Here is a 57,671-nt window from a genome sequence, read left to right as displayed (position 1 = left end):
TTGGCTTTTCCATAAATACCTTAACCATGTTCGGCCTGGTCTTGGCCATTGGGTTGCTGGTCGATGATGCCATTGTTGTCGTTGAAAACGTGGAGCGGATCATGGCCAACGAAGGATTGTCGCCACTGGAGGCAACCCGCAAGTCGATGGACCAGATCACCAGCGCTCTGGTTGGTATCGCTCTGGTACTATCCGCCGTCTTTGTCCCCATGGCATTTTTTGGCGGTTCCACCGGGGCAATCTACCGGCAGTTTTCCTTGACCATTGTTTCGGCGATGGCCCTTTCGGTTTTTGTCGCTCTGACCCTCACGCCGGCGCTCTGCGCCACCATGCTGAAACCAATAAAACCCGGTCACCATGCAGAAAAGAAAGGCTTTTTCGGCTGGTTCAACCGGATGTTCACCCGCAATACCGAACGCTACACCAGCAGTGTCGCCTATATTATTAAACGATCAGGCAGGTTCGGCCTGATTTATGTTCTCCTTATCGGCGGCATGGTTTTTCTCTTCACCAAGCTGCCGACATCCTTTCTTCCCAGTGAAGACCAGGGTGTTTTCCTCACCATGGTACAGCTGCCAACAGGGGCAACGCAGCAGAGGACACAGGATGTACTCGACAAAGTACGTAACTATTACCTGACAGAAGAAAGTAACAACATCGTGTCAGCCTTTACGGTAGCGGGTTTCAGTTTTGCCGGAACCGGACAGAACATGGGCCTGGTATTTGCACAAATGAGAGACTGGAGTGAACGGAAAAACAAGGACCAGTCGGTGAATGGGATTCTCGCCAGAGCCATGGGATATTTTCAAACCATCAAAGAAGCGCAGATATACGCCTTCAATCTTCCCGCCATCCAGGGACTCGGCTCGTCAACCGGCTTTGATTTTTATCTGCAGGATCGTGCCGGACTGGGCCATGAAAAACTGATCGAGGCGAGAAATCAGCTGCTTGGCATGGCAGCGCAAAATCCTAATCTCACCCGTGTCCGGCCCAACGGTATGGAAGACACCCCACAGTACAACGTGGATATCGACTATGAGAAGGCCATGGCTCTGGGGATTACGGTCAATACTATCAACACCACCCTGTCCACCGCCTGGGGATCAAACTATGTGAATGACTTTATTAATAATGGTCGAATAAAGAAAGTGTACCTCCAGGCCGATGCGCCGTACCGTATGCAGCCTGAAGACATTAAACAGTGGTATGTTCGTAACAGCAGTGGCGGAATGGTTCCGTTTTCAACCTTTACCAGCGGTCATTGGAGTTTTGGTTCACCAAGGCTGGAACGGTATAACGGCAACCCGGCTGTTGAGATCATGGGCGAGGCGGCACCAGGCAAGTCAAGTGGCGATGCCATGAAAACGATAGACCAGCTAGTGTCCCAGCTCCCGAGCGGTATTGGCTATGAATGGACCGGGACGTCATTTCAGGAACAACAGTCCGGCTCCCAGGCGCCGGCGCTCTATGCAATCTCCATACTCGTAGTTTTTCTCTGCCTGGCTGCTTTGTATGAAAGCTGGACCGTGCCGTTTTCGGTCATGCTGGCTGTACCTCTCGGGGTACTCGGCGCCCTGGCAGCTGCGTATTTACGCGGTATGGAAAACGATGTCTATTTCCAGGTGGGACTCTTGACGACGATAGGTCTGTCGGCGAAAAATGCTATCCTGATCGTTGAGTTTGCCAAGTCGCTCCATGATGAGGGAATGGATCTCGTCAAGGCGACTGTCGAGGCCTGCAAGATGCGGCTCCGCCCTATCCTTATGACATCATTTGCCTTTATGCTTGGGGTTTTTCCCCTGGTAATCAGTACGGGCGCCGGTGCCAACAGCAGGCATGCCATTGGAACGGGTGTTTTTGGCGGTATGCTGTCGGCAACAATTCTGGCAATAGCCTTCATCCCTCTGTTTTTTATTGTCGTTATGAAATTATTTAGAAAAAGACAGGCGAAGCAGAATGTTGCCGTTTTGTCCCAGGAGGGCTGATACACATGAATCTACCTACAAAAACAATGGCTTCAGGGATATTACTGCTCATGTTGAACGCATGCTCCATGGCACCCGATTACCTGCGCCCGACGCTGCCTGTGGCCGAAACCATTCCAGGCGCTGAGATGGCAACGGTAAAAAACGGCAAAGCAGATCAGCAGTTCACAAAAGTATCCGATCTCGGATGGCGCGATGTTTTCACTGATCCCCTCCTGCAGACCCTCATCGAAACGGCACTTGCCAATAACCGTGACTTACGCGAGACAGCCCTGAATATTGAAACATACCAGGCCCAGTACCGCATCCAACGTTCAGTACTGCTGCCGACCATTGAGGGAACCGGTTATGGTATGAAGCAACGCAGTCTCAGCGGATCAACCCGTTATACCAGCGAGGCGTATGCCCTCGAAGTTGGTACGACTGCCTATGAACTCGATCTTTACGGTCGTATCCGAAATCTCAAGGGCCAGGCGCTTGAACAGTACCTGGCAACGCAGGAAACCTATAAAAGCGCAACCATCAGCCTGGTTGCAGAAGTCGCCAGATCGTACTTTACCTGGCTCACCGACAGGGAACTTCTGCGGATTTCAGAGGATACGAGAAAAAATGAAGAGGAATCCTACGCTCTCATTGAACAGCGCACTCAAGCTGGCATCGCCAACAAACTTGACCTGGCGCAGGCCCGGACCAGCCTGGAAACAGTAAAAGCTAATCTGGCCTTGTACCGGAGGCAGGTAGCCCAGGACCTGCATTACCTCACCCTGCTGACAGGTACATCACTCCCGGAAACAGTACTGAATACAACACGATCCTTCAATGATCTGGCACCGCTTTCCGTCATGCCATCGACGCTTTCGTCCACAGTATTGCTGGACCGGCCCGATATCATGGCGGCGGAGCATGAATTAAAGGGGGCCAACGCCAATATCGGGGCTGCCAGAGCCGCCTTTTTTCCGACCGTCAGCCTCACCGCCAGTGCCGGAGTAATCAGCTCTGACCTTTCCGGCCTTTTCGACGGCGGCTCAGGTTCATGGCTGTTTTCACCGACCATCAGTCTGCCGATCTTTACTGCAGGCCGATTACAGGCCGAGCTCGATGTCGCAAAAATCAAAAAAAATATCTTTATCGCCCGGTATGAAAAAGCTATACAGACGGCTTTTCGTGAGGTTTCTGACGCACTTACCGCCCGAGACACATACAAGGATCAAGTCCGTGCACAGAAAGCCAATCTGCAGGCAAATGAAGATTATTATGCTCTTGCCAGGGAGCGCTACCAGCAGGGAGTTGACAGTTTCCTCGTCCTGCTGGATGCCCAGCGTTCCCTTTACAGCTCCAGGCAGAATTATCTGAGCCTGAATCTTGCCCAGCTTGCCAACCAGGTAAACCTTTACAAGGTTTTAGGCGGCGGTTGGCATGAACAGACAAAATAGCGTAAGGGAATATTATGGCGCGAAGAACGAAGGAAGATGCCTTAAAAACCCGAGAGGCTATACTGGATGCCGCACTGCAGGTTTTTTCAGTTAAGGGGGTCTCCCGCACCACTCTGGCCAATATAGCCAAAGAAGCGGGCGTGACCAGAGGGGCCATTTACTGGCATTTCAAGAACAAGGAGGATCTGCTCAGTGCGCTTTGGGAGCAGCTCCTCCTGCCTTTTGAGCCCATTAACCAGGCAATCGAGAACCCGGATGAACCAGACCCTCTCGGCAAGTTACTCCAAACACATCTCGCATTTTTCAAAAGCCTGCAAGAGGACTCCCGGCAGTTACAGCTCTGCCAGATTTTATTCAGCAAATGTGAAACGGTGGAAGATACGGGCACACTGCATATGCATCGGGTTAATTGCCATATCGAAGGGCAGCGAAAAATCGAAAACATTCTCCGTAATGCAATAGCTCAGGGCCAGCTGCCGGAGAACCTCAATGTTCGCCTGGCCAGCATTGCCACCCTTGCTTATATCGACGGATTGGTCAACAACTACATCATGTTTCCCGGGTTGCTGGATGTCGATCAGGAGCTGCCGGTTTTGCTTACTGGATTGACACATATGCTGCGCAGCAGTTTCAATCGTTGATGACGTTGTAGAAACGCCCCAAGGGTAGAGTACTCTTCATCTGCTTCGCTGTGCACCCTTAGATGTGCCCTTGGGTTTCAATTTTTCTATCATTACGACGTACCTGAATACGCCGAAACGATAGAAAAAGAGTACGCCGCGCCGGTGAAGGTTTTGGAAGTCCGCCCTTATCTGCTCAGCCAATTTGAGACTGGACTTTTTACAAGATTTTCACAATCGTTGCTACTCAGTCCTTTTTAAAATGCACCAGAACCGTCCCTGTTTCCACCGCATCACCCTGCTGCACACAGACGGATTCAACCACCCCGTCAGCCGGTGCAGAAACCGCACTTTCCATTTTCATCGACTCTAAAATAATCAGTTCCTGGCCGCGAAAGACCCGCTCACCGGCCTTGACTTTGACATCCACCACCAGACCGGGCATTGGGCAGTCAAGCATATTGCCGGTTGCCTTTTCGACCGGCTGCGGCATAAAACCGGCAAGGGCCCACTCGCGGGGGTTATAAATCTCAAAGGAGGAGGTCGCCCCGCAAAAAGCAGCTTCAATGAAATTGCCACTGTATTTGAGGCGGAAAAAAGCATCTTCCCCATCAATGTTCAGCTTCAACCGACGCCGGTAAAATTCCATAGGCGGAATGGTGACCAGGTAGACCTTCTCATCGACGCGCACCAGCCATTGCAGGTCTTCATCTTTATTTTCCAGCCGGATATGAAAAACATGGTCGTCGCACTTGGCGACATAATCATAATGGGTTTTAGAGGCCGAGGAGACACCGACTTTGGCTTTCAGCGGCAGGAGCGACTTCTGGACCAGATTTTCCCGCAGATGATAGATCAGGGTGGTTGCCGTGGCCATAGATGTCAAGACCTCATCCGGCGGGGCGATTCTGCTTTTTTCATCCAGCAGATAGGTCGGAATAAAATCGGTGGAGAGTTCGCCCTTGATGAATACCGGGTGCGTCAGCACCTGGTTGGCAAAATCGATATTGGTAAAGATCCCCTCGATATGATAGCCATTCAAGGCCTGAACCATCCGCCTGCGGGCTTCCTCGCGGTTTTCACCCCAGGTAATGACCTTGGCCAGGAGCGGATCATAATAGACACTGACGGTACTACCCGCATCAAAACCCGAATCGACCCGCACGTTCTTGCCCCGGGGTGCGGCATATCGGGTAATCAGACCGATGGAGGGCACAAAACCACGCTGCGGATCCTCGGCGCAGACGCGCACCTCCATGGCCCAGCCGGTCAGGGCGATGTCATTCTGACTAAAGGGCAGGGCTTCGCCCGCGGCGATACGCAGCTGCAGTTCGACCAGATCCATGGAATTGACCAGCTCGGTGACCGGATGCTCGACCTGCAGACGGGTGTTCATTTCCAGGAAAAAGAATTCGCCGTTCTCATCAAGGATGAATTCCACCGTGCCGGCGTTGACATAGCCGGCGCGTCTGGCAAGTTCACAGGCAAGCGTCCCCATCTTTTCCCTAAGGATAGGATCGAGGGCGCAGGAGGGAGATTCCTCAACGATTTTTTGATAGCGCCGCTGAATGGAACACTCGCGCTCGCCCAGGTGCACCACATGGCCATGCTGGTCGGCGATAACCTGGATCTCAATATGGCGGGGTTTTCTGATGTAGCGTTCGACAAAAATCCGGTCGTCGCTGAAGGATTTCAGGCTCTCCTGCTGGCAGAGCTTTAAAGCAGAGGCCATTTCTTCGATCCGCTCAACGATCCGCATGCCCTTGCCGCCGCCTCCGGCTGCAGGTTTCAGCAGAATGGGAAAGCCGACAACGTCTGCGGCAGACAATGCTTCTTCCAGGGAAACAACCGGCTCACTATGGCCTGGAACGGTCGGTACCTGGGCGATGATGGCCAGTTTCTTGGCGGCTATTTTATCGCCCATGGAGGCAATAACTTCGGCGGGCGGCCCGATAAAGGTCAATCCGGCGGCGACCACTTTTTCAGCAAAGAGAGGGTTTTCCGATAAAAAACCATAACCGGGATGGATGGCCTGGCAGCCGGTGGCAAGTGCCGCGTCGATGACTTTATCAATTGCCAGATACGACTCGGAGGGCCTGGCCCCGCCCAGCAATACGGCCTCATCGGCCTTGATGACATGGACACTCCTGAAATCCGGTTCCGAATAGACAGCGACGGTGCCGATCCCCATGGCCTTGCAGGTACGTATGACCCGAACAGCAATTTCGCCGCGATTGGCGATCAGTATTTTATTGAACATGGATGGCCTCACAGTGGAATATTGCCGTGTTTACGATCGGGTCGGTTGCTCTTTTTACTCTCCAGGAACTGAAGGGTACGAATCAGTCGATGCCGGGTATCGCGAGGGAAAATGACGTCGTCGATATATCCCCTTTTAGCGGCCAGGAAAGGATTCATAAAGTGCTTACGATACGTCTCCATTTTTTCATTAAGCATCGCTTCAGGGTCGGCGGCTTTCTCGATCTCCCGGCGATGGATCACCTCGGTGGCACCGCGCGGGCCCATCACGGCGATCTCCGCCGTCGGCCAGGCGTAATTAATGTCGCAGTGGATATGCTTGGAGTTCATGACCACATAGGCGCCGCCATAGGCCTTGCGCACAATCACCGTGATACGCGGCACCGTCGCCTCGGTAAAGGCATAGAGCAGTTTGGCGCCGTGACGGATAATGCCGCCGTGCTCCTGTTCGGGCCCCGGCATAAAGCCCGGTACATCGACCAGACAGATAAGCGGAATGTTGAAGGCATCGCAGAAGCGGACAAAACGGGCCGCCTTAAAGGAGGCGTTATTGTCGAGAGCCCCGGCCAGAACCGCCGGCTGGTTGGCCACCAGCCCGATAGTCTGGCCGCCGAGCCGACCAAGACCGCAGATGATGTTGCCGGCGAAATGGGGTTGAATTTCCATGAACTCCGCGCCATCGAGGATGGAGTAGATGAGTACGTTCATGTCGTAACTCTGGTTGGGGTTGGGCGGGACCAGATAATCGAGAGTCAGATCGGTGCGATCCGGGGGATCATTGAGATTGAGAATCGGTGCCTTCTGCTTGTTGTTCGAGGGCAGATAGTTGATCAATTGCCGGACAGCGCGCAGGCAGAGGATATCATTGGGATATACCAGCTGGGCCACCCCGCTTTTCCTGGAATGCGCCTCGGCGCCGCCGAGCTCTTCGGCACTGATATCCTTGTGGATAACCGTCTTGACCACATTGGGGCCGGTGACGAACATGTGCGAGGTTCGTTCCACCATAAAGACAAAATCGGTGATCGACGGGCTGTACACCGCCCCGCCGGCACAGGGTCCCATGATACAGGAGATCTGCGGGATGACCCCGCTGGCGTTGACATTACGGTGGAAGATCTCCCCATAGGCGGCCAGCGCATCAACACCTTCCTGAATGCGCGCCCCGCCCGAGTCGTTCAGGCCGATGATAGGTGACCCCACCTGATAGGCCATATCCATGATCTTGCAGATTTTCTGCGAATGCCCCTCGCCAAGGGAACCGCCAATAACAGTAAAATCCTGGCTGAAGACAAACACTTCCCGGCCACTGATCTTGCCATGCCCGGTGATGACCCCGTCGCCGGGGGTACTTTCGCCATTCCCGGCCGAATCGTTGCGGCCAACTTTGAGGATGTCTATCTCTTCAAAAGAACCCTCATCAAGAAGCAGATGAATCCGCTCCCGTGCCGTCAGTTTTCCCCGCTGGTGCTGGACCTCAACACGCTTGTCCCCGCCTCCGGCGAGGGCATGTTTTCGCAGCTCGTAGAGTTCCAGTATATTGCTGTGCATGATCTCGACCATGGCTGTCTCCTTATGGTTAGCTCAACAATCAGATTCCAGTGCAATAGAGGTGCAGGCATCAGTATTGCTGTTGGGTTTTGCCAGTTATAGTTTTTAAAAACAATTTTTATGATAACAGGTGATGAGAACTTTGCTACGGATACAAACGTCCCAAAAAATAGTTCATCTGTTTAAACCACCAGGGCCAGTCATGGTTGACATCATAGCCCCAGTAATCAATCCAGGCATGAATGGATTTATCCCGGAAAATCCTGTCCAAGGCACGGGTATCCTCAACGGCTTCCTCTTCCCAGGCACCCTGGCCCGAACAAATGATGATGGTACTGTCACGATAACGATTCAGATACCAGGGATCGGACAGTCCCGGCAGATAACTTACCGGTGAATTGTGGTAAACGGCACCAATATCTCCTGCACCAATGCCGAATTCATGACGGTCCAGCCGATACAGCCCGCTCAGCGCTATGGTACCGCTGAAAATATCCGGATGTCGAAGAAAAAAATTAACGGCATGCAAGGCGCCCATACTGCAACCATTAGTCATGATCTTCAATTGGTCATCGTGGCAGTGGCTGCGCACAAAAGGCACCACTTCGGCGGTAATATACTGGTCGTATTGTTCATGCCGACTATTTCGCTCTGCTGGAGATACCGAGAAATCATACCAGGAAGAGGCATCTATACTGTCCACACAAAAAAGCTTAATACGCCCCCCGTCAATAAAAGGGGCAATAGCCTCGATCATACCCATGCCTTCATAGTCAAAATAGCGCCCCCGGGAGCAAGGGAAAACGATAAACGGCTGCCCCCAGTGGCCATAGACCTTGACGGTCATGTCTTGCTTGAGACGGGAACTGTACCAGTGATGTTCTTCGATCTGCATGCAGTGATCCTTACCCGATATCCTGGATGTATTGAACAATCTCTTCGATCTGTTCGATGTTCGGGGAACGGAAGATATAACCGAAATCTCCGAGAGCGCTGCTAAAAACCCCTGGAACGCTGACGGTCTGCACCATAAACGGGGAGTATCGGGCCATTACCTCATCATGACTGTTGCGGTAATTGTATCTGTTTTTGCGACTGGCATAACAGCAATAGTATTTTCGCTGGTATGTAATCGGGGCAACGCCATTAATCATAACCTGCGCCCAGAGATTGTATACGTCGATGTCGCTGGCAAAGTTGAACATATCGGTGGTGTAGCCGCCTGGCGGGCGCATGTTCACCTCCAGGGCTACATAGCTGCCCGGCGCAGTTTCGAAAAACTCGATATGAAAGAAACGTTCCCGTACTTCAAAAGCCTGCACACACTGGCGTCCGGCCTTTTCCAGAGCGGGCGGGATATCACGCAGGGAGTGATAGTGGATGTGCCGGGACTCATTCACGGTTTCCATGATGCCCTGACTGAATTTATGGGCAGTATAAAACACCAGATCGCCGTTGACATCGGATAGCCCGTCGAAGGAGTAGATAGTACCTTGGACGAATTCCTCCATAATGTAGGCCACGTCGAGCTTATTGGCAAAAAAGGTATTGAGATCGTCTTCATTGTTGATGAGAAAGGTGCCCAGAGCGCCGACACCGACATCTGGCTTTATCACTGCCGGATAGCCGATTATCTTAACCAGGTCTCTCGCCTCATCGACTGTGCTGACCAACCGCCCGACGGCCACGGGGATTCCAGCGGCCGTAAAGCGCACTTTCATCTGTGATTTTCGTTTGATGACATCAATATCACCCCCCCGCACCCCGGGAATATTAAAATCGTCACGGATGCGTGCTTCGGTGGCCAGCCAATACTCGTTGAGGGATTCAAAACGATCGATTTTACCGTAATGGTGGGTGTAGTAGCCACAGGCGCGCACCAACTGATCATAGTCATGCATGTCCGTCACCTGGTAGTACTCGGTCAATCCGTCTTTTACCGCCGGATCCAGGTCACGGTACAAGGCATCCCCGATACCCAGCACGTTGGCACCCAGCTGTTTCAGATTCTTGCAAAATTGATAGTAGTGCAGGGGGAAATGGGGAGACAGATACACCAGATTCATAGCTATTTCTCAAACTCGTTTGTGGACAGGGCTAAAAAACATCATGAACGCCGATGAGACAAATTCATTTTTAACATTAAAGTAGTGGTTTGTCGATTCTGTTTCAACGGCAAGTCTTTTAAAATTTAGTGACTTAGAAATACTTGCTCTTGCGCTTTTTGCAAGAGCAAGTATTTCGTGAAGGAACTTACACCCGTCGAGCGAGTACTGCAAAGAGTCCCGCAAAGCTTTTGGGCGGGATTAGTGGCCCAGGATCAAACATCTTGCGCTTTTTGCAAGAGCAAGTATTTCGTTAAGGAACTTACCCCCGCACAACACGGGGACTGAAAAGAGTACCCGTCGAGCGAGTACTGAAAAAAGCACCCGTCAAGCGAGTACTGAAAAAAGCACCCGTCAAGCGAGTACTGAAAAAAGCCCGCAAAGCTGCTGGACGGGGTAAGTGATTTACAACAATTATCCATTTTTTTACCGGCAGATACTGTTCGGCATAAGCACATATCTGTAAAGAGCCCCTGGTATATAGTAGATGTCCCTGTCTACGCCTTTACCACTCGACATCTACCCGACATGACGGCGACACGATGTCACCTTGAACCCTATTTCGCCAGATGTCTTCTATTTTAAATCTGTCACCTGGGTTACAAAGAGGACAGAGGAAAAAAGCTGTAAGCTGATGCGCAGTCCGCAAATTTTTATGACAACCTCCTCGTCAGTTCGAATGATTATCGTATCTTTTAAAGAAAACTGGTAATAACCCAAAATTGCAGATGCCTTCTGTAAATATCCACCCCAGAGAATAAATTTTACCGGAAAGACCTCCAAAATATCTTTTGGAAAGGAGTACCAACCATGAAAAAGAAGATCGCCGCATTAGCCATAATATTTTGTGTCGCAACAACATCGCTCGCGTTTGCTCGAGGAAACGACTACGGAAACCATGGCGGGCATCACAATAGGTCAGATTACCATCGTGGCGGCGGTCATCGCAACGATGGTCTTGGCATTGCTGTCGGGGTAGTAGGAGGTCTTCTTCTTGGATCGGCATTGATGTATTCAGCGGCGCCGCCACCGCCTCCTCCGCCAACTGTTGTTTACAGTGCCCCATATCCACCGGAAGTCGTTGTCCAGCAACCGAGGATCTGTGTCGAAGACCGCGTTGTTGATGGACAGTGGCAGATAAGCCAATATGACGGTCGCCGGGTTTGGGTGTCGTTTCCATATCCGGTGAGCCAACGAGTCCAGGTTCCGTGTTATTAGTGAATTAGAAATAGGTTACTTGTGTTTTTTACAAGTAACCTATTTCGTGAATGAACTTATCCCGCAACGCTCTTAGGCGGGATTAGTACGATATCCATCGAGGAACTTACACCCCTTGAGGGGGTACTAAACAGAGAACCCGTCAAGCGAGTATTGAAAAAATTCCCGCAACGCTCTTAGGCGGCATTAGTGAGACATTCACAAAGAACTTACGCCCCTCAAAGAGGTTCTGAACCGAGCTCCCTCAAAGGACATACAAAACCACGCGCTACTCATCGTACTTTTGATGATAAACAAGGAGTCACCATGTTGAACTATCTGCTTTTTCGGCGTGTAGTATTTATCGTATTATCATTTGGTTTCACTCTTTTCTCCTTCTACAGTAATGCGTCTGCAGCCAACGATGCGGACATGGAAGTGCTGACACGTGGGCCGGTTCACGAGGCTTTTGCCGATGTCAGTGTCGATGAGACACAGAATGGACCGGTTGTCTCTCGCCCTGTTCCTGAACCGATAAACGAAATCCCCCCAGAATATCGCCCCGAGGGAAATCAGGTCGAGTGGATTCCGGGATATTGGAGTTGGGACGATGACCAGGAAGATTTTATCTGGGTGAGTGGTGTCTGGCGGGATGTGCCTCCTGGCCGCCAGTGGGTTCCGGGATACTGGGTGGAGGTTGAAGGCGGTAACCAATATATCTCAGGTTACTGGACTGATATTAATCAAGCCGCAACAGAGTACCTTCCACCTCCTCCACAGCCCCTGGAGGTGAGTCCCAGTTCACCCGCACCGTCGCCAGATTTTGTATGGATAGAAGGCAATTGGATCTGGGCGCAAAATGGATATGGTTGGCAGGCAGGATACTGGCACCCGCAGAGACCTGACATGGTCTGGATCCCCACGCATTATGTGTGGACCCCCCGAGGCTACATCCTGGCGATGGGCTATTGGGACTATCAGCTCGACCGTCGTGGCTTGATGTTTGCGCCGCTCTACTTTCATCGACCAATTTACAGAAATCACGGTCACTTCTTCACTCCCAGCATTGTTCTGGATACCAATGCTGTTGTTCTGTCTCTGTTTATCCGGAATTCACGCCACTATTATTTTGGCGACTACTATGACCCCCGATATGAAAAGCGAGGGTTCCGCCCCTGGTATTCGGAGCATGCCACCAGATACGGACATGATCCTTTTTACCGAACCTACCGCTCCCGCCAACTCCGACATGACCGACAATGGGAAAACAACTATCGTCAGCAATTTCAGTACCGTCGTGACCATAGAGACGCCAGGCCTCCGCATAGATTCGAGCCGGCGGGGAACCGCAATTTTAATCAGCCGCATAATCAGGCCAGTCAGAGTATTGGCAGACTTTTAAGCACTGAGGTGAAAAACAGGGCCCAATCACAACAATTGCCCCGCCTGCAACCTCATCGAGGAAGAGATCTGCAATCGCAAAGTCAAACATATAACAATTCTCGTCTCGAACGCAGGAAGTTCGAGACGGCACCGGATAGGGACAAAAGGGCCCTGCAACCCGCAGACAACCAAAGGCCTCAAAGGACTGCGCCATCAGCTTTGCCAGTCAATCCCATAGCGAACAGGAAAGAAAAGAGTATAACACCACAGGACAAATCGAGAGGAGAAGAGAACCGGCGCGTCAGGATACAGGAACAGATGAAAGACCAGTCTCAGACGCAACCGTCCAGAAGACAGGATCAAAAACCACAGATGCAAACTGACAACCAATCACCACCTGTGTCGCAAGGCAGACCTGCTTTCAATTCACAGCAACGTGCGGGCACCCAGCCGCAGATAGTACCGCAGGAAAGAAGGCGTTCAAGACCACAGGAGCTCAATACAGACCAGGTTCAGCGGACACCCCAGGCAGCGCCGCGCTTTACTCCGCAGCAACGCGCGGGAAACCAACCGCAGATAGCACCGCAGGAAAGAAGGCGTTCAAGACCACAGGAGCTCAACACAGACCAGGTTCAGCGGGCACCCCAGGCAGCGCCGCGCTTTACTCCGCAGCAACGTGTGGGAAATCAACCGCAGATAGTACCGCAGGAAAGAAGGCGTTCAAGACCGCAGGAGCTCAACACAGACCAGGTTCAGCGGGCACCCCAGGCAGCGCCGCGCTTTACTCCGCAGCAACGTGCGGGAAATCAACCGCAGATAGTACCGCAGGAAAGAAGGCGTTCAAGACCGCAGGAACAAGTCCCGAACCAGGCTCAGGGGGCACAACAAGGACAGAAACGTCAGAGGCCACAGAATCAAACTGAAGGACAACCGCAGGATGTTCAACAAAAATAGCAGCAACCTCAACCACAAAATTACACTGATTATTCGGTAAATTGGAGAGAGATCGACAATCAGAAATTTGACAGCAAATCCGAATGTCAGGAGGCGTCCAAAAGCTTCCGTACGGTACTGGCAAGTTTCTGATTGTCAATAGGTTTCATGAGAAATGCCTTGATACCGATAATATCTGCTTTATCTGCATCGATTTTTGAACTGTATCCGGTACACATCACAATCGGCAAATCGGGTCGGATCGCTATTAATTCCTCCGCCAGCTGTGCGCCGGTCATGTCGGGCATAGTCTGGTCAGTAATGACAAGGTCATAGGCTTGTGGATCAGAGCGAAATAATTCCAGAGTTTCCGGACTGTTTATCTTCGCAGTCACGGTATACCCTAGATTTTCCAGTCGTTTTTGGGTGAGACTGGCAACACTGATATCATCATCAACAATAAGTATATTTTCTGTACCAGCAGGAAGCACTGTTGCATCCGCAGTCTGGGCAACCATGAGGGCTTCATATTTTGGAAAAAGCAGCTTAAAAGTTGTCCCCTTGCCAGGCTTGCTCTCAACAAGAATATGCCCATCATGGCTCTGAACGATACCGTGAACCAATGCCAACCCCAAGCCTGATCCTTTACCGATTTCTTTGGTGGTAAAATATGGATCGAAAATTCGATCAAGGTGTTCTGGTATAATGCCAACGCCGGTATCTTTTATGGAGAGCAATATGTAAGTACCCGGCTTGTGGCTTGAGCCAAATTGCGGGTCATCAGCCGTCAGCTCCATGACGCTTGCATCAATACGCAAAACGCCCCCCTTCTCCTCCATAGCGTGCGCGGCGTTGGTGCACAGGTTCATGAGGATCTGATGGATTTGCGTTGGATCAGCCAGGATATAGCCACAGTTGGGCTCGATGTTCAAAGTAATCTCAATTGTGGCAGGAAGCGTGGCCCGGAGAAAATCTGCTGTTTCTTTAATCAATGCGTCTAATTTTACCGGCAGGCGGCTTTGTTCCTTTTTGCTGCAGAAAGCCAATATCTGCGTGACCAGGTCCTTGGCACGATTGCCGGCCTTCAAAACTTCATTGATATCCTTTGTCACCCGTTCACTGTCCGAAATATCAATTTTTACCAGCTCAGCATAGCCAAGAATAACGGTCAGGATATTATTGAAGTCATGGGCTATCCCGCCGGATAAAGTGCCAATGGCTTCCATTTTCAGAGCATGGCGCAGTTGTGCGTCAGAAACTCTTTTTTCCTCTTCTGCTTTTTTGCGAAGGGTAATCTCTTCAAAAATACAGGCAAACTGGTTGTCAAAAATGGTGTATGCAGTGACTTCAACGTACTTATCCACATCTGCAAGAAAAGATTCGAACGTTACAGGCTGGGCTGTGAGAGTTATTTCACTATATCTTTCGATCCAATAGTCAGCGTTACTGAAGAAAACTTCCCGCAAGGTCTTGCCGATCAGGTCGCCGGCCGTCAGCCCGGTTATTTTTTCATACGCAGGATTAATGCTGAGAAAGCGGTAATCTACCGGCCAACCATGGTCATTACGCAGGATCTCATAAATAGCGTACCCATCCGGCATTTGCTCAAAGAGTGCTTTGTAATTCTGTTCGACGGCACGAATCTCGGAAATATCACGGCCAATCCCTCCAATTCCGGCTAAATTTCCTGAATTATCGTAATGGAAAGAAGATGACCAGAGAACGGTATGCGATGCACCGGTTTGTGCATTGACCTGCCTGTTTTCTATCTTTGCCTGGTTTGTTTTTTGTGCCAGGCATTTGTTGAACCACTCAATGGTCTTTTCCTTGTCGTCCGGGTGAACAAATTGGAAGGCAGAACGACCGATACATTCTTGAGGCGCAAAGCCTAAGATTTTTTCAGCAACATGATTCACAAACGTAAAATTACCCATGCTATCTGCATGAGTGATGAGATCTTGCGTGCCTTCAATTAATTCACGATATTTTTTTTCACTCTCTTGAAATGACAACTCGGCATGATGCCTTTCGTCCTCTCGATTCAGCAAAAGACCAACAAGAAAGATTCCGCTGAAAATTGCCAGACCGTAAGGCAGCGTCATCGCTTTTAACAAAGTCCACCCGGTCTGAAGATTACCTACAAAAAGAAAGCCGGGAAGAATGATGAGGGTGGCAAACAGGGCACTGACTGCAGCTTTTGGTATGGAGGTAAATCGTCCGGGGAACTTATTGAGAACAATACCGGCAATCGCCGCAAGACTCACGCCAACAACGCCCGCCAGGGCACCACCGCCACCGAGATAGATTCGGAAGGATCCTGCTAAAACAGCACTGAGAAAAGCCGCCAGAGGTCCGCCGAAAACACCGCTCAGTACAATGATGGCGTTTCTCTGGTCGACGAGCACACCTTCAAAAACTGGAATTCTGGCGTACATACAGCCTATGGCGAAGATGCCGAAGGAGAAGCCAATCACAACCTGACGGCGATACCAATCTGATTTGTCAAATTTAACAAGCAGGTAACCGTAAATAGTCACCAGGGCGATAAAAATCGCCAAATTGTTGAATAGAGAAAAAAAAAGATTAACTCCAGAAATCATAGAAATTCTCTATCGGGTTAATGTTGATACGCTCGTGAAAACATACCGTCAGGGAGAGCTCAGGAAGCTATCATATTCTCTTCATTGACCAGGGTCAACATTCACGGGACTTCATGGTGATACCGCCGCTGGATTTCCTGCGACCCATTGTGACAGTATACCTCATTGATATTCTCAAACATCAGACTGTACGAACCTGCACTGTTTCAATAAATTTGCCATCGGCAAGAATATCTGACAGGACGATGATACGGTCACCTTCTTGAAGGAGTTGCTTTTGTTGTAAATGGGTCACGGCACGACCAATCGAGACTTCCGGGTCTTTAGAAAATTTGAGAATAAATGGATGCACCCCCCAATGAATACCAAGCCTTCGTCGCACATGGGTTGTATTGGTAAACGCGTAAATTGGTCCGTTCGGCCGACACTGCGAAAGGAGGACGGCCATTAACCCCCGCCTGGTAAAAACCAGGGAGGCAACAGCTTTCAGATTATTATTGAGAATCGATGCGCTTCTGGCAATTTCATGTTTGGCATTATCGGATGCCTCCACGCGCACCTCGGTGTCCTGTTCCATATGCTTTTCTATTCTACGGGCAACTGCATCCATCACCTGCAGGCTTTTCAATGGGTATTTTCCCGTTGCCGTTTCTCCGGAAAGCATTACGGCATCGGTGCCCTGCAATACAGCCTGGGTAATGTCGGTTACTTCGGCTCTCGTCGGTGTTGGATTGACGATCATGGATTCAAGCATATGGGTCGCAACTATTACCGGTTTTCCGACAATGCGGCACTTCCTGACGATCTGTTCCTGAAGGAGCGGCACCTCTTCATAGGGCAACTCGGCGCCGAGATCTCCCCTGGCTATCATGATGCCATCCGCGGCGGATAAAATCTCATCAATGTGAGGAATTGCCTCCGCACTTTCTATCTTGGCAATAATATCAATCGGCGCTCTCCTTTCAGCAATATACCGCTGTACCTCTTCTATTGCCTGCGCTCTTTTAACAAACGAAAGCGCTATAAAATCGACACAATTGTCGACACCAAAAGCAATATCCTGCCAGTCTTTTTCGGTGATTGATGGCAAATCCGCACTTTTCCCCCGTATATTTACATGACGCCGGGAGCCAAGAACGCCACCATCAATACATCTGCAGGTAATATCTGTCTGGGTAACAGCTGTGACTTTGAGGGCAAGCATTCCACCATCGATTAAAATTATATCCCCCGGAGTCACATCCGTTACAAAGCCATCGTAGTTTACTTCAACACAATATGGTTCGAGTTCTGCCTGGCGTCTGATCGTCAGGGTGAACATATCACCTTTATGCAATACGATATCTCTCTGCACATCACCTGTGCGTATTTCCGGACCTTTGGTGTCAAGCAGAAGAGCAACAGGCGAACCCGTTTTTTTATTAATGGTTTTAATGTTTTTGATCACCTCTCGATGCCATGCATGTGTTCCATGGGACATATTGAGACGCGCAATATTCATTCCATGTGCCACAAGCTGCTGCAGGGCTTCAAAGGACGAGGTTTTCGGTCCTATGGTGCATACTATTTTAGTTTTTCGCACAGTATTCCAGAGGGAAGAAGATGGATCAAGACATGATTCGACAATGAAACGATGTGAAAGCCACTCGCATTCAAAGAGTACCAAACAGTACCAAGATGTTGTTATGATAACAAATGATTTCTGTGCAACGGGAAGAGATCCTCCGTTGATCCCATTTTGACTTCCTGCCGGAAGTAAAGTATTTTCAGGTTTCTTGTTTTTTAACAGAGTTTAATCATACCAGGAGTAGGGTACTAAAATATGCAGACAAATAAAATCAAAACCATCGCCATTGTCGGCGCCGGAGCTATGGGTGCAGCATACGCCTCCATGTTTGCCGATGCCGGAAATTTTTCGCTGTTTTTCCTGGCCAGCGGCGACAGATACCAGCGGCTGCTAAAAAAACCATTGCAGGTCAACGGGAAAGCCTACGCCATTGCGGTTGTGCAGCCCCAGGATATCAAAGAACCAGTCGACTTAGTTCTTGTCGCTCTTAAACACCACCATCTGCTGGAGGCTCTGCCGACCCTGCAGGCCGCAGTCGGCCCGAAAACAACTATTCTCTCCGTGATGAACGGACTGGAAAGTGAACAAATCATTGGTGCTGCCTGCGGGATGGACAAAATGGTCTATGCCATTGCCGTGGGCATTGACGCCGTACGGGAGGGGGATCATTTTTCATATGCTCGACCCGGCAAGATCATCTTCGGGGCAGGGCCACAGGCAACAGATGCTTCCCGAGTGTCCCGCCTCCAGGATGCCTTGCGCCGCGCGGCAATCCCCCACGAAGTGCCTGCCGACATGATGCGTGTCATGTGGTGGAAATTTATGATTAATGTTGGCATCAACCAGGCGTCGGCGGTATTGCGTGCCCCATATGGTTTTTTCCACGGCTCGGAAGATGCTCGAGCTTTGATGTTATTGTTAATGCAGGAAGTCATCGTGCTTGCGGGCAAGGTATCCGTCAACCTGGCTGAAAAAGATCTGGATGAATGGTCCTTGGTTCTCGCAACCCTGGCACCCGAAGGAAAAACCTCAATGCTGCAGGATATCGAGGCAGGCAGAAAGACCGAGGTGGAGATATTCGCCGGCAAGGTCGTGTCCATGGGAAACGAGCATGGTGTCCCCACTCCTGTCAACCAGACTATTCTGCATATAATCAGGGCAATGGAAGAACGGAAGAGGATCGATCCTGTCGAAACTCAACAAACATAAACAGAACTTATTTCTGATGCTTGAGCTGGAACTCGACGAGAGGCGGCTGGCTGTCATCATCGGTTGGTGCGGCAAAGTAAAGAAAAGGATCGGCATCCTCTTTCCCCGGGTCATACAGCACACCGCGCAGGGATCCGGCTGTTGCCATTGTCCCGCTTCGTACCCCGAAATTAATAATCCGCTTGCTTGGTCCATTGTTTTTCGTCGAGGCAATGACCTCGCTTCTCGCAGCATCCTGGGCAGTGAGTTGCGGTGTTTTCCTGTCTGCTGCAATCACCACATAAAAATACTCGGTCCCGATCTCTCCATCAAAAATGAAGATACCGGGACTTGACGGTACGGTATATGTCTGGTTGGCTTTGATGCGGTTCATATCCAGGTACTCATCTTTCTTGTCTGCAGCCAGGCGGGGCCAGAGCAGATTGAGTTCTTCACCTGCCGACCGATGCAGGATATAGAGCCAGCCATCCTGATTGGCGGATACTTTCAATCTGAATTTATCCCCGGTCCGAAAAAGATGATCAACCCGCACCGTCTTTGGCCCTGACCCTTCCAGCAACTCTATGGCGAGCCTGCCAACCCGGTCTTTTGCCGCACCCTGCCTGGCCGTCCCATCTTGCTGTACGGTTCCATAATACACTCCCCGCAGCCCGTCGCCGGCTGTCGGCGGCTTGATTGCAACCTCGGCACCGGAGACAGCAGTATACATGCCGGAAAAACCGAAGATTGCCAGGCCAAAGGCGGCAGTCACGCCAAGCGACCTGCCGGATACTTTGCAGAAATTAAAGATATTATTCATGGAGTTGCACCAATTACTATCGGCAGTGCTTTCCGCCCTGCCGCTGCGCGGCGACAAGACAGTTACTTGCCGAAGACGGCCTCTAGCTGCCTGGCGCGATAGCCGACAATCACCTCGCCTGCAGCCTTGATCACTGTCGTCTTCTGATTGTCCGAGGCAAGGCTCACCTCCCCCTGTGCGGTTCGCGCCGCACCACGCTCTTGCTGGACAATGGCGGCAAGTGTCTTTTCCGCAGCCTGTTTGACTTTATTTCGCGCAGCTGCGGTGGAGTTTTCCTGCCATTTGATTTCAAAACTGATGGCATCGACAACAATTGCTTCAAGAATCACCGCATACCATTCAGGTTCATTACCAAGACCCAGATCCTGCTCCAGGGCTTGTACGCACTGCCTGGAAAACTGCTGGGATAAATCGAGCTTGGCAAAACTTAAAACCCTGGTGTTTTCAAGCTTCATGCTGTAAGTGGCAGCTACGGCGCCGTCCAGCTGCAAAACCGGCATCATGGTGCCGAGGATTTCCGCCCCGAGATTGAGTTGTGCACTATTTTTCCCGGCGGACTCCGGCAGCATATACAGCGATTCCCTGTAACTCTTGCCGGGAAAGCATTGTTCTTTCCAGAGAACAACTATCGGTGGATTAAGCTGGCGCTTCTCGCCGTCGCCCCCCTTTTCCATGATTTGGATGATGTTGCCGGGCGCATGGTTGCCGGAAAAACCGATATTCGGTTCATACCCCTGTTCTTCAAGGATGGCAAAGAAGTTATCCAGGGGTTTTTCGGGCGTAATGTTTACATAAAAAATACCATAAGCAATGCAAAACAGAGCCGCAATGCCAAGTGCCCAGAAGATATAGTGCCGGGCCGGATGTCTTTTGTCGGCAGGCGGCGGCTTGGCCTGGTGGTCACTCTGGGTGTCGGCACTCGCTCTGTTTTCCATGATGAGAGATGCTCCGTTTTTTCTCTTTGACCGGTAAACCTTGCGGACTTCTGCAGGTGTCTAAAATTCCTTGCGCAGGCCGATGGTCCCGGCATAGCTGTCCAGGTACTCATGACCGGCAATGGCACGAAACTGAACAAAGGGCAGCCACCCGTGCGGCAGCACGGCAGAAACACCGAGGGTAAACTCAAAAAAATCTCTGTCCGGCCCTTCATTCTCATACAGAAAGGCAACAGAGTTCAGGTCATCTTTAAAGCTGAAGGCTTCCGATCGCTGGTCGTTTTCGAATTCATGCACCCAGTTGACACCTGCCTGGGGCAGCAGGACACCGAAACCGGTACTGAAGGCAAGTGAGCTTGCAAGCCCGAGGCGGCTTTGCAGGGATGTTTGATCAGCATCGGCAAAAGACAGCTCCAGTCCGGTACTACCGGTTTCAGTGTAGCTGTCGAACTCTGTCCGTATATAATCGAGGCCAAGTCGTGGGCCAATACTCAAATTCCCGACGGTATAATCGTAACCTGCCAGAATGCCGGCACTGTATTCGTCGCCTTCATAATCAGCATTTGCCAGACCACTTAAGGCCGAAAAAGAAACAGCACGTGTGCGATCATAATCTTTGGCAGCATATCCAGCATTCACCTGCACAAAGACCTGATCTATAGGCAGAATTGAGGCAAAAAATGTCACACCATATGAGTCATTGTCAAAATCACCGCCAAAATTATCAAAATCACCGTCATGGTTGTAATACGTAAAGGCTAAACCCGCCATCACCTTGTCAGTAAACTGGTAATCGCTCCCTAAGGTAAAACGCTGAATGTCAGAATCGTATCCGCCCTCAAAAGGGGTGCGGTCTTTATCCAGTGATTCGTATTCCCCAGAGAGAAAGACGCTCAGCCCCGGCAATAATTCAGAAACGGAATCTGCCATGCCCTCACCTTCGCCTCTTGCTTTCAGCAGTCTTTCCTGTACCACACCCGGTGTGGTTTGCGCTGCAGCTGCTGCACCACCCGACGAAGAGCCGCCACCGCCACAGACTGCCGCTAAGGGACTACCGGGGGCAACTCCAGCACAGTTCAGCCTACCGCTGATCGCATCTTCAATCGCCTTATCCAGCGACGCAGCATCAACAGCCCCAGCACCAAGAAGCAATGCCCCAACCATGATTGGCACCCCTCTGCGCCAGGACGTAGATAATCCGGGAAAGTTCTTTTTCGAGTACCCTGCCTGCTCTGCTTTGCTTTTCAATACAAACCAATCTTTTGTCTGCATATCTTCCCCCCTCCTTCTTTATTGTATATGACCAGCTGGAAAAAGGTGACTCCCCACGCACTACTTTCCCCATTAATGATTATACTACAATGTAGCATGAAGCTGGCCGGTTCGAGCCTCCTTTCTTGTTGAAATTCCACAATCACAAAGAACAAACATGAATATATTTTGTAAGTAAAAACAATCCACTACAGTGAATGTCACAACTTTAAAAAACAAGGATATACCTAAAAAGCATAGCGAAAAATACTCATTGCTGCAGGGAATTCTCCGCAGCAAATACTGCTGAAGATATTCTAGATGATGATAACTCTTAGAAGAGTTGATGATAATTTATACCAAATACTATTCTTTAAATATGCTGTAATGGCAAGCATTTCTTTCACAACCCTTAGGTTTCGAGAAATACAATTGTTTTGGCCTTTAAGTTTTGTGATTACCACTATAGTTCAGCTTAGAAGGTGTACAGAGGGGTATGAGATGCCCTTTGCACTGGTGTTCCGCAGCCTGGATGGCTGCGGTCAAGCCCCCAGGGATGGGTTTATGGCGTCCCGTGCAAAGGGCATCTCATACCCCTATATAGCTGAGGTTTAGTAGTAATCACATTAAGTTTTGTGCCATAAAATGTAGCTAAACCAAAATGTTGAAGAATAGGGAGAAAGAATGAACACGCTTTTATACAAAACGTTAAATACTTTGTTTCAGTGCAGAAACATGATTTTTTCATTAGTCTTTTGCGCCATAGCTCTTGTCTCCTGCCAGCCCAACAGAATGACACCGGAACAGATGACCGTAACCGGCCCCAAGGTCAATAATTTCTCGGTAACGGAAGTTGACAAATACCTGCCGGTCGACTGTCTCCTGCCGGGACAGATCAGAAGACTTGGCGGTACGGTCTATCAATCCAGCCGGCGTCCGATCAAAACCACCGCAGGGGATTGCGAGATTCGCGGCGGCGAATATGTCATGCATGACCGGGCGAACTATGCCACCGCGCTGAATGCCTGGCTGCCCCAGGCTCAGGGTGGAGACGCCGAGGCGCAGACCTATGTGGGAGATATTTACCAGCAGGGACTTGGCACCCCACCTCGGTATGACCGCGCGGCAGAGTGGTACCAGAAAGCTGCCGAACAGGGCAACACCCGGGCCCAGATGAGTCTCGGTTTTCTCTATGAGAAAGGGCTCGGCGTCAAGAAAGATCCGGCACAGGCCCACAGCTGGTATCGCAGAGCAAGCGGCATGCAGGATTTTGTCCCGGCAGAAGATGCCAGCCTCACAAGCCTGGAACGCCAGGAGCTTGCCACCCTCAGAAAGGAGGTTTTAAACCAGAAGTCGAGCACCGATGCTCTTAAGCGCCAATTGAAAGAGTCAAATGAGAAACTCGATCGAACCCGACAGCAGCTTGAGCAACGCCAGAAGGTGATGGAATCGGAGAAGAAAACGCTGCTGGAAAAGCGGCACGACCTCGAAAAGAGAAAAAGTTCTGCCGCCGGCATCCCCCAGTCAGAACTGCTGAATCTGGATAAGAAACTGGCCAAACGAGAAGCTGAACTTGAGGGGAAATATGCCGAAATCCAGCGCCTGCGCGCAGAAGTTGACCAGAGCGCACAGGAAGCGGAAAAGTATCACCAGAGCCTGAGCCGACTTCAGGAGAAATTGTCGAATCTGCCGCCGCCTTTCATTGAGATCAACGATCCGACCATTCTGGCCACCCGCAGCGTCCGGCTCGCCTGGGTAGAACCAGAGCAAACGACGCGCATGGTCGCAGGCAGAGTCTGGGCGCCGTCAGGTATTGCACAATTCACCATAAATAACCGGGAAGAGACACTGCAGCCGGACGGAACTTTCACCGCGAAAGTGGCTCTGAGGAGCAGTGGTGACACCGAGGTACAAATCATCGCCCGAGACAGTCGGGGCAAAACGGGGTCAGTGACGTTCAGTCTCAAAGCCCAGGAAAATCCAGGGAGTACCGGGCCGGTTGGACGGACATTTCCCGATGTTGAGTTCGGCAACTATCACGCACTGATCATTGGCAATGACGACTATGCCAGATTACCCAGATTACAAACCCCCATCAAAGATGCACAGGAGATTGGCAAAATTCTCAAAAACAAATATGGTTTCCAGGTAAAAATTCTGCTTAATGCCTCTCGCCTGGAAATCTTTCGAACACTCGAGGAAACCCTCAGGCAGTTGAACGACCATGACAACTTCCTCCTTTATTATGCCGGACACGGCGAACTGGATCCAGTCAATCGCCGCGGCTACTGGCTGCCGGTTGATGCGGATCCGGGCAGCAGAGAAAAATGGATCCCCAATGTGGAAATTACCGATTACCTCAATATCATGACGGCCAAGCAGATCCTGGTAATTGCCGACACCTGCTATTCCGGGATCATGACCCGTTCCGCCATCAGCCCGATGGAGCCGGGGAGTTCAACCGAGGTGCGCCATAATTTTCTGAAAAGGCTGGCAAAGCAGCACGCCCGAATGGTGCTCAGCTCGGGCGAAGAGCAGCCGGTTCTCGACATCGGCGGTGGGGAACACTCGGTCTTTGCCAAGGTACTCATCGATGTATTGCAGAACAACAACGAGGTCATTGAGGGGGTACGCCTCCATCAGCAGATAAATGAACGCGTCTTGTACAGATCCGAGATTTTCGGAATGCCGCAGGTACCGCAATACGCCGCGTTAATTCCGGCGGGACATCAATCAGGTGATTTTATCCTGGTTCCCCAATAATGAGAAGTGTCCGGCTTTTGCTCGGTAAACCGGGTTTAGTGCAGTATCTTATTGGACCAGTGCACGGCAAATTTGACCAGGCCGGTGAAATGCTTGAGCTGCAATTTTTCTTTGAGGTTTTCACGGTAGGTACCGATTGTCTTGATACTGAGATGGAGCCGGTCGGCAATTTCCTTGGTGGAAAAGCCCTCCCCGATCAATCGAAGGACCTCCAGTTCACGGTTGGTGAGAATATCCAGGGGAGACCGGCTGTCGGTATTCTGCTGGCTGGTCATGCGTTTGAACACTTTATCTTTAACCGTGGAGCTGGCATAGATACCACCATGCAAAACACAGCGGATTGCCTCAACTACTAGAGGGATCGCCTCCTGTTTCATGATATAGCCGCTGGCCCCGGCCATAAGTGCCCGCTCAGCGTAAAGAGATTCATCATACATGGAAAGCACCAGCATAGGCAGGGCGTAGTCTTTTTTTATCTCCTGCACGAGATCAATGCCGTTGCCGTCCTTTAAGGAAATATCGACGACAACCAGATCGGGATGTAAACGGTCAATCGCTTCACTGGTTTTTCTTATCGACTCGACACTGCCGCATACCACGAGATCGTCTTCGGTGTTGATCAGCTCACTCATTCCAAGGCAGAAAATGGGGTGATCATCAACAATCAGTATCTTGTGTTTTTTCTGCGGGGCCATCCACTCTCTCCGCTGTACATGTCAGGGATGCATACTTTCCGATTTTTTCATGAAGACATGAATAATCGTTCCGCTTTCACTCTGGCTGGTGATTTCGAGAAAGGCACCAATAACCAGAACCCGGTATTTCATAATCTGCAGGCCAATACCTTTTCCTTGTTGTTTATCATCTATACCTCGGCCGTCGTCAATAATCCAGAGATGAATATATTCATCTTTTTGTTCAAGTGATATATCAATAGACGACGCACCAGAGTGTTTTACCGCGTTATTCACCGCTTCCTGAACGATATAATAGAGATGTGTCGCCAGGGTATTATCGTGAATCTTCAGGGAAGGATCACCACTGAAGCTACAATGGATATTGGTCGCCAACTGCGTCTTGTCCGCAATTTCATTGAGCGCCGACTGCAGCCCATACGCCACCAGATGAACCGGGCAGAGCCCTCTTGCCAGCCCACGCGCTTTGGAGGTTGCTTCCCCTATCAGTTCGACAATTTTTTCAGCCAGACGTTCCCCGTCACCATTATTTTTTTTAATTGTCGTTTTTAAGGCCGAGACAAGTCCACCAATTCCAATGAGATGTGGACAAAGATCATCATGGAGATCCTGCCCGATGGTCTGGCGGACATTGTCGCCAATATCCATTAACTGCCTGGTCAGTCTTTTGGTTTCGGTAATATCACGGAGAATGACCACACTGCCGGCAAGCTGATGCAGATGGTCCCGAAAGGCGGCACCACTGATGCTGACATTGCGGATCTCTCCGGTCTTGGTATATCGCTTCGTTTCTGTTGCCGGCAGAACTGTACCCTGCCGGATGGCTGTGATCATGAGTTCCGTTTCCGGCCAATTTTCCCGGGGGACGAAATGGTCCAGTTTTTTACCAAGGCACTCCTCCAGGCGCCAGCCAAACACGGTACGGAATGCCGGGTTAAAATATGTTACACGGCCTTCCATGTCATAGATAACAATGGGATCAGCGGCAGCTTCCATTACCGAACGATAACGTTCTTCGCTTTCCCTGAGGCTGTTTTCCGCTTCCTGTCGGACCTGAATCTGTTGTTTCAGATTACTGCTGTAGTCACCCAGCTGTTCCATAAACCTGTTGAAAAACATGGCCAGCTGGCCAAGTTCGTCTTTGGAGCTGACCGCCATGCGCAGACTGAAATCACCTTTGCTGGCACTGGTGAATTTTTCCATTAAATTACGTAAAGGGCTGGTAATCGAGTCACTGATCTTAAAGGTCAGCGTCAGAACGAGCAACATGGTGATGATGAATGTAACCACAACCAAGGTTCGAATGGTTCGAAGCGGACCATAGAATTCCTCCTGATAACTGGCCGCGCCGACGATCCAGTCGTAGTCCTCTATATAGCTGAAATAACACAGCTTGGAACGAGGCTCCGTTTCCCCCGGATTCCTCCAGGAATACACCACCCTGCCGTTTTTCTGTTCCAGGATAGAGGCAAGATATTCATTCGGCAATCCCTCCACCGTCAGGATATTGACGCCTTCAAGTTTGGGATGAATAATCGCTTTGCCTTCATTGTTCATGACAAAGGCGTAGCCTGTTTTGCCAAATTTCACATCAAGCACACTTTGTCTGAAGTCATCGACATTGACCAGCCCCTTAAACTCCTCGCGATAAGAAGAAACGGAAATAAACCAGTCCCATGGCTTGAAATGGATCATGTACAGCGCCTTGGGACGACTCTTCTTCTCATCGGGGTTTTTCCAGTCGTATTCAAGATAGCCGCGCTCTTTTACTAACAGATCTCTGACGAAGGAATATTCTGAAACATCGGTTTGCAGCAGGGTTTTTTGCGGATGAACGACGACGATGCCACTGCTGTTCAGGCAGTATATATACCCTGATTCACCAATAGTCTGACTCAGCAGCACCCGCCTGGCCCTTTCTTTAGCTTCCTGTTCAGTGAGGAGACCATTCTGATAATCCAGATAAAGTGATTCGATAATCTGGAGATTTTTTTCAGCAGCGCTACGGAGATAGTTCTTAATAGAGACAGTCAGAGAAGTCGTTACAAGGTTGTAGATTGTGGTTGAGGTGTTGTGCAATTCACTTTCTATATTTTTTTCTATGGTATCACGGGTAATAACATAGACAGTGGCAAAGCCGATAGACAGGGAAAGGGTGAACAAAAGTGAATAGTAGAAAAGAAGCTTGTGACGAATCCGTGTTCCGGCAAACATACCCTCTCCATTCTTTCCAGATAATCAGATCCTGCTCAATCCATCCACATGTCTCAGTTGCATTCTACTGCTAAGACCAAAGACAAGCTAGTGCCTTACAGGTTATTTCCTTGGCATTTATGCACGAAAATAATCTGTAAGGCACATATACCCGACAAGCGAGTACTGAAGAGAGCACCCGTCAAGCGAATACTAAAAAGAGCACCCGTCAAGCGAGTACTAAAAAGAGCACCCGTCAAGCGAGTACTAAAAAGAGTCCCGGCTTTTTTCCCAGCCACCGGGGGTAGTCAGCATCCTTGTTTTTTTGGGATATGGGTATTCAGCCTGAACTGGCTCGAGTCAATTTTTCAGAAAACCATGGGCCTCTTCCGGGCTTTCATAGATATGCGGCGGTACACCTCTTTTTTCCAGGGCGTCGCCCAGTTTGATCCTGAGAAAGGCGCTGGTGGTATATCGGCTGACCTTGGAAAAATAATTCTCCACCAACGTCTGCTGCATCGCTGCATAGTCGTCAATCAGGTCTGCATCGATGACAAACTGATCGTAGTTGCCGATGGCTGGGACCCTTCTACCCAGGGGTTTGAGAAGACGGGCAATAGTATCTCCGATTGCATTGACATCATCGATGGATTTGACCGTATATCCGGCAAGATTAGCAAACAGAGTTTCGGTATCGTGATCAAAGGTGATCCGGTCTTCAACGGAAATATTCAGGAGATCATCCTTCAACTCCATCTTAACGGGTCTAAATATCCGTGCGTCCATTCGTTTGAGCGGCTCGCGGATAACCGGCCTGAAATCCATGTGATCGAGAATGTCTTTCTGAAGATCCAGGCCGGGGGCGATTTCAATCAGTTCGGGCCCCTCTGTTCCCAACTCGAAGACGCATCGTTCCGTGATATAGAGAATTTTCCGCTTTGATTTTGCCCCGTAAGAACCGCTGAAGGTAATATGATTCACCTGATCAACGAATTTTCTCAAACGACCTTCTTCCTTGATAATGAGTCGGCCGTCATCGATCGCATATTTCATGCCCCCGGCGGTGAATGTGCCCATGAAGACGACCTTTTTGGAATTCTGGCTGATATTAATGAATCCCCCGGCCCCGGACAGTTTCTTGCCGAACTTGCTCACGTTGACATTCCCGGCCCGGTCCGCCTCGGCCATGCCCAGGAAGGCCACGTCCACGCCGCCACCGTTATAAAAATCGAATTGATATGGCTGATCGATGATGGCGGTGGCGTTGGTGGCTGCCCCGAAATTGCCCCCTCCGGCCGGAAGCCCGCCGATGACTCCCGGCTCGGCCGTCATGGTCATAAAATCGAGAATCTGCTCCTCGTTGGCCACGCTGGCAATGCCTTCCGGTACCCCGATGCCGAGATTCACCACACAGTTTGGTTTGATCTCAAAAGCCGCGCGTCTGGCAATAATCTTTCGACAACATAATTCCATCGATGGGATCGCGTCCATGGGAACCTCCATTTCCCCACTGAAGGCGGGATTGTAGAGCTCTCCCAATGTCTGCCAGTGGTTTTCAGGACGGGCCACCACCACGCAGTCGACAAGGATCCCGGGAATCTTCACCTGCCGTGAATTGAGGGTCCCAGCCCGGCATACCCGCTCAACCTGGGCGATGACCAGTCCACCGGAATTTCTCGCGGCCATGGCGATGGAAAGGGACTCCAAGGTCAGGGCCTCTTTCTCCATAGTGATATTACCATTGGTGTCGGCTGTCGTTCCCCGGATAACCGCAATATTGATCGGCAGGGTTTTATAATAAAGATATTCTTTGCCATCTATCTCCATCAGCCGGACTATATCGTCGGTGGTCTTGTCGTTGAGCTTGCCGCCACCGTTACGGGGATCGACAAAGGTTCCCAGGCCGACATCGGAGAATATACCGGATTTCTGCGAGGCAATGTTGCGATACATATGACTGATAATGCCCTGAGGCAGGTTATACGCCACCACCTTATTTTCCACAACCAGCCGCTGGATGTTGGGGGCCAGCCCCCAGTGACCGCCGATGATACGTTTAATGAGGCCTTCGTGGGCCAGATGGTTAAGGCCTTTATTGGTATCATTGCCGGGGCCGGTGGCAACGGCGAACATCAGGGTCAGGTCTTTTGGGGCCCCTGTTTCGAGATGGTATTGTTCCAGTGCCGCGGCGATCTCCTCACATACGCCGATACAGGCAAAACCGCCGAACGCGACGGTATCGTTGTCCCTGATCATGCGAACAGCCTCTTCCGCGGTAACGATTTTATCCTTCTTGGTATAGGTTGACTGGAACTGATTGAGCAGGGTTTTGAATGTCCTGGTTTGCGTAAAAGGCTTTTCCATCGGCATCGAGACTCTCCAACATGCCCCAGGAATACCGGAGCATAGCAATAGGTTTAATCTAGGAAGCTTACCTTGACACGTACTACTACCAATCTTTACAGCACCGGCACAGATTTTCTCATTGTCTCCTTGACCTGACCCGGACCACTACAGAGCACGATGACATCGTTTCGTTCATACCAGACGCCGTCTGCATCCATTTTGAATTTCGATTCCGTGTCCGGAACCTGTTTATACCCACAGAAATTTTCATGCTTCTTTCTCCAAACAAATAGATGTTGTCTGCTGAAAGCACCCGGCACGTCAGAGGCGACGGGGAGACCCGGCCCAATCAGCCGGAGAGGCGCTCAACCAGGATCTCAGTAATATCCCGAGGCCTTAAACTTTCCTCGACATTTGCCCCCTTCACCCCATCTTCGAACATGGTCAGACAGAACGGACAATTAGAAAGCAGTGTCTGCGCACCAGTCGCAGCGGCCATTTCCACTCTTTTAATATTAATTCTCGTACCGAGTTTCTCCTCAGCCAGAATCCTGCCCCCACCGGCACTGCAGCAAAATGCCTGGTCGCGGTTTTTCGCCATTTCGACGATGTGCCCTCCCGCCGCTTTAATCAGCTGTCGAGGTGCTGCATAGATACCGTTATGGCGGCCGAGATAGCAGGAATCATGATAGGTGCAGTCAAAGCTCTCCGGCCTGAGTGGTAATTTGCCTTCTTGTACCAGCCCGGCCAGGAAAACTGCATGGGATTCCACGTGGGCGGTCAGGCCAAGATCCCGGTAGTCTTTTGCTAAGGTGTTGAAACAGTGCGGGCAGGACGTGACGATTTTCGTAACGCCATATTTTTGCAGGGTCTCGATATTCTCCACAGCCAGAGTCTGATAGAGATATTCGTTGCCCATCTTGCGTACCGGTTCACCGCAACACTTTTCTTCCTTGCCGAGAATGCCGACTTTAATATCTGCGGCATGACACAGGGTGACGAAATCCCTGGCAACTTTCATGTTGCGCTTGTCAAAACTTGCGTAACAGCCAACAAAATAAAGAACATCGACATGAGGATCATCGGCAAGACTTGGCACATTCAAGCCCTCCGCCCAATCGCCCCGGGCAGCATAGCCCATCCCCAAAGGATTGCCGTTCACTTCGACCTGCTCCATCGCGGCCATGACTTCCTCGCCGGGAAATTCTCCCTCCATCAGCACCAGGTTGCGTCGCATTTCGATGATCTTATTGACATGTTCGATCGAGGCCGGACATATATCCTGACAGGCACAGCAGGTCGTACAGGACCAGATGGCATCTTTCGTCACGGCATCGATAAGATCCATTGCCGGATTGGTCGCGGCGATCTCGCCTATTCGATTGATAAGCTTCATCGGGGAAAGAGGTTTGTCCGTGGCAAATGCCGGGCACCTGTCCTGACAACGCTTACAGAGCGTACAGGCGTCGCTGTCAAAGATATCCTTCCAGCTCAGCTCGGTTACCTGCCGGGCGCCAAAGGTCTCTATCTCTTCATTCTCCAGATCAACGGTGACAAGTTTGCCGACGGGACCACGGTCAGCAAAAAAATAGTTCATGCTCGTGGTCAGCATATGCCGAAACTTAGTGTACGGAATCAAAGAGATAAACAGCATCGCCAGCAGCAGATGCAGCCACCAGAGCCCCCTGTGCAAGGTGAGCAGAGATGGCTCCGTCATAGACACTCCCAGTCCTTTTGCAACCACCAGCCCAAGCGGCGACCAGTAAGAGAGAGGAGAATTGATTTCGGTGACTGCCATTCTTGCTCCCTCTATCAAAAAACCAGTCAACAGGATTGTAAATAAGAGAGAATGCATAATGACATCATCACGCTTGGTCTCAAGTCCCTGAGGCCGGACGATCCAACGGCGTACCAGCAGGCCGGACAGCATCAGTATTGCCGCGCCGCCGGCGATATCCAGAACAATACTGAAAATTTTATAGAAGGTACCTTTGAGGAAGACGACATCAAATAGCAGGTGGGTAAAGTCAGCCTGGACCACGATGAGCGACGTCCCGATAAAAAGCGCCACAAATCCCCAGAAAAAAATGGCGTGGGCAACTCCCGGCCCCTTCACTCGCAGCACCCGGGTCTGCAGCAACACGTTGCGCACCATTGCCGCCAGCCTGACCGCCGGTTGATCGCTTCGCTTGAGGGGCTGACCCAATCGATAGATCCTGATGCGCCGGAAGGCGCCATAGACAAGGACAGAAACAGCCGCAAGGGCCAGCAGATACATGGGTGCGAGGGTCGTTACCCCATGGCCCACGTTCCAGTAAATTTCACGGGTGAATTCCATCACGATCTCCGAATGTTTTACGTGCAAGTTTTTGTAGAGAAAAGGAATGGCTCAAAGCCATTCCTTTTCTCTTCTTAACGGGTCAGACCCGCGCCGATAACAATACGCTGAACCTCACTTGTGCCCTCGTAAATCTCGGTGATCTTGGCATCACGCATCATTCTCTCTACGGGGAAATCGCGGGTATAGCCGTAGCCGCCATGCAGCTGCACAGCCTGGGTGGTAATCTTCATTGCGGTTTCACTGGCAAAAAGTTTGGCCATGGCCGACTCCTGGGAGTAAGACAGGCCATTGCTGGCACGGTAGGCGGCGTTATAGACCAGCAGCCTTGCCGCTTCGATCTGGGTCGCCATGTCGGCCAATTGAAACTGAACCCCCTGGAAGGCGCTGAGCGGCTTGTTGAACTGCTCCCTGTCGGTGACATATTTAACGGTGGCATCGAGTGCGCCCTGGGCAATGCCAAGGGCCTGAGAAGCAATACCGATCCGCCCGCCATCCAGAGTTTTCATGGCAACCTTGAAGCCCTTGCCTTCTTCGCCCAGTAAATTTTCCAGCGGCACCTGGCAATTTTCAAAGACCAGCTCCATGGTTGGCGATGAGCGAATGCCCATTTTTTTCTCTTTTTTGCCGAAACTGAATCCTGGAGTCCCTTTTTCGATAATGAAGGCACTGATCCCGTGATGCTTCTCGGCGTTTCTGTCTGTCCTGGCAAAAACGACGTAGATATCTGCCTCTCCGGCATTCGTTATAAAAATCTTACTGCCGTTGACGAGCCAGTTACCACCTTCTCGCATAGCGGTTGTTTTCGTTCCCCCCGCATCGGATCCGGCGGAGGGTTCGGTCAGCCCGAAAGCTCCCATGGCCTCGCCCGAGGCGAGTGGCGTAAGAAATTTCTTTTTCTGTTCATCGGTGCCGAAAAGATTGATGGGATTAGAGCCGAGCGAGAGGTGGGCAGACAGCGTTACGCCGGTTGAGGCACAGACTCTAGACAACTCTTCCACCGCGATCGCATAGCTGATATAATCGGCTCCTGCTCCCCCGTATTCCTCGGGAAAGACGATGCCTGTAAGGCCAAGATCGGCAAGTCTTGTAAACATCAGATCACGATCAAAAAGCTCCTGCTCATCACGCTCGTCAGCCGATGGCGCGAGTTCCGTCTCTGCAAAAGTTCTTACCATGTCGCGGATGAGATTTTGTTCTTCGGTTAATTCAAAGTTCATCGTATTGCTCCCATTGGTTGGTTTTTGGCTCTATCGATTAATTCCGTGGTTCAAATTCTTACGACACCATCAATATTGATAAAATCCTCTGCCAGTTTTACGACCGAGCCAGCCGGTCTCCACATACTGGCGAAGCAGAGGGCAGGGGCGATATTTCGGATCGCCGAAACCCTGGTGCAGGGTAGTCAGAATGGCCAGACACGTATCAAGGCCAATGAGATCGGCCAGCGCCAGCGGTCCCATGGGGTGGTTCATGCCAAGCTTCATCACCGTGTCGATGGACTCCTTGCTGCCAACGCCCTGAAAGAGGCAGAATATCGCTTCATTGATCATCGGCAGCAGGATCCTGTTGGCAATAAAACCGGGAAAATCACTGGCGACTGCTGGAGTTTTGCCCATTTTTTCGGCAAGTTCTACGGTTGTCCGGTACGTCTCATCAGAGGTGGAAAGGGCCCGGATAACCTCAACCAGTTTCATCACCGGCACCGGATTCATAAAATGCATGCCGATGATCTTATCGGGTCTTCTCGTCCGGGAGGCTATACGACCAATAGGGATCGAAGAGGTATTGGAGGAGAGGATCGCATGGGGTGGGCACACTTCGTCGAGCCGGGAAAAAATCTTGAATTTTATTTCCTCATTCTCAGAAGCTGCTTCAACGACAAAGTCGGCCGATTTCATTCTGGTCATATCGGTACTGGGGGTGATCCGGTCAAGGATACCCTGCACTTCACTGTCGGTTATTTTTCCCTTTTCTGCACTGCGACGCAGGTTTTTGGTTATTGCCGCCATCCCCCGTTCAACGAATTCAGTGGAGATATCATGAAGAATGACCTGCATCCCGTTTACTGCTGCCACCTGGGCTATTCCCCCGCCCATCTGACCTGCCCCGATAACACCAAATGTCTCTACCTGCATGATCTGCTCCTCTATTTGTTTACGGCGAGCCAAAATCGTTCTGTTTATCCCGCCCTGTCTGAATTCTGAATTACGATGAACTCGTAAAAAGTCTAACTATAAGATGGCTAAGTAAAAAACTGCAGATGCGAGGCGCGCAAAATATCTCTCATTTCGGCGTACTAACGTACGTCGTAAGGAGAGATATTTTGTAGCAACGAAGCAGATGAAGGATTTTTACGACGCCATCACTTATTGCTCACCACCATGGCCATACCCATGCCGCCGCCGATACACATGCTGATCAGCCCGGTTGCGCAGTTGTTGCGCTGCATCTGGCTGATCGTGGTGATCATCTGCCTGGCCCCGGTACAGCCAACAGGATGGCCCATGGAGATTGCACTGCCAAGCTGGTTTGGTTTTTCAACTTCAATGCCGAGTTCGAGCATGCAACCGATCGCCTGGGAGGCAAAAGCCTCGTTAAGCTCGATCAGTTCCATATCAGCAATGGTCATTTTTGCCTGTTTCAGAGCACGATTGATGGCCGGAACCGGCCCAAGGCCCATGAACGCCGGGTCAAGTCCCCCGGAGGCGAAACTCTCAATAGTCAGGAGCGGTTTCAGGTCAAGCTGCCGTGCCTTCTTTTCACTCATCAGCAGTACCGCCGCTGCACCGTCGTTGATACCGGAGGCATTGCCCGCGGTGACGGTTCCATTTTCAGCAAATACCGGCCTGAGCCTGGCAAGTTTTTCCATGTCGGTGACCATCGGTCGTTCGTCACGGTCAATGATGATATCCCCTTTGCGGGACGACACACTCACCGGAACGATCTCCTCGGCAAAATACCCTTTGTTAATTCCCGCCATTGCTCTCGCATGACTGAGACAGGCCAGTCGGTCCTGATCTTCACGGCTGATTTTGTACTTCCTGGCGATATTTTCCGCGGTAACCCCCATATGGTAGCCATAGAAAATTTCATACAGGGCGTCATAGACCATCAGATCAAGGACCTCGCCAACCCCGGTGAGTTCCATACGATAGCCCCAGCGCGCTTTACTCAGCGCCATCGGCGCCTGGCTCATGTTCTCCTGGCCGCCGGCCAGCACCACATCCGCCTGGCCGGTCATGATCGACTGGGCCGCGAGAGCAATCGCCTTCAGTCCCGAACCGCACACTTTGTTGACCCCGAACGCAGGGGTTTCCTTACATATTCCTGCCCTGATCATTGCCTGCCGCGCAGGATTCTGCCCTTGCCCTGCCTGCAGCACATTGCCCATGATGACTTCATCTATGGCAATCGCTCTTGCCCCTGTGTCCCATTTGGCGTATTTGTTCTCCAGGGGTATGTCTTCCTGGTTGGCCAGTTTCCTGGGTACCGTCTCGTTGAAATCGATTCCCTGAACCGGGCGCAGGCCAACCTTCTCTAAAGTATTACGCAAGACCAGAGCCCCCAGGTCAACCACCGGAACATCTTTCAAAGTACCGCCAAACGCGCCTACTGCCGTCCTGCATCCACTGACAATAACAACTTTATTCATGTGTTTATCGCTCCAGTAAGGGGTTGATCGAGATGACGCACTTGCATCACACTTGCCGGCACATTGTGGTTAACCAGTCCTGCTCAACGCACATGGCGATCCTGGCCAAACCATTCCTGATGCCGCAGTTTCGCTTTCATGGTTTTGCCGGTTGCCGTTTTCGGCAGCTGGCAGAATTCAACAGTTTTGGGTGATTTATACTCTGCATGATTTTTCCGGCAGAAATCGATAATTTCTTCCCCGGTGGGATTTGTACCATATTTGGGAACGACAAAGGCTTTCGGCACTTCCCCCCAGACTGGATCGGGGATTGCCACCACGGCAACTTCGAGCACGTCAGGATGCTGGTAGATAATATCCTCAATTTCAATGGAAGAGATGATGTCGCTTCCCCTGGCTATGATATCGCTGGCTCGATCCATTAACTGGATATATCCATCGGGATGTATGACCCCCAGATCACCGCTGTGAAACCAGCCGTCCTGGAAAGCCCTTTCCGTTGCTTCCTGATCCTTGTAATAGCCGAGCATGACATTGTTGCCCCGCATCACCACCTCCCCCATGGTATGCCCATCAGCCGGCACTGGCTGCATCGTCAGTGGATCAACCACTTCCATATGGATACTGGTGGTATACGCAACCCCCTGTCTCGCTTTCATTCTCGATACTTTTTCAGGATCAAGCTCAATCCACGATGGTTGCCAGGCACAGACACTGTGGGGGCCGTGAAGCTCAGTCAGACAATAGACATGGGTGACATTTGCCCCGAGTTCCTCCATCCCCTGAATGATCGTAGGTGAAGGAGAGGCCCCGGCGGTAAGGATTTCCAGGGGACGGCGCAGTCTCACCCTGGCCGCCTCTGGAGAGCAGATCATCCTGAGCAGGGTCGTAGGCGCAGCACAGAGATGGGATACATTTTCCTTTTCGATAAATTTGAAAATGTCTGTCGGCAGGCATTGCCGCAGACAGACATGGGTTGCCCCCACCGCGGTGACCGCCCATGGAAAACTCCAGCCATTACAATGAAACATCGGCAGGGTCCAGAGATAGACAGAGTCTGGTTTCAGTGAAGACTCGACGATCTCGCCCAGAGTGTGCAGATAGGTAGAGCGGTGACTGTACATAACCCCTTTCGGTTTGCCTGTCGTTCCGGAGGTATAATTGATGGAGATCAACGCATTTTCATCGATGATAGTTTCAACCACGGGCGGTGTCTTCACACTCCCCACGAGAAAAGTTTCATATTCCGGGCCTCGCAGCAGGATTGAGCAGCTGTTTTCACAGATGTTGACGAACAGCTTGACCTTGGCAAAGTCGCCGACCACAGGAAGGATCTGAGCTATATATTCGTTGTCGACAAAAACAGCTTTCGCGTCGGAATGATTGACAATATGGAGGTATTCCTGGCTCGATAACTGGGTATTTACACATACTAAAATAGCACCAATCATAGGTATGGCGTAATGCGCCTCGAGCAGAGGCGGGGTATTGGGACAGATGAACACCACCTTGTCGCCGGGCCCGATTCCCTGCGCCAGCAGCGCATTTGCCAGCTGGTGGATGCGTTCCTGAAATTCACGGTAGCTGTACCTGCGATCGCCATAGACCACGGCAACCTTGTTCGGATAGACCCGAACGCTCCGGGTGAGAAACGAAACCGGGCTGAGCATGTCACTATTTACACTTTGCCTGAACATCCATAGACCTCTGTGGGGTGTTGGCTGTTAAAAATAAAGCCATTTGCGAAAAAAATATTTCTCACCTGATGTCTCGCGGCATCATGTATGGAAAGCACAGTATTTGATCTGCACACGTCAGGCAATCGGCATAGAACCTATTTCCATCTGCAAAAAAACCTGAGAAGGTATAGGTTCTAAACCTAGGAGGGGGGATATCGACTTGAGGGCTGTCTTGTGACAGAAAAAAGGCAGACTTAATAAAGGCGCTGAAAGGCAGATGCCTTGAAAACAGCAACTATCCTGTTACCCGGGCGGATATCCAGTTCATCCAGCGACTGGGGGACGATTTCAGCGATGAGGGTATTGCCCTGGCAGTCGAGCTCGACGCCTACCAGCCAGTCTGTCTGGTAGGTCTTACGCACGATACATGGCAGCATATTGCGGGCGCTTGTTGCCTCCGGATGTTTTTTAAAGAGCAGAATATCCCTGCTGTTCAGACCAAATTCACCCGCGGCCGGGTTCTCCGTTTTAACCAGCATCAGGGGAACCTCTCCCCAGCGATAGCTGAGCAGTTTGCCGAGATCATGTGGCGATTCAAGGTGCAGGAGATTGGTGTAGCCCCGCCCCCCGCTGCCGTGGCTTGTCCGGGCCAGCTCTTCTGTTGGCACCTGTTGTTCAACCAGGCCGTGCTGCATGACCAGCACTTCTTCGGTCATCATGCGCATTTCCTGCAGGCTGTGGCTGATGAAAAGCATGGGGATCGAAAATTCGGCGAAAACCCGGCGCAGATGCGGAATGATTTGATATTTCAGCATGCCGTCCAGGCCGGACAGCGGTTCATCCAGGAGAATGAGATGCGGACAGGCCAGAATCGTCCTGCCAAGCGCAACCCGCTGCCGCTCCCCACCGGAGAGTTTCGCCACACTGCGATCCAGAAGCTGGCCAATCTGCAGGGCCATGATAAGCTGGTCCGGGTCAATATTTCTTTGTGCAAGTGGAATTCGATGTAACCCGTAAAACAGGTTTTTCTTCACGCTCATATGGGGGAAGAGATGGGCATGTTGAAAAACAACACCAACCCGACGCGCGTCAGGCGGAAGATTGATTCCCGCCTGCCGGTCAAAAAGGGTCAGCCCGTTCAGTTTGATTTTCCCATCATCAGGCTGGAGCAGTCCGGCAAGCATGTGCATCAGCGATGTCTTGCCACTGCCGGAAGGCCCGAAAACGCCGCATTTGTCTGATTTCAGGGAGAAGGCGATCCGACACTGAAAATCACCAAAGTTTTTTTCCACATCAACTTCCAGCAACATGATCTATCTCCTCGCCAGCCTGCGGTTTGCGCCTTCGCCAATGAGCAGCACGACAAAAGACAGAAGGATCGATACCAGGCAGAGGGACAGCGCCATGCTGTCCCCGCCCGGGGTGCTGGTATATTGATAAATAGCCAAAGGGATAGTCTGGGTCACTCCCGGCATGTTCCCGGCCAGCACGATGGTGGCGCCAAATTCGCCCAGGCTTCTGGCGAACATCAGGGTTGTACCGGCCAGGATAGCGCGGCTGCACAGCGGGATGGTGATGGTGAAAAGGGTGTCCCACCATTTTGCCCCGAGGGTCCGCGACGCCTGGATATACTGCCGGTCAATACCTTCCAGGCCGATGCGGATGGAGCGGACAAGAAGCGGAAAACCAACGACCGCCGATGCTATGACGGCACCACGCAGGGTAAAGATAATCCGAATATCAAAGAGCCCGAGCAGATGACCCAGCCAGCCATGACGCCCAAAGAGCAGCAGCAGCAGATACCCGGTAACAACCGGCGGCAAAACCAGCGGCAGATTGACTATCCCTTCCAGCATCGCCTTGCCGCGGATATCGGTCAAAGCGAGCAGATAGGCAACACCAAATCCGGCCGGTAACGCAAGTATCGTCGCCGTTACGGCTACCTGCAATGATAAGTTGATCGCCTGAAGGTCGGCTGGGCTGAGGGATACCATGTCCTGTTCCTCGGGTATTGGATATGCTGATTTGAAAAAATGAATACCTAATTAGACTCAAAACCATATTTGTTCAGAATGGCTATCGCTTCCGGACTCGTCAGATAGGCATAAAATTCCTTGGCCAGCGCATTTTGGGCACCTGTTATGGTCAGAGCCATTGGGTAGGAGACCCGATCATACAACGTATCCGGCACAGTAAAGAGAATTATGGCATTGGTGGCGAGCAGTGCATCGGTCCGGTAGACAAATGCCCCGTCCACCTCACCCCGATCGGCATAGAGCAGGGCCTGGCGGACATCTTTGGCCATAACCAGTTTCTTTTCCTGTTCGAGGGTGGTGTACACACCAACGTGCTCCATGGCCTGCCTGGCATACTGCCCGGCCGGAACATTCTGGGGACTGCCTAAAGCGATGCGATCGAGGGTGGCCAGAGATTGCATGGAAAGATCAGTGGCCTTCTTTTCGCCAACAAATACCAGTTTATTATAGGCAAAAACTCGATCGGTTCCCGGTTCAATGAGCTGTTTTTCAAGAAGATATTTCATCCATTTGGGATTGGCCGAAACATATATGTCGGCCGGAGCCCCCTGCTCGATCTGCTTTGCCAGGCTGCCGGAGGAGGCGAAATTCGGTTGGAATTCTGCTTCAGGATGTTGTGCGGTGAATCCTGCGGTTATCGCGTTAAAGGCATCAGTCATGCTTGCCGCAACCGAGAGATGAACGATTCGCGCCTGGGCACCCACCAGCGTACAAATCTGAAACAACAGGACGGCAAAAAGCATTTTAACTTTCATAACGAGCTCCTCTTCTGGGCAATTGTGTCGATTTTTCTGATATGTAGTCGATAGCTTATACTATAGCCAGCAGGACATCAGAGGCCTTGATAATGGCCGAGATCTCACCCCCAACAGCAAGTCCCAGTCTTTGAACGCTGGCCGAAGTGATAATCGAGGTAACGGTGCTGCCACCGGGCAGATCAACGGTGACCTCGTCGTTCACCGCACCGGGGATTATAGTGCTGATGACCCCGGTGAGAATATTACGAGCCGATATCTTCTGCGGTTCAATGTCGCTGCCGAGAAGAACAGACGACGCCTTGACGATTGCCATTACCTCTTTGCCAGGCGCAAGTTCAAGGCGCTTCACAGAGCTACCGGTAATGACGGAGCTGATTTTGTCACCGCCCTTGAGCTGAAGGTTGATGACGCTGTTGACTGCCCCTTGCTCAACACCGACAACTCTTCCAAGCCAAACATTCCGGGCGCTGAGCTTCATCTCTATCCTCCGTAACGTTTTCAAGGTCTCCAGGGCTTCCCGGGGATTTTCGCCAAAAAACTGCATAAACAGGGCAAATTCCTTTTGCAGCATATCGATGCGTCCAAGGAGTTTTTGCCCTTCCTCGGTCAGAACCGACCCACCTCCCCCACTGCCGCCCGCTCGCTTGACAACCAACGGGTAAGGCAGAAGATTGTTGATCTGGTCAAGCTTCTGCCAGGCGGATTTATACTGTATGCCAAGCACCTGAGCCGCACTGTTGATCGACCCGGTCCGCTCAAGCGCCTGAAGTAATAAAACTGCCGGTCTTGCGGCAGTCCAGCCCATGATTTGATAAATGATATCGTCAGACTCCGGTACTCGCTCGGCCATGAATTCCCCCGATGTACTTTTCGTTATCCTTTTTCGACATAACGATTAATGGAAAAGTATGTCTGAGGCAAAGCAAAATGCAGGCCAAAGGCAAAAAAACGACAACACGTGAACAGGAAAAACCGTAACCCGCCAACTATACTATAAAATGCAGAAAATAAAGTGGCATGTCGAGAGGGTAAGCAATCCCCCAACCCGTGCGAGCAAAAAAAATTCTCAACTTCCTTTCTCAACCATTTGCGACAATTTGGTGGCAATGCCACAGAGAATCTGACAAAAGTGTCCCTCCTAAAGACGAAACACGTTGTTGCTACCTCCCCTTTGATCAATAACGGCATGGAAATAATCAGGTTTCAACGATATCCAGAAAAGATTACAATTGCAGATAGAAGTCGATTTATTAATCGGTAAATGCTATTTGATATATTGAACGACGCATGTAAAATTACCGAATGGGCTGCAGAGAGTGTGCTGCTGTAATTATTCCCGTTTTGTAATCTGGCAAAAAACATGAAACTTTACTTCACATGTCCAATAAAGAAGATCACGTTTGCGTCTGACGATTATGCCCTCCTTCCCGGGCACCGAATCGTTGAAGATGGAGCAGGCGTAAAAGAACTCCAGGGAATAATCAGTCTGAACGCAGGATGTCCGCTGTGCGGACAGAAACACCAGTACGACGTGAAAGATGCCCTATGTCCACTCACCGGAGGAGAAAATGCAAAATAAGATGGTTCGACTCACCACGTGCGTTAAGGGAGGCGGCTGAGCATCGAAACTTTCTCCAGGGGACCTGGAACAAGCACTCGGCGGCATAAAATTTCCTACAAACGAAAATGTTCTGGTCGGCATGGCAACCTCGGATGATGCCGGGGTTTACCGTGTGTCCGATGAACTGGCCCTGATCCAGACCCTGGATTTCTTTACGCCAATCGTCGACAATCCTTATGATTTCGGTCGAATTGCCGCCGCAAACGCCCTCTCCGACGTCTATGCGATGGGCGGTGTCCCCAAGACCGCCATGAATATCGTGGCGTATCCGATGACGAGCATGGGCCGGGAACCATTGCGGGAAATGCTCGCAGGCGGGGCAGCAACACTCAAGGAAGCAGACACGGTGCTGCTCGGCGGACATAGCGTTGAAGACGATGAATTGAAGTACGGCCTGTCAATCACCGGTTTTATCCATCCATTGAAAATTCTCACCAACCAGGGCCTTCGTCCAGGAGATTGCCTGGTACTGACCAAACCGCTCGGTACAGGAATAATTAATACCGCCATCAAAGCAGGTCTGGCCTCTAATGTCACCATTCAAAAGGTAACCGAGCTGATGGCCACGCTGAACCGCAAGGCTGCCGAAATAATGACTGCATTTACAATTTCTGCCTGCACCGACATAACCGGCTTCGGCCTCCTCGGTCACATAGCCGAGATGATCTGCGGGACCGGCATAGGCGTAACGCTTGCATCGGACAAGATCCCGCTGCTGGCCGAAGCCTATGAATTTGGGGCAATGGGCTTTGTTCCGGTCGGCGCCCATAAAAATCGGGAATTCAGAAAAGATATGGTCCAGGCATCCGCCACTTTCGATCCTGTTCTCCGTGACATTCTCTATGACCCGCAGACTTCGGGCGGCCTGCTGGTGGGCTGCGCCGAAAAAGATATACCCGCCCTTCTCCAAAGACTGCACGATGCAGGAATCTTCGAGGCAGCAGTGATCGGTTTTGTGACCGAACATCCGAAAAATATAATTCAACTTCTGTAAGGTAAGGAAATACAATGGGAAAAATAATTAACGCCTGCGGCCTGACCTGTCCCGCCCCGGTACTGCTGGTAAAAGATAGTGTCGAACAGAACAATGATAAAGAGATGACGGTCCTCGTGGACAATGGGTCATCCATGGAAAATGTCACCCGCTTTCTCAAGTCAAGAGGCTATACCGTGACCGACAGCCAGGAAGGCGGCATATTCCGGCTTGAGGCACGCTGCCATCAAAGGGTTGGAAATGACAGTCAACCAGAGACCAAAAAAGTCAGCCGGGATACTGCCACGCAAAAAAATCTCGTCCTGGTCACCAGTGACTGTCTTGGTTCCGGCGATGACGTTCTCGGTGGTAAGCTGATGGTCAGTTACCTGAAAACCATCAAGGAAATGGGAACGGATCTATGGCAGCTCATTTTCGTCAATGGCGGGGTAAAACTGACCATCGGATCATCCCCTGTTCTGCAGGAGTTGCAGGAGTATGAAAAATCCGGGGTGATTATATTTGCCTGTGGTACCTGCCTGGAGCATTTTGGTCTCACCGCGCATAAGAAAGTCGGCGGCACAACGAATATGCTCGATATTGTTATGGCCACACAACTTGCCGACAAGGTCATTACTATCAGTTAGTGAAAAAATAAAGGCAAAACGACAAGGAAACACTATGTCTCTGGAGATCGCCTGCACCATTGATGCAACAACCAGAAATCCTCGAAGTACATCTATCCCCGAAAATAAACGATCGGTGAACAGGACATGAGAAAGCTCATCCAACAGCTCTGCACCTTGTTAAGTGACGGGGCAGATCTGGTTCTTGTCACCGTCTCCAGCCAGTCAGGATCCACGCCTCGACTGGCTGGGGCCAAAATGATTGTTCGCCGTGACGGCGGCATAATTGGAACCATCGGCGGTGGTATGGTCGAGGCCCTGGCCATCAAGGAGGCAGATAAATGTTTTGCCGACGCTCACGGAACCCGCCGAAGCTTTGATCTCACCAACGATGATGCCACAATCACCGATATGATTTGCGGCGGGAAACTGGAGTTGTTCCTGGAATTTATCCGGGCCAACGATGCCAACAGAACGGTTTTCCAATCTCTGAATGCAGCCATGGCCTTGGGACACCGGATTACCCTCATTTCCCCGCTTGACGCCGACAGCGGCGACCAACGTTTTGTCATCGATCATAAGGGCCGGGCCAGCCGTGACGATGTTCCCGCGCAACTCCTGGCGGCGGTCAATCAGATCCGTTCTTCGACCTCGGACTGCACCTTGATCGAGTATGCGGGCCGGGAATATCTGGCCTCGTATTTTGCCGTCGGCGGCAATCTCTTTCTGATCGGATCCGGTCATGTGGCTGCCTGCACCGCGGAAGCTGCGGCCCGGGTCGGGTTTCGGGTCATCGTGATGGATGACCGGAGCGATTTCGCCAACAGAGAACGATTTCCCCAGGCCGACGAAATCAAGGTGCTGCCCTCCTTTGCCGAGTGTTTCAAAGAATATGACATTGACGAAGACTGCTATCTGGTGATCGTCACCCGCGGCCATATGCACGACATGGAGGTGCTCGACCAGGCCCTGGGGACCAAAGCCGGGTACATAGGCATGATCGGCAGCCGCAAAAAACGCAGCGCTATCTATGCCAACCTGATCAAGAAGGGTGTCAAAGAGGCACAGCTGGAACAGGTTCACTGTCCGATCGGCATGGCAATCAAAGCTGACACCCCAGAAGAGATTGCGGTGAGTATTGTCGGGGAACTTATTTTCCAGCGTGCGACCGGCAGGAAGGCGTGACACCTCGTCTGAGCCGTAATCCTGACTGCGGGACTTTCTTCTCAGATGGGTGGCCCTAGGCCGGACCACTCCGGCACGAAAACATCCAGGGCCACTGTTTGCCATCGCCCTTCACAGCAAAGGGCTCATTGTTTCATCGAAACAGTCAAAATGGCCGATAATGACGGTATGTGCCTGAAAGCTATCCACTTGCTTGACATGCATCGCTCCGTGTCTATCCTGTATTTCAGACAAGCGAATATCCCATGCAAGAGGTGTTCGCTCGGCAAAACCTGGTTACTTAACACTATTCATACTGGAGGTACATCATGAGCGATAACAAACAAAAGACGCTCTGTGCTCATGTCGATGAAGAGCTGCATATAAAGGATCCCAAAGCATATATAGCACTGATTCAACCGGCAACCCATTATTGCAAGGGATGTGGCCGGAGCGCGGCGAAGGCCGAAAACGTATGTAAACCGGAAAAAATAAGCTAGTTCCATCATCCCCGCCCTAATTTCGCAGGATAACTGAAAATTAAGGCGGGGATAATACATTTTTTATTCCACCATCAGGAGAACGATATGCTGCCCAAAATTGAAACCATCCTCTATGCCACCGGCCTCGGCCCGGGAGCACCGTACATATTCCGCTATGCCCTGGCCCTGGCCCGCCAGCACAAAGCAAAAATAGTCGCCGTCCACGGCATGGAGCCTCTGACAACTTTTGGCCAGAGTCTGGTTGAACAGTATATCTCCCATGAAAGCTCGGAACAGATGCACAGCAAGGCCCGGGAAGTCGTCAAAATGCAGCTCAAAGAACGAATAGAGAAACTCTGCAACACGGAATGCAATCATAAGCCGCCCTGTGACAATCCCGTCAGTGCCATCCACGTCGTTGACGGCTATCCCGATCAGGTTATTGTCAATCTCGCCAAGGAAGTTTCTGCCGATCTGATTGTCATGGGTGCACAAAGTCACGGCAAGGTCAGTGAAATAGTGATGGGAAGCACGACTCGTAAAGTTCTGCACAATGCGACACAACCAGTCCTGGTGGTGAGAGTTCCCAAAGGATTCACCGAAGAGATCAAATAAACAGCCAGGAGACGCACAGTAAAGCCGACCCCATTCATTAATTCTTTATCAATCTCGATCGAAACAGGTATCCGGCCGATTTCGGTCCGGGGCATGGGGCAAGGTTCTCAAATCAAACTCCAGTGCCGGGAACCGGTACTGGAGTTTTTTACAGCACTGGAGACGAGGATCGAACCGGAATACGCTCAACGCATGAACATATTCCGGTAGAGAGCAGGCTATTGGTATCGCCGGAACCATTACCCTTTATTTATGAGTTGCTGTATCCCCTGGCCGTCATGCCTGGCCATTTCGGCAACAGCCTTCCTGTTTACATGGGCGACAATGATATCGCCAATTTCCTCAATGACATCTTCAAATAATTCATGCCGTTTCATGCCATTTATCTGCTGACGATTATCATCGGTCGGGGTCATATACTGAATAATGTCCGCCTTATACCGATGTATCAAAAAGATGTGGAGCAGTGTCATAAACCTCTTTCTTCGCAAACCGGTATCGTGCAGGATCTGATTACGGATAAACAAGAACACTTTATCCTCGCGGTCGCATATGACGGTAAACACCACTTCGGCTACCTTGGTCTCTGCACGGTCAAAAACTTCAAGCTTCAGGATGTCGGAACCCTGGGTTTGTGGCCTGAGTCGTGCCGAAAGTTTCAGGTCAACCTTGTTGTGTTCGGACCATTTGGCAAGCCATCCATCAAGGAGTGATATCGGTGGTTCGGTGTGGATGAGATGCTGAAACTGGGTGGAGCCCTTGCCCATTGCTTTGGTTGTTGCAGTTCGACCGGAACAGGCAGAAAGCGCACCATCAAGCCGGGGACCTCCGACCAGGCTCTGCGGGGTGGTATATGGAGATTCAATCAGGCGAAGTTTGCGCTGTAATCGGGCCAGCGCAAGCATGCCATCCTGCTTTAGGGCGGTTGCCAGTTCTTCTCCGGCGACACCGTCTGCCTGATGGCCGCCGTAGGTGATAAAGTTGAACACATACCCCAGTTTGCCTATATCACTTGGGAATCGGCGCATCTCTTCATCACTCATCCCGGTGGTATCCCAGTTAAATGAAGGTGAGAGGTTATAGGCCAGCATCTGGTCCGGATAAACGGCATGGATGGCTTCGGCGAATTCAGTGGCTTCCTTTAAGTTGGCGGTTTTAGTCTCCATCCAGATAAGATCGGCAAAAGGAGCAACTGCCAGGGATTTGGCAATGGCGTAATCGATACCACCGCGAATCTGAAAATAACCTTCCGTTGTTCTGGGCCGGTTCCAGTCCCAGGGAATATTGGCCCCAATCTGTTTGGCCTTCTGCCTTGCCATATAGTGCGATACATTTTTAGCGTACGCCATCCATTCCTCTACACTCATTGCCGTATCCTGGCCATCGTCCTGGAGGAGCTTTATGCGCTCGGCAACAGCTTCTGGGAAAGTCTTGATCCCGGCATCACTCTCCCAGGCCTGCACGACAGTGGTCATGGCCTCATCGAGCATGTGCTCGAGTTCCAGCCCGTCTGCTGAAACCTTTTTAGCAATGATCGTTTGTAATTTGTCATAGATATCAGCCGATTTAAACCAGCTGACGGCCAGCTCATACTGCTCTTCGGCCAGATCATAGAGTAAATGACCGAGCACTTCCTTATGCCCGGATTTATTGAACAGACGCTGCACCGCCAAGGCACAGAATTTATACAGAGGCACATTGATGTTTGTTGCCCCCAGGATGAAAGCGTGGTCCCTGCTGTCATTATTACTGTCGAGCAGGGTGGCTGCTTCAGCATCGGTCCTGGCTACGATGATGCCGGGCACCCGCATTATATCCAGTTGAAAACGGGCCGTATTCAGTCGCTTTATCTGTTCATCGACGGGAACCAGGACTTTTCCGCCCTGATGACCGCATTTCTTTGTTCCTGGTCGTTGATCTTCAATATGGTAGCCGGGAACCCCTACTTCCACAAAACGTCGGATCAGGTTACGAACATGGGCATCACCACCGTGCCCTGTATCGGCATCGGCAATGATATAGGGGCTGAAATCGAATTCCGGACTCTTCTTCCGTTGTTCTTCCGTCATACGGGAGCGAAAGAACTTCTGGTTTTTGTCGGCGGTGAGCAGGGCTCTGACGATGGCGGCAGCCTCGTCGGGAACCTGACTAAGGGGGTAAGAAGCCAAATCCGCTCCAGGGTCTTCATTGATAGAGCCTTTTGCCGACGTTGCCCATCCGCCCAGGTAGATCCCTTCGATACCCGCCCTTTTTATGGTTACCGCCTGCCCTGGCGAATAAGGGCCGAAGGTTGTAATGGAGGTTTTGGTTGCAAATTTTTCCCGTAACAGGCGAAAAAAACCTATCGCTGCCTCCCGCGCCACCGTATAATCATTGGCGAGTGTTCCCTGCTGCTCTGCCACCTGCCGCTCGGAATAGAGTCGTTGTATCCCCGTAAACCGGGAACTGGAGAAATATTCCTGTAATTCGCTGATTTGCTTTTCCAACATGGTTTTCTCCCTCTCTTTACTGTAAATAGTCCAGATTTTCGGTGATCCGCTGTCCACTTTCTCTGAATTTTTTGATGTAGGCTTCAATTCGCCGCTTGCCTTCCGATAAATCGCAGTTGTTCAGGTTTATGTTCAACAAGTCGATATACCAAGGAATTTTCACCTCTTCATCGACATATCTTTTGACCATTTCATAGACGATCGGCAGGGTAGTTGTTTTCGATTTTTCGTGGACATCACGGCTGTCGGCATTGAGAAGTTTGCGGTACTCCTCATCCAGGAGCCTGGTAAAAATTTGTTGTGTGAAGACATCTCCTTTCTTAAGACCTGTCTCATGGTCATCCTCGGTGAGCGCCGCACCTTTATGGATCCATTCCCAGAAGATACTGAGACGTATCTCGCCGGTTGCCATATCTTCCATAAGATAGAGGATGTCATCGTTGCCGAAAAAGTCGCCGGGCTTCAAGGCGGCAGCCTGGAATCCCTGGGAAAATGCATTCCCGTATTGCAGGGCAACACTGAGCAGATTTCTTGCGCCGCGAACGGTGCGGGGGGCCTCTTCTAATAAAAAGAGGTTATCGGCATCTTCCTCAGTGTAGCTCAAGGGTGGGAAGGACCTGCCAAGCTGATTGTTCTCGCCGACTTTTTCCCAGACCGGCCGAATGATATGCACCATCTTCCAGTGGGCGACCCATTTCCCGCTGGCACCTGCCTTTTGTTCACGTTCGGCGCCCGCGAGGGCCTTTTTCATGCTGTCCTCGACGCCCTTCTTGGAGCCAACCGGGATGTTAGGTTCCATTCCGCCCTGAAATAACGCGAATCTTCCGTTTTCATCAGGACTGTTTACGCAGCGTCGGACCCTGTCTTCATACATCCCCATATAGCCATAGGTCATGCCGATTTCTTCGATGTTGGGATTAATAAAATTTTTATCCCAGGCCATGGCATCGGCTACACTGTTGATATAATCCCACCTTCCGGTGTTGAAGCCGACAAAGTGGCCGCCTAAGGCGGCTCGTATTTCCATTATCTGAAAGGTTGCTTCAACCTGCTCAAGAAGCACATAGGCAAGTATCGAATTCTGCGGCAACCCTAAGACAGATTCGAGAGTATCCAGTATTTTTTTCCAGAAAGCCGCTTCCTCGGCTGTCTGAATCTTGGGCAGGTACAGCACCAGGGAGGAACCGCTCTGACGTAAAGCCTCATGCGTATTGCAGAGATAAAGGGTTGTATCAACAAGGGAAGCCGAGAGTCCGCGGCCATCCGCATCCCTGAAATGCCGGTCGTCGAGATGCAACCCTCGAGGCCTGAATATTCTGGTGGTGAATCCGAGTTGCGCCAGCCAGTCTTTTATAATGGGCTTGCCAAGAAAGGAGACAGCCCATTTATTCATCTCCTGGGCAACTTTTTCCGCAACATCGAGAAATAGCGGATCCTTCCGGTAGGCGAGTTTGAGGTTGCGCAGATTGTCCAGAGACATGGTTTGTACCTGCCCAAGGGCATCTTCTCCGTCAAACATCCAGCCATCGGCTCCGGAAAGCAGTGCATACGCCACGTTTCTTATGCTGCTTTCAAGCGGTGCGTCGGGTTTTGCGGCCGGCCCGGTACCTTGAATCCATTGTCTCTGCAGATCCTTGGGAATGACAGGGCCGCTGAACTTTCCAGCCCTTGCATCAGCCACTGAAATTTGACAGCCGCCAATGATCTCATCACTCTTTAAAAAGGTGATTCGCTCGTGATTTGCAAATCTTCGCCGTCGAGTGCGGTACCGCTTCTCCATGAGGGCAATGCGTTCGCCATTGAGCACCGCCATTTTTTCAAGAGCGGCGAGGGCTTCACTGTTCAGCACATCCGGATACTTCTCGACAATTTCTTTGGCATACAACAGTCGGTAGGTGATTGGTTCTGACATGTCAGCTCCTTGCTATGTTCGTATTAACTTACGGTAGGAGTATTAACCTACGGTAGGTATCGCAGAATAGGACGTCAAGAAAAATAAAGAACACCGGCTGTTCGGTGTCATACCCGAACATAATTGAATCTGGATAAAACGGTCCGGCAGTCGGTTAACCCTTCACGACTATTTCCGGGTTCAGGATATTATTGGGCCTCTCACCATCCATATGGAGCCGTAAGTTATTGAGTGCATTAAAGATCTTAAGACGGCGTATTTCGGGAACTGCGGCTGCGGTATGACCGGCAATCCTGAGATTGGCAAGTGGCCTGCCGTCTGCATCCATAAATCGCTGGCCGGCATTTCCTTTTTGTTCATCGGTAAGAACATCAAGGCGTACCTCGACGTCTTGATGTTCCCGTAGGTACGGTACGAGATCTGCTTCATTCAACAGCCCCTTCCCCGCATTAACAAGAATCCTTACTGCGCCCTGGGCGGCAATGCCGAGCATGTCCAGGGCCTGACGGTCAACCCAGTATCGAGTCAGCGAGGTCGTTGCCGCTAAGGTTGTTATAATGTTGCTGGTGGTAAACAGTCCGGTTTTATCAACATACTCCACATCTATTTTTTGCTTGTACACCCTTGCCCGGTTCTGCGCCAGACGTCGCAGGCGCTCCAGTTTCTGTTGATATTGCGGACGCTCGGGGTTTCTCTGGCAGACAATGACATTAGCCCCCAGCGCCAGTGCCCGTTGCACGACAGCCTCACCAATCCGGCCCAGGCCCTGTACGCCGAAGGTGAGTCCGATCAGTGAACGGTCAAATATGCCAGGATCATTTATATACACCCTGTCGGCAAGCACACTTATCGAACTCTTGACTTTTATTGCCCGCAATGTCTGCTTGGTGTACGTAACAGGTGTCTTGATCGTATAGGTTGCCGTGTGGATCAACTCATCCTGCTCAACGGGTTGTATCTGGATGGATAACGGCTTCGTTTCTGAAACCTCAGGCAAGAGCTGCAGCAAATCATCCAGTCGGGATCTTTGTGGTTCGGAAAGGGAGCGGTACTCCTCTTCCAGGATTAAAATCGAGGACACCTCATACGCCATTGCCAGTTCAATGAGGCATATGCCCACCTCGTCCAGGCCGATAATACCAATCTTACTCTGGATGCCCGCCTCGCGGTATTGTCCAAGCTGATCATGATACACCGTTGCATCCCGCCGAACTCCGGTGCGTACATATTTATCTCCCGACCCGAACGCATACATGGCATCCAGCCTCAAGGCCCGTCGCAACAAGGTAAACCAGATGATCTGGGCAACTGTCCTGGCTCTTTTTTCTTCAACAATATCAATTTGATTCAGCGCAACAGCCCCCTCAGAATACTGATCTTGCACATATCGCCCATACAGCGCATCCAGGGCCATGCCGATATTTTGTTCGGTTACGGCGACTGTCGTATACCCCGGTGAGTTGGTGACTATTGTCCCCATCCGGGTAGCCGTTTCCAGATCGATATGATGGGTAGCGGTTGCAAAAAGAATAAGACCTTTCAAGCGCGCCTGCCGAAAGAACTGGGCATCAAAATTCGCATTACAATACCCCAGGCAATAATCGTACTGCTGACCGGCGACAAGGGCATTCAATCGACTGTTAATCCCGGGAGTCCACTCGCCGTCAATTTCTATCAATTCGGACTCGGCAAGCAGGATGTCAAAGGAAACATCCCCGAACTGCAGTTGCAGCTGAAGAACAATCTCGGGAGGCAAGGGCTCAATGACGAGCACCCTTGCCCTGGGAGAGGGAACACTTATGCGAAAGAATCGCAGCTCCCCGATCTCAACGATGCTGTGCGTTCCTGCTGTTTTTCCTTTCGTAATTGAATTGTTGATGATATTGGGTGGAATTCTGCCGTCAATCAGTCTTCGTAAGTTATCAAGAGCTTTGAATATCTTTAACTGTCTTACTTCCCGCACCGCGGCTGCGGTATGCCCGGTAATCTTGATATTTGCCAGAGGCCGCCCGTTATCATCGGTGAGTCTACGATAGGCCCCCCCTTCATGTTCCCCGGCAAGAACATCCAGCCTTGCCTCGGCATTAGGGTTCCTGCGCAGGAATTGAATCAGTGCATCTTCATCCACAAGTCCTTTTCCGGCACTGACAATCACCCGCAGCGGACTGACAGCCCGACTGGCAAACCGCTCCAATCCCTTCTGGTCCACCCAGCCTCGTGTCTTGTCCGTGGTTGCCGCCAGGGTCGTGATGACATTGCTTCCCTCAAAAAAGGCATCCTTGTCTTCAGCATAGTCAACGGAAAGGGATTGCCCTACCCATTTGTGGTGATGTGCTGCCAGTTTTTGCAGATGTATGAGTTTTGCCTGATAGTCAGGCCGATGCGGATTTCTCTGGTAAATGAGAATGCTCATCCCCAGAGGTATCGCCCGCTGGGCAACGGCCTCGCCGATACGCCCCAACCCCTGTATGCCCAGCGTTATTGTCGCCCTGGATGAGTTATACAAATCGAAGAGATTGCGGACAAAAATATCCTCAATATCAATATGAATTTTACCACCCGGCTGAGCAATTGTGCACCGCCTGAAATCATGTAGTTCGGTAGAAAAGGTATAGTTCGCATGATCAAACAGTTCCGCACGGCTCACCGGTACGATCCGGATAGATAAATCATGGGTTCGTGAGGTGCTCATTTTAACAGCGATCATCTCCTCGAGCCTTTCTTTTTGAGCTGCAGACAGATTTTTGAACTCCTCGCCGAGAACATGAATCACGGAAACTTCGTGGGCGATGGCAAATTCAATGAGATGCAGGCCGGTGTCATTCAAACCAATAACTCCGATGATCCGGACGATATTGGCCTCCTTGTTCTGGCCTATTTGATCATGGTAAACGGTGGCGTGCTCGCCAACCCCCGTGCGGACATACTGTTCACTGGCCCCAAAGGAAAACATTGCATCCAGTTTTAAGGTCTTCTGCAGAAAACACAGCCACATTGCATGGGCAACTGCCATGGGAGCCGCATGCAGACACACGTTGCCGGCAATTCTGACAAACCCGTCAGGACCTTGTCCGTACCGGACAGCATGGGAGTACATGGCGTCCAGTATCAAACCTATATTCTGTTCGGCAACCGTCGTGGTCGTAGGACCGGGAGCGTTGGTGACCACGGTATGAAAACGCGTTGCTGCCGTGACATCAATGTTATGCGTACCGGTTGATAAGAGCAGGAACCCTTTCAGCTTAGCCAGTCGGAAGAAATCCTCATCAAATGCCTCGTTGACATATCCTATCACATAATCATATCTTCTCACCTGAACCAGTGCGTTCAGTTTACCATGAATGCCTGGGGTCCATTGTCCGGCACTCTCAACGACTTCCGATTCTGATTGCAGAATATCAAAGGTCACATCGTGAAATCGGTGGTGTAACTGGGCAATAATCTCCGGACCAATGGGCTCAAGGACCAATACACGGGCACTGGGCTGCGGAACCTCCAATCGTAAAAAGCTCAGGCCGGCGAGTTCTACATCGGCAACAGCCAGATTATTCAACGCCATATGTATTTGCTTGGCATCTGCCGTATCATTCATCCGTTGTAATTCTTCTAGAATTGAACGGCGGAATTTCCTTGATTCCAGTCGATAACGCGAGGGGTACGGGAAAAAATCAGGGTACCGGCCATTGTTAACCTTTGCCTGGATGTTCTCCCAGAAATGCGCGGAAAAAAGATCTCCATGGATGGCGCGAAATATTTCCCGATGCGGCTGCGGAATGTTCAATTCCTGCTCAAAGGTCGACGGGTCAATACTGTTTTTGCCCAACCCCAGAGCGGCACCCTGCGGTCCCCGAAAGGTAAACAACCGAATATCGATGAGGGAGGCATTGTCCAGATAAACAACCCGGCCCCAGGATGTCAGCCCAAAATGTGCTAAGCCCAAGGATTTCGGCAAAAAGCCCATGGCCGCTAAATGCTTGATATTCCAGCCAACCCGCAGTAGGATCTGCCGGGCCTCGCTTTTGCCGGCAATACGGACCTGGGTTATGACGGGTATAATCCGGCGCGCGGCATAGACCCGCTTGAAAAAGATATACGCATCGGTAATAAGCACATCTTCCGGTTGCTCATGGGCTAATTTCTCTATCAATTCATCTGAAAATTGCTTACGGGCAAATTTTAGGTTCCGGTAATCAAGAGAATCCAGAATTTGTCCAAGACGATCAATGGTATGGACCTTGATGAAATTGTCAATAATACCTTGTCTGTCAGGCAAGCCGCGCCGTATCACTTTAAAGACGAGAGGAAATCCCTTAACGCCAAAGACAAAGTCTATCGGCCCGACCCCAAGATACTGACACTGTTCTCCAGTTTGGAAAATAGACCTGAGCTGTTGCAGGAGAGCAAGTTTTGCCGGGTGACTAAATCCTATTATATCAAGAATATAAGCAGGATTTTCCGTTGGGAATAAGCGCTGAACAAAATTATACAGCTCCTGGTAATTTCTGGTTGAAACAGTAAAGGCCGATCGAGTTGACGAAAAGAGAAAAACTCTCGCTGCCTGATAGCCGACTAACACCGCATCGACCTTTACGCCGTCAAGTGAATGGACACAACTGATAATGAGCGGCACAGCTGCAACGTTTGTTCGTAGCTGGCCAACGATATAGGCCCCTTTTCCCCGAAAGAACGGCGGTTTTAATAACTCAAGAGCAAGCAACACCTCTTCTTCCGCTATGTGTTCATTGATTATATCAATTATAATATCGGTATCTTGAGGAAGTGTGTCGGAAAAGGAATCGGCAAAGACAGAGTCGCCAAATGCCATCAGGAGGGTTTTACCCAGCTGCGTACGCTTCTTTATCGGATAATAATGAACTATCTTGTCTGGCTCAACCTGATGCAGCCCAATGCCGTCATCTTCAAATTCAATGGATATACCTTTTCGAGCAAAAACTTTTCGCATTACCGAAGTAAAATAGGTGGTCGCCAGCTCGTCCTCATACTCATCCTTAAACCGTTGCCGCAGCTGTTCCCACTTGCCGCGATCATATAAGGCCTCCCCAAGAGAATTACTTACAAAGGTGACACTCTTTTGCGTCGCCAGACGATAGAGCTGCACTCGCAACAGGTCATCCTGCAGGCGGTTGTCCAGTTCGCCGGCGGTAAACAACGCAGGCGCCCGCTCGGCGATAAACAAAAATTCGTTATAATAGTGAAGAAATTGTTGGTGGATGCTCTCGAGAACACGATCCAGCTTTCCGGTCATAGATAAGTTCCTCTCAGCAAAACTTTGCCATACTGTCCAAAAAACAGAGCGCCGACAGCAGGGCAAATCTATCTGCCGCGTTGCATGCCTCTATCCGAAGTGCCCAATCACCCTACTTTTCAGCGAACCAATAGCGGCAACCGGCAATATACCTCATAACATCAGTCGAAAGTTGTACCTGCGCCTCGAGCAGGGCAGAACTCTGCTGTAGAGTCTGCTGCCAGATGGTGATGCTTTGCTGAAGGGAGAGCTCAAGCAGTGACTGATTGGAGAGATGGGTTCGATAGTACTCGGGAGTATCCGCCAAAGGCGTCATCCACATGGCACAGCGCTCCGGCAGCTCCTGCAGCAGAAGCGTAGCGAGATATTTTTCCATCGCTTCTCCCATTGCAAAATTCGGTGAAATATCGTGAAGGACCCCTTCAAGGGTGAAAAATGATTTACGATAGAGCACAAGTTCCGAAGGAAAAACCAGACCCTCCATCGTCATTTTTTCCAGCAAACAAAAGGCCTTTTTCAGAGGATCACAATCAACATACTCCTCCGATGACAAGAGGTTTTCAATCGTTTCGGCAAGAGCCGCCCTGGCCTTTGTTTCATCCATATCTGAAGCTGAAGCCATGCTTGCTATGACCCCGGCCAGAGTCCACTTATCACTTTTCATGATCCCAAGCAACAGTGCCACAACCTGTATCCGCTGTTTTTTCGACAGGTGTCCGGCAAGCGTCCAATCAAGCAATGCCACCTCGAAACCGTCCTGACCACTGCCGGGAACAGCCAGGATATTTCCGGCATGGGGATCTCCATGAAACAAGGATAAATCTGCTTTTGCAAAAAGCGGCATACAGATGATTGCTTCAAAAACCCGGCCCGCCAGTTTTTCCTGCTGATCCTTTGTCCCCTTCGTTTCGGTAATCTTTATGCCGTCGATATACTCCATAGAGGTCATGGTTCGTGTACAGAAAGGTGCCAGTTCCGGAATCCGCACGCCATCCACGCGATCATAAATTTTTGCGGCCTCATCCAGGTTCTGCTGTTCGGCGGTCAAGTCAATCTCCCGGGCAAGATCCCCGCGAATTTCCTGAAAGAGACTGGCAAGCTTCATCTCCTGCAGCCCATACCGTTTGCGATTCTTTTCAAGATTTGCCATCACGCTTTCCAAAATCCCCAGTTCTTCCTGCAGATGGATATCAACCTGAGATTTGAGCACCTTAAAAACCCCTTTCTTGGTCTGACTACTGCCAGGGTTTTGCCAGCTGCAGGGAAGGACGGTGGCAACACTGGCCTCGGCAATGATGCGGGGAGACAGCGTGATTTGGCAGCGCGAACGCAGCGCTGCCAACTGTGTTTGAATGAAGTGCACTTGACCTTCCGGATCGGTACCGTAGTCCCCCTGCTCCAGGCGAACAAGCCACTTTTTCAGCTCTGGATCAAGTTGTCGATTGCGGGCAATAACCTGACCGAGCTTGTGCAGCGTTGGAAAGTGGAGGACCAGGTTCAGCAACCGCTCGCCGGGAACAGTGCAGTCCTTTAGGGTTGACTGGTCGAGTATTACCCGATGAAGCCTGGGATAGGAGACGCCTGAGAGAAACAGTTCGATGCCGTCGCGAACCAGAGGTACAAAGCGAGCAAGGCTGCCGGGCACTGCGTCTTCAGGGCGGGCCAGCGACATCAGGAGGGAAGCGGCCTTCCGGCAAAAGGCCTGCTCCCCCATCGATTGCACCAGCAGGTCAAGTTGTCGGCCCAACTGCTCCTCGGTGGAGTTGTGAAATGCCTGCAGAAAAGCGGTCTGCTCAAAGAGATCCATTTTTTTGTTCTCAAGAGAGGTGGGAGGGATTGGGTTTTCTGGCCTGGAGTGGCAGACCGTAAAGATTTGTGCGAAATTGTTCGCAAGCGTCGCAATTCCGTGACAAGATCCAATTTACATACAACTATGCCTGACTTGCATCCACCCCCCTCTATGCGGGACTGTTTTCGGTGCCCCCTTGAGGGGTATAATTTCAGTCAATGTACCACGGATGATCCCGCCCAAAAGATTTGCGGGATAAGTTCATTCACGAAATAATTTGCTATTAACTGCACAAGATAATTATCAAGCGGCTGATAATCCCGCCCAAAAGATTTGCGGGATAAGTTCATTCACGAAATAATTTGCTATTAACTGCACAAGATAATTATCAAGCGGCTGATAATCCCGCCCAAAAGATTTGCGGGATAAGTTCATTCACGAAAT

38 protein-coding genes (1 of these 38 running past the window's edge) are annotated in these 57,671 nt (G+C 50.9%); 13 read left to right on the top strand and 25 right to left on the bottom strand.

Translation table 11 applies throughout. The features are described 5' to 3' along the window. The 3 genes in view from FCL47_RS14335 to FCL47_RS14325 are tightly spaced (at most 14 nt apart) and all read left to right on the top strand, a layout consistent with a single transcriptional unit that may run on beyond the window. A protein-coding gene (locus FCL47_RS14335) for an efflux RND transporter permease subunit (protein WP_136814209.1) crosses the window boundary here: on the top strand, positions 1-1,985 show its 3' portion. It extends 1,156 nt beyond the left edge of the window; only the last 1,985 of its 3,141 coding nucleotides appear in the window; its start codon lies beyond the left edge, outside the window; the stop codon is at positions 1,983-1,985. Positions 1,986-1,990: 5 nt separating this feature from the next. After that, on the top strand, positions 1,991-3,418 hold the full coding sequence (locus tag FCL47_RS14330; RefSeq protein WP_136814208.1) for an efflux transporter outer membrane subunit: 1,428 nt from the start codon (positions 1,991-1,993) through the stop codon (positions 3,416-3,418). Between the two features lie 14 nt (positions 3,419-3,432). Next, complete coding sequence (locus FCL47_RS14325) at positions 3,433-4,059, top strand: TetR family transcriptional regulator (protein WP_136814207.1); 627 nt, start codon at positions 3,433-3,435, stop codon at positions 4,057-4,059. A gap of 226 nt (positions 4,060-4,285) precedes the next feature. Here FCL47_RS14325 and FCL47_RS14320 read toward each other — a convergent pair whose 3' ends face one another. From FCL47_RS14320 to FCL47_RS14305, 4 genes are all read right to left on the bottom strand, one after another. After that, positions 4,286-6,298, bottom strand: coding sequence for an acetyl-CoA carboxylase biotin carboxylase subunit (locus FCL47_RS14320; protein ID WP_136814206.1), 2,013 nt, complete (start codon positions 6,296-6,298; stop codon positions 4,286-4,288). Between the two features lie 8 nt (positions 6,299-6,306). Next, positions 6,307-7,848 (bottom strand): acyl-CoA carboxylase subunit beta, encoded by a 1,542-nt coding sequence (locus tag FCL47_RS14315; RefSeq protein WP_136814363.1) that lies wholly within the window; start codon positions 7,846-7,848, stop codon positions 6,307-6,309. Positions 7,849-7,993: 145 nt separating this feature from the next. Continuing rightward, on the bottom strand, positions 7,994-8,743 hold the full coding sequence (locus tag FCL47_RS14310; protein ID WP_136814205.1) for an esterase family protein: 750 nt from the start codon (positions 8,741-8,743) through the stop codon (positions 7,994-7,996). A gap of 10 nt (positions 8,744-8,753) precedes the next feature. Further along, on the bottom strand, positions 8,754-9,914 hold the full coding sequence (locus tag FCL47_RS14305) for an acetyl-CoA carboxylase biotin carboxylase subunit family protein (RefSeq protein WP_136814204.1): 1,161 nt from the start codon (positions 9,912-9,914) through the stop codon (positions 8,754-8,756). Between the two features lie 849 nt (positions 9,915-10,763). Between FCL47_RS14305 and FCL47_RS14300 the strand changes: the two genes are divergently transcribed. Continuing rightward, complete coding sequence (locus FCL47_RS14300) at positions 10,764-11,171, top strand: hypothetical protein (RefSeq protein WP_136814203.1); 408 nt, start codon at positions 10,764-10,766, stop codon at positions 11,169-11,171. Positions 11,172-11,477: 306 nt separating this feature from the next. Continuing rightward, positions 11,478-13,487 (top strand): YXWGXW repeat-containing protein, encoded by a 2,010-nt coding sequence (locus FCL47_RS14295; RefSeq protein ID WP_136814202.1) that lies wholly within the window; start codon positions 11,478-11,480, stop codon positions 13,485-13,487. Between the two features lie 86 nt (positions 13,488-13,573). On the opposite strand, the gene FCL47_RS14290 is transcribed toward FCL47_RS14295, so the two are convergent. Further along, positions 13,574-16,066: a PAS domain S-box protein gene (locus tag FCL47_RS14290; protein WP_136814201.1), complete on the bottom strand. Its 2,493-nt coding sequence runs from the start codon at positions 16,064-16,066 to the stop codon at positions 13,574-13,576. A gap of 181 nt (positions 16,067-16,247) precedes the next feature. Next, entirely contained in the window at positions 16,248-17,648 is a 1,401-nt protein-coding gene (gene pyk, locus FCL47_RS14285; protein ID WP_136814200.1) for a pyruvate kinase, read from the bottom strand. Positions 17,649-17,888: 240 nt separating this feature from the next. On the opposite strand from pyk, the gene FCL47_RS14280 reads away from it, so the two are divergent. Beyond that, positions 17,889-18,842 carry a ketopantoate reductase family protein gene (locus tag FCL47_RS14280; RefSeq protein WP_136814199.1) on the top strand — a complete coding sequence of 318 codons (954 nt, stop codon included), beginning with the start codon at positions 17,889-17,891 and terminating at the stop codon, positions 18,840-18,842. 7 nt (positions 18,843-18,849) lie between these two features. Here the strand turns inward: FCL47_RS14280 and FCL47_RS14275 are convergent, their stop codons facing one another. From FCL47_RS14275 to FCL47_RS14265, 3 genes are all read right to left on the bottom strand, one after another. Beyond that, complete coding sequence (locus FCL47_RS14275) at positions 18,850-19,641, bottom strand: DUF4384 domain-containing protein (RefSeq protein ID WP_136814198.1); 792 nt, start codon at positions 19,639-19,641, stop codon at positions 18,850-18,852. Between the two features lie 62 nt (positions 19,642-19,703). Continuing rightward, on the bottom strand, positions 19,704-20,576 hold the full coding sequence (locus FCL47_RS14270; RefSeq protein WP_136814197.1) for a hypothetical protein: 873 nt from the start codon (positions 20,574-20,576) through the stop codon (positions 19,704-19,706). 60 nt (positions 20,577-20,636) lie between these two features. After that, on the bottom strand, positions 20,637-21,848 hold the full coding sequence (locus FCL47_RS14265) for an autotransporter outer membrane beta-barrel domain-containing protein (protein WP_136814196.1): 1,212 nt from the start codon (positions 21,846-21,848) through the stop codon (positions 20,637-20,639). 714 nt (positions 21,849-22,562) lie between these two features. Here FCL47_RS14265 and FCL47_RS14260 point away from each other — a divergent pair. Continuing rightward, the gene (locus FCL47_RS14260) at positions 22,563-24,590 is read left to right on the top strand and encodes a caspase family protein (protein ID WP_205747328.1); all 2,028 of its coding nucleotides are present in this window, start codon (positions 22,563-22,565) and stop codon (positions 24,588-24,590) included. A gap of 35 nt (positions 24,591-24,625) precedes the next feature. On the opposite strand, the gene FCL47_RS14255 is transcribed toward FCL47_RS14260, so the two are convergent. The 12 genes from FCL47_RS14255 to FCL47_RS14200 form a co-directional block, all read right to left on the bottom strand. After that, the gene (locus tag FCL47_RS14255; protein ID WP_136814194.1) at positions 24,626-25,285 is read right to left on the bottom strand and encodes a response regulator transcription factor; all 660 of its coding nucleotides are present in this window, start codon (positions 25,283-25,285) and stop codon (positions 24,626-24,628) included. 21 nt (positions 25,286-25,306) lie between these two features. Beyond that, positions 25,307-27,499 carry a cache domain-containing protein gene (locus tag FCL47_RS14250; protein ID WP_136814193.1) on the bottom strand — a complete coding sequence of 731 codons (2,193 nt, stop codon included), beginning with the start codon at positions 27,497-27,499 and terminating at the stop codon, positions 25,307-25,309. Between the two features lie 339 nt (positions 27,500-27,838). After that, positions 27,839-29,842: an acyl CoA:acetate/3-ketoacid CoA transferase gene (locus tag FCL47_RS14245; protein ID WP_136814362.1), complete on the bottom strand. Its 2,004-nt coding sequence runs from the start codon at positions 29,840-29,842 to the stop codon at positions 27,839-27,841. 331 nt (positions 29,843-30,173) lie between these two features. Continuing rightward, positions 30,174-32,162, bottom strand: a complete 1,989-nt coding sequence (locus FCL47_RS14240; RefSeq protein WP_136814192.1) for a heterodisulfide reductase-related iron-sulfur binding cluster — start codon at positions 32,160-32,162, stop codon at positions 30,174-30,176. A gap of 74 nt (positions 32,163-32,236) precedes the next feature. Beyond that, a complete protein-coding gene (locus tag FCL47_RS14235) occupies positions 32,237-33,382 on the bottom strand; it encodes an acyl-CoA dehydrogenase (protein ID WP_136814191.1) in 1,146 nt (381 codons plus the stop codon). A 69-nt stretch (positions 33,383-33,451) separates the two neighbouring features. Beyond that, positions 33,452-34,300, bottom strand: coding sequence for a 3-hydroxybutyryl-CoA dehydrogenase (locus FCL47_RS14230; protein WP_136814190.1), 849 nt, complete (start codon positions 34,298-34,300; stop codon positions 33,452-33,454). 227 nt (positions 34,301-34,527) lie between these two features. Further along, positions 34,528-35,817 (bottom strand): acetyl-CoA C-acetyltransferase, encoded by a 1,290-nt coding sequence (locus tag FCL47_RS14225; RefSeq protein ID WP_136814189.1) that lies wholly within the window; start codon positions 35,815-35,817, stop codon positions 34,528-34,530. Positions 35,818-35,900: 83 nt separating this feature from the next. Then, positions 35,901-37,514 carry an AMP-binding protein gene (locus FCL47_RS14220; protein WP_136814188.1) on the bottom strand — a complete coding sequence of 538 codons (1,614 nt, stop codon included), beginning with the start codon at positions 37,512-37,514 and terminating at the stop codon, positions 35,901-35,903. Positions 37,515-37,750: 236 nt separating this feature from the next. Beyond that, positions 37,751-38,806 carry a molybdenum ABC transporter ATP-binding protein gene (gene modC, locus FCL47_RS14215; protein WP_136814187.1) on the bottom strand — a complete coding sequence of 352 codons (1,056 nt, stop codon included), beginning with the start codon at positions 38,804-38,806 and terminating at the stop codon, positions 37,751-37,753. Positions 38,807-38,809: 3 nt separating this feature from the next. Further along, a complete protein-coding gene (modB, locus tag FCL47_RS14210) occupies positions 38,810-39,490 on the bottom strand; it encodes a molybdate ABC transporter permease subunit (RefSeq protein ID WP_136814186.1) in 681 nt (226 codons plus the stop codon). Between the two features lie 47 nt (positions 39,491-39,537). Beyond that, entirely contained in the window at positions 39,538-40,287 is a 750-nt protein-coding gene (modA, locus tag FCL47_RS14205; protein ID WP_136814185.1) for a molybdate ABC transporter substrate-binding protein, read from the bottom strand. A gap of 55 nt (positions 40,288-40,342) precedes the next feature. Next, on the bottom strand, positions 40,343-41,140 hold the full coding sequence (locus FCL47_RS14200; RefSeq protein WP_136814184.1) for a TOBE domain-containing protein: 798 nt from the start codon (positions 41,138-41,140) through the stop codon (positions 40,343-40,345). 510 nt (positions 41,141-41,650) lie between these two features. On the opposite strand from FCL47_RS14200, the gene FCL47_RS14195 reads away from it, so the two are divergent. The 6 genes from FCL47_RS14195 (at position 41,651) to FCL47_RS14175 (ending at position 45,771) form a co-directional block, all read left to right on the top strand. Beyond that, a complete protein-coding gene (locus tag FCL47_RS14195; RefSeq protein WP_136814183.1) occupies positions 41,651-41,869 on the top strand; it encodes a hypothetical protein in 219 nt (72 codons plus the stop codon). Further along, entirely contained in the window at positions 41,859-42,905 is a 1,047-nt protein-coding gene (gene selD / locus FCL47_RS14190) for a selenide, water dikinase SelD (RefSeq protein WP_136814182.1), read from the top strand. The genes FCL47_RS14195 and selD overlap by 11 nt, the downstream gene beginning before the upstream one ends. 14 nt (positions 42,906-42,919) lie before the next feature. Beyond that, positions 42,920-43,531, top strand: a complete 612-nt coding sequence (gene yedF / locus FCL47_RS14185) for a sulfurtransferase-like selenium metabolism protein YedF (protein WP_136814181.1) — start codon at positions 42,920-42,922, stop codon at positions 43,529-43,531. Positions 43,532-43,657: 126 nt separating this feature from the next. Continuing rightward, positions 43,658-44,695 (top strand): XdhC family aldehyde oxidoreductase maturation factor, encoded by a 1,038-nt coding sequence (locus FCL47_RS14180; RefSeq protein WP_136814180.1) that lies wholly within the window; start codon positions 43,658-43,660, stop codon positions 44,693-44,695. Between the two features lie 308 nt (positions 44,696-45,003). Then, on the top strand, positions 45,004-45,174 hold the full coding sequence (locus FCL47_RS24420) for a hypothetical protein (protein WP_153306373.1): 171 nt from the start codon (positions 45,004-45,006) through the stop codon (positions 45,172-45,174). An 87-nt stretch (positions 45,175-45,261) separates the two neighbouring features. After that, positions 45,262-45,771, top strand: coding sequence for a universal stress protein (locus FCL47_RS14175; RefSeq protein ID WP_136814179.1), 510 nt, complete (start codon positions 45,262-45,264; stop codon positions 45,769-45,771). A gap of 239 nt (positions 45,772-46,010) precedes the next feature. Here FCL47_RS14175 and FCL47_RS14170 read toward each other — a convergent pair whose 3' ends face one another. From FCL47_RS14170 to FCL47_RS14155, 4 genes are all read right to left on the bottom strand, one after another. Then, positions 46,011-48,260 (bottom strand): isocitrate lyase/phosphoenolpyruvate mutase family protein, encoded by a 2,250-nt coding sequence (locus FCL47_RS14170; protein WP_136814178.1) that lies wholly within the window; start codon positions 48,258-48,260, stop codon positions 46,011-46,013. A 16-nt stretch (positions 48,261-48,276) separates the two neighbouring features. Further along, positions 48,277-50,172, bottom strand: a complete 1,896-nt coding sequence (locus tag FCL47_RS14165) for a malate synthase (RefSeq protein ID WP_136814177.1) — start codon at positions 50,170-50,172, stop codon at positions 48,277-48,279. Between the two features lie 154 nt (positions 50,173-50,326). Then, positions 50,327-55,438, bottom strand: a complete 5,112-nt coding sequence (locus FCL47_RS14160) for an isocitrate dehydrogenase kinase/phosphatase AceK regulatory subunit (protein ID WP_136814176.1) — start codon at positions 55,436-55,438, stop codon at positions 50,327-50,329. 112 nt (positions 55,439-55,550) lie between these two features. Next, on the bottom strand, positions 55,551-57,245 hold the full coding sequence (locus FCL47_RS14155) for an AarF/UbiB family protein (protein ID WP_136814175.1): 1,695 nt from the start codon (positions 57,243-57,245) through the stop codon (positions 55,551-55,553). Positions 57,246-57,671 lie beyond the last annotated feature (426 nt).

This window comes from Desulfopila sp. IMCC35006 (assembly GCF_005116645.1).
Taxonomy (GTDB): domain Bacteria; phylum Desulfobacterota; class Desulfobulbia; order Desulfobulbales; family Desulfocapsaceae; genus Desulforhopalus_A.
This window is presented reverse-complemented; position numbering and strand designations above follow the sequence as displayed.

What these genes read in the sequence shown, in the direction of transcription:
- FCL47_RS14330 (WP_136814208.1), top strand. Translation starts at nt 1,991, where the DNA reads ATGAATCTACCTACAAAAACAATGGCTTCAGGGATATTACTGCTCATG.
- FCL47_RS14325 (WP_136814207.1), top strand. Translation starts at nt 3,433, where the DNA reads ATGGCGCGAAGAACGAAGGAAGATGCCTTAAAAACCCGAGAGGCTATA.
- FCL47_RS14320 (WP_136814206.1), bottom strand. Translation starts at nt 6,298, where the DNA reads ATGTTCAATAAAATACTGATCGCCAATCGCGGCGAAATTGCTGTTCGG.
- FCL47_RS14315 (WP_136814363.1), bottom strand. Translation starts at nt 7,848, where the DNA reads ATGCACAGCAATATACTGGAACTCTACGAGCTGCGAAAACATGCCCTC.
- FCL47_RS14310 (WP_136814205.1), bottom strand. Translation starts at nt 8,743, where the DNA reads ATGCAGATCGAAGAACATCACTGGTACAGTTCCCGTCTCAAGCAAGAC.
- FCL47_RS14305 (WP_136814204.1), bottom strand. Translation starts at nt 9,914, where the DNA reads ATGAATCTGGTGTATCTGTCTCCCCATTTCCCCCTGCACTACTATCAA.
- FCL47_RS14300 (WP_136814203.1), top strand. Translation starts at nt 10,764, where the DNA reads ATGAAAAAGAAGATCGCCGCATTAGCCATAATATTTTGTGTCGCAACA.
- FCL47_RS14295 (WP_136814202.1), top strand. Translation starts at nt 11,478, where the DNA reads ATGTTGAACTATCTGCTTTTTCGGCGTGTAGTATTTATCGTATTATCA.
- FCL47_RS14290 (WP_136814201.1), bottom strand. Translation starts at nt 16,066, where the DNA reads ATGATTTCTGGAGTTAATCTTTTTTTTTCTCTATTCAACAATTTGGCG.
- FCL47_RS14280 (WP_136814199.1), top strand. Translation starts at nt 17,889, where the DNA reads ATGCAGACAAATAAAATCAAAACCATCGCCATTGTCGGCGCCGGAGCT.
- FCL47_RS14275 (WP_136814198.1), bottom strand. Translation starts at nt 19,641, where the DNA reads ATGAATAATATCTTTAATTTCTGCAAAGTATCCGGCAGGTCGCTTGGC.
- FCL47_RS14270 (WP_136814197.1), bottom strand. Translation starts at nt 20,576, where the DNA reads ATGGAAAACAGAGCGAGTGCCGACACCCAGAGTGACCACCAGGCCAAG.
- FCL47_RS14265 (WP_136814196.1), bottom strand. Translation starts at nt 21,848, where the DNA reads ATGCAGACAAAAGATTGGTTTGTATTGAAAAGCAAAGCAGAGCAGGCA.
- FCL47_RS14260 (WP_205747328.1), top strand. Translation starts at nt 22,563, where the DNA reads ATGATTTTTTCATTAGTCTTTTGCGCCATAGCTCTTGTCTCCTGCCAG.
- FCL47_RS14255 (WP_136814194.1), bottom strand. Translation starts at nt 25,285, where the DNA reads ATGGCCCCGCAGAAAAAACACAAGATACTGATTGTTGATGATCACCCC.
- FCL47_RS14250 (WP_136814193.1), bottom strand. Translation starts at nt 27,499, where the DNA reads ATGTTTGCCGGAACACGGATTCGTCACAAGCTTCTTTTCTACTATTCA.
- FCL47_RS14245 (WP_136814362.1), bottom strand. Translation starts at nt 29,842, where the DNA reads ATGGAAAAGCCTTTTACGCAAACCAGGACATTCAAAACCCTGCTCAAT.
- FCL47_RS14240 (WP_136814192.1), bottom strand. Translation starts at nt 32,162, where the DNA reads ATGGAATTCACCCGTGAAATTTACTGGAACGTGGGCCATGGGGTAACG.
- FCL47_RS14235 (WP_136814191.1), bottom strand. Translation starts at nt 33,382, where the DNA reads ATGAACTTTGAATTAACCGAAGAACAAAATCTCATCCGCGACATGGTA.
- FCL47_RS14230 (WP_136814190.1), bottom strand. Translation starts at nt 34,300, where the DNA reads ATGCAGGTAGAGACATTTGGTGTTATCGGGGCAGGTCAGATGGGCGGG.
- FCL47_RS14225 (WP_136814189.1), bottom strand. Translation starts at nt 35,817, where the DNA reads ATGAATAAAGTTGTTATTGTCAGTGGATGCAGGACGGCAGTAGGCGCG.
- FCL47_RS14220 (WP_136814188.1), bottom strand. Translation starts at nt 37,514, where the DNA reads ATGTTCAGGCAAAGTGTAAATAGTGACATGCTCAGCCCGGTTTCGTTT.
- modC (WP_136814187.1), bottom strand. Translation starts at nt 38,806, where the DNA reads ATGTTGCTGGAAGTTGATGTGGAAAAAAACTTTGGTGATTTTCAGTGT.
- modB (WP_136814186.1), bottom strand. Translation starts at nt 39,490, where the DNA reads ATGGTATCCCTCAGCCCAGCCGACCTTCAGGCGATCAACTTATCATTG.
- modA (WP_136814185.1), bottom strand. Translation starts at nt 40,287, where the DNA reads ATGAAAGTTAAAATGCTTTTTGCCGTCCTGTTGTTTCAGATTTGTACG.
- FCL47_RS14200 (WP_136814184.1), bottom strand. Translation starts at nt 41,140, where the DNA reads ATGGCCGAGCGAGTACCGGAGTCTGACGATATCATTTATCAAATCATG.
- FCL47_RS14195 (WP_136814183.1), top strand. Translation starts at nt 41,651, where the DNA reads ATGAAACTTTACTTCACATGTCCAATAAAGAAGATCACGTTTGCGTCT.
- yedF (WP_136814181.1), top strand. Translation starts at nt 42,920, where the DNA reads ATGGGAAAAATAATTAACGCCTGCGGCCTGACCTGTCCCGCCCCGGTA.
- FCL47_RS14180 (WP_136814180.1), top strand. Translation starts at nt 43,658, where the DNA reads ATGAGAAAGCTCATCCAACAGCTCTGCACCTTGTTAAGTGACGGGGCA.
- FCL47_RS24420 (WP_153306373.1), top strand. Translation starts at nt 45,004, where the DNA reads ATGAGCGATAACAAACAAAAGACGCTCTGTGCTCATGTCGATGAAGAG.
- FCL47_RS14175 (WP_136814179.1), top strand. Translation starts at nt 45,262, where the DNA reads ATGCTGCCCAAAATTGAAACCATCCTCTATGCCACCGGCCTCGGCCCG.
- FCL47_RS14170 (WP_136814178.1), bottom strand. Translation starts at nt 48,260, where the DNA reads ATGTTGGAAAAGCAAATCAGCGAATTACAGGAATATTTCTCCAGTTCC.
- FCL47_RS14165 (WP_136814177.1), bottom strand. Translation starts at nt 50,172, where the DNA reads ATGTCAGAACCAATCACCTACCGACTGTTGTATGCCAAAGAAATTGTC.
- FCL47_RS14160 (WP_136814176.1), bottom strand. Translation starts at nt 55,438, where the DNA reads ATGACCGGAAAGCTGGATCGTGTTCTCGAGAGCATCCACCAACAATTT.
- FCL47_RS14155 (WP_136814175.1), bottom strand. Translation starts at nt 57,245, where the DNA reads ATGGATCTCTTTGAGCAGACCGCTTTTCTGCAGGCATTTCACAACTCC.